Source organism: Flagellimonas algicola (genome assembly GCF_005937185.1).
GTDB lineage: Bacteria > Bacteroidota > Bacteroidia > Flavobacteriales > Flavobacteriaceae > Flagellimonas > Flagellimonas algicola.
Map to the genome: position 1 here is coordinate 173,014 of NZ_VCNI01000003.1, position 57,671 is coordinate 230,684.

The following is a 57,671-nucleotide window of genomic DNA, read 5'->3' on the forward strand; positions in this document are numbered from 1 at the left end:
TATGGAGCATTCCCAGAAAATCAATTGAGTATTAAAGTTGTGTTCTTATAAGGTTGCGAAAGCACTTTCCAAATCAGCCTTCAAGTCTTCAAGGTTTTCCAAGCCTACTGACAACCGGATTAAATCCTTGGTTACCCCTGTGGATTCCTGTGCAGCCTCATCCAATTGTTGGTGCGTGGTACTAGCTGGGTGAATAATCAAGGACTTGGTGTCCCCAATATTGGCCAGAAGAGAGAAAATCTTGGTTTCATCAGCGATTTTTTTGGAGGATTCAAATCCGCCTTTAACCCCAAAGGTCAAAATACTGCTCTGCCCATTTGGCAAATACTCATCTGACAGCTTTTTATATTTACTGGACTCCAAACCGGGATAGTTGACCCAGGTAACTTCCTCCTTGGTCTCCAGCCATTGGGCAAGTGCCAGCGCATTTTCACTATGTTTTTTCATCCGGACTTCCAAGGTTTCAAGGCCCTGGATGATTTGGAATGCATTGAACGGGCTTAAACATGCTCCGTGATCGCGTAATCCCTCTATCCTAACCTTTGCGATAAAGGCAGCTGGCCCCAAAGCATCATGATAAACCAACCCGTGATAACCTGGAGAGGGTTCTGTAAATTCAGGAAATTTTCCGTTGGCCCAGTCAAACGTACCTGCATCGATTATGGCCCCACCTAAAGCGGTACCATTTCCATTGATGTATTTGGTCAGGGAGTGAATCACGATATTTGCTCCATGCTCAATCGGGTTCCATAAAGCTGGGGATGCCACCGTATTGTCCACTATAAAAGGCACCTTTGCTGCTTTGGCCTCCTTGGAAATGGCTTTTAAATCCAAGACATCCAGCTTTGGATTTCCCAATGACTCCACAAAAAAGGCCCGGGTGTTCTCCTGCACCGCCTTTCCAAAGTTGGCAGGATCGGACGGATCCACAAAGGTTGTGGTGATTCCCAACCTAGGAAGGGTAACGCTAAAAAGATTATAAGTACCTCCATATAAACTGTTGGAAGCCACAATATGGTCACCGGCCTTCAACAATACCAAAAGGGCGGTATTGATCGCTCCAGTTCCCGAAGAACAAACAACAGAAGCGATTCCTCCCTCCAACGTAGCCAAACGCTGCTCCAGAATATCATTGGTTGGATTGTTTATTCTTGTATAAATGTTTCCAAATTCCGCTAAGGAGAATAGATTGGCCGCATGATCCGAATTGTTGAACACATAGGCGGTGCTTTGGTAAATGGGAACTGCCCTAGTTCCGCCATTCGTGGTAACATCGTGCCCAGCATGAAGGGCATTGGTTGCAAAGTTTTGATCACTCATGATTTCCAGTTTTTTAAATTTTCGTTCAAATAATTAATTTAAAAAGCCAAACCCCTATAGGAAATGCACAGCCCATGGGTAAAATCAAAAAGTTATAAGAAAGAGAAATCGAAAATATTCGATTGTTGTTATCTATTCCTATCTCAATTATGGTTTTATCCGGTTTGAGGTCCTGAAACAATTTCAGGACAAGGATAGAATTTAGCACCTTCTTGGACTAGGGCCAAGGGTTGCTAAGGCTTCATAGGGTCTATTCCCTCCACCTTTCTTGATAACTATTCAATACGTGTTTGAACTTACAGGACAAAGATAAGGGTAGATTATTTTAATATCCTAATCTTTTTTAAAATTTCAGAAATCAATATCGACTAAAACTACCTAAAGGCACTTGCAAAACTGTATTGAAGCTGAAAATCAGGTAGTTCCTTTCATTTTCTTTGCCTGTCCAAGGAAAACAAACAAGAGATACGACACTTTCTTCGAAAGAATTTTGCATTGAAAATAATGGAAACCCATTTCGAAACCTCGCCATTCAGCTTTAGCTGAATGAGTACCCATCGAGGATTTCTCAATCTATTCTCGAAGAAAGAAAAGGTATCTCTTGGTTATCTTAAAACAGAAAACTCAATCTGGGAATCAGTAAAAACCGTATGCGTTTGAGTTTTAAAATCGCTTTCCTCTGCCTTAAAGATATTGTCCACATAGGTTTGCGGATTTAAATCGATGAGCGGAAACCAAGTACTTTGTACCTGAACTTGAAGCTTATGCCCTTTTTTGATGGTATGAAATACATCCTGCAATTTGATGTTCACCTCCGTTTTTTGATTAGGCACAAACGGCTCTGGCTTGGAGAAACTGTTTCGGAACCTGCCCCGTAACACCTCACTCCTAACCATTAAATGGTAGTTGGCCAATTTTAGATGATCCTGCATTTCTTCATTGGTCTCCACATTCATGGGATGCACATCAATCACCTTTACTATCCAATCTGCGGCGGTTCCCGTTGTGGCCACTTTCAATTGGGCCATGATATCCCCAGCTAAGGTGAGGTCTTCTTCCAAAACTTCGGTTTCAAACACCAACACGTCGGACCTTCTGGCCGCAAAACGTTGGTCATCCGTCATATATTTTCTTGGCGTGAAAACCGATTTTATATCCTCTGAATAAGGAACCGGTTTCTTAACATCACTAACAAATTTGAGAGGAACTGTACTTTCAGCCCCTTGGGTTAATTCTTGGTCTTCCGAAAGAAAAAATGTTTGTTTTTCAGCTTCTTTGGGCGGCCAAGCATCCAATGTACCCCACTCTTTTTTCCCAGAATCGAACACATAGGCTTCTGGCAGGCCACTATTTTGACCTCCTTCTCCCTTTAGGAAGTGATTGAAAAATTTGGTCTCTATGTTCTTCTGATAAAACAGGGATATAGAATCCCCGAAATAGTAATTCCCTACTGAATTTCTGGCTTTTTTTCTAGCCCAACCCCCATGGTCCCATGGTCCAAATACCATGGTGTTGTAGTTTCCAGTATTGTGTTTTTCAATGTTTTTATAGGTTTCCAATGGCCCATAAAGGTCTTCAGCATCAAACCATCCTCCCACGATCATGGTGGCCACATGGGATTTTACATTTTTCAAATGTTGGATAATGCCCCTGCTTTGCCAGAGTTCGTCATAGTTTGGATGTTCCTTCAGCTCATTCCAGAAATAATCATCGGTTACCCCATCGGGTCTCAAGGTTGGAGTATCCACCGTTTCATACTCAAAAAAGGAATTTAGGTTTTTGAGTGGGCCATTGTCCAAAAAGAACTGGTACTGGTCTTCCGTCTGAATATCAGGTAAAACATACCAGGCGGTGTCAATGGGTTGGTCATTATTGGGTCTTGGCGTACCGAAAAGGGAAGTTGCCCTAAAGTAACTCAGCAAATAAGCTCCATTATGGTGAAAATCGTCAAAAAAGAAATCCCCGATACAGGCTTGGGGTGAGGCCGCTTTTAGCGCTGGATGTGCATCCACGGTGGCATAGGTAGCGTAAAATCCGGGATACGAAATCCCCCAAACACCCACTTTTCCATTGTTATGTTCCAGATTGTTCACCAACCATTCAATGGTGTCATAGGTATCCGAGCTTTCGTCCACTTGTTCATTGGAAGTCTTGTTGGGTATGTAGGCCCGCATATTTTCATAATGCCCTTCGCTCAACCATCTCCCACGGACATCTTGGTAAACTATGATGTTGCCCTCTTTCATCAAATGTTCATTGGGACCAATTTGTGTCCGATAGTTTCCTGCTCCATAAGGTCTGGAACTGTAAGGTGTTCGCTGCATCAAGATGGGATATTCTTTTGAAGTATCCTTTGGAGTGTATATAGTAGTGTGCAATTTTACCCCGTCCCGCATTTCAATATCCACCTCTTGCTTGGTATAATTCTCTTGAACAAAATTGACCTCGGTCGCCGTTTCAGTTTTGACTGTTTTTTTACAGCTTGAAAGAGTCAAGAATAGACCAATAATCGCTACCAAGGTTCGGATGGAAAATCTCATGTGAAAAATTTTAGTTGCTAAAGCTACTAAAGTTCATAGGAGTATGCCAATAAAAAAGGGAACCAAAAGGCTCCCTTTTCCTGTCTATGATGAACACGGGGGATTTTAAATTCCAAATTCTCTTTTTACCTCATCCTGCATGTTCAATTTCTCCCAAGTAAAAAGTTCCACTTCCTTTTCTACACGCCCATTGTATGGGGATTCAAACACCTTGGTCAAAGTCTGGGGTTGTTTGCCCATATGGCCGTAGGCTGCCGTTTCCAAATAAATGGGGTTTCGTAATTTAAGTCGGTCTTCAATGGCTGAAGGCCGCATGTCGAATAATTTGGCTGTTTTTTCCGCTATTTCCCCATCTGAAAAATTAACGTTGGAAGTGCCGTAGGTATCCACAAAAATGGAGGTAGGTTCCACCACTCCAATGGCATAGCTCACCTGTACTAAAATCTCATCGGCCACTCCTGCTGCCACCAAATTTTTGGCTGCATGTCTGGCAGCATAGGCGGCACTGCGATCCACCTTACTTGGGTCTTTACCGCTAAAAGCTCCACCACCGTGAGCGCCTTTACCACCATAAGTGTCCACAATAATCTTCCGCCCTGTAAGTCCGGCATCTCCATGAGGGCCCCCAATCACAAATTTTCCTGTTGGATTGATATGGTATTTAATGTGATCGTTGAACAAGGCCTGGATATTGGTAGGCAATAACTCCTTTACCTTGGGAATCAAAATAGCTATGATATCCTCTTTAATTTTATCCAACATCTTTTGATCAGAGTCAAACTCATCATGTTGGGTGGAAACTACAATGGTATCTATCCGTTGCGGAATGTTCTCATCCGAATATTCTATGGTTACCTGTGCCTTGGCATCAGGGCGTAAGTACCCAATTTGAGATTCCTCACGTCTTAACTCCGCCAAAACCTGAAGGATTTTATGGGAAATATCCAGCGCCAAAGGCATATAATTATCGGTTTCCTTGGTGGCATAACCAAACATCATTCCTTGATCTCCTGCACCCTGTTCTTCCTTGCTCCCCCTGTCCACACCTTGATTGATGTCTTGGGACTGTTCATGAATCAGCGAAATCACCCCGCAGGAATCTCCGCTGAATTGATATTCCCCTTTGGTGTATCCAATTTTGTTAATTACCTCACGGGCAATGTTTTGTACGTCCAAATAGGTATTGCTCTTTACCTCACCTGCCAATACCACTTGACCGGTTGTTACCAAAGTTTCGCAGGCTACTTTGCTTTCGGGGTCAAAGGCCAGAAAGTTATCCAATAGGGCATCACTGATTTGGTCCGCAATTTTATCTGGGTGTCCTTCACTTACCGATTCTGAAGTAAACAAATATGCCATAGTCCTTTTTTAGTTGGATAGGATTTGACGGAAAAGCACAAAGGAGTTTACAAATCTCTTGAGAGAAGCCCGAATCCCGTCCGGGTAAACTGCTTTAGCATTTTTTGCTGCTGAATTCGAATCAGTTTATGAGGTTGCAATCAGTCAAATCTATCCTCATCATGATGCGCAAAAATACACCTTTGACAGAAATTTATAAAACTTTATTCTACAGATCTTTTAAACCCATTTCCACCTGTTTTTTTTCGTCAACTGGATATACTTTGTATATTGCGCTTAGGGTTTCCCCATAGTATAAACACCAATCTAAAACACTACTACCCCATGCATATTGCTGTAGCCGGAAACATTGGCGCTGGAAAGACTACACTAACCAATTTACTAGCAAAACATTATAAATGGGAGGCTCATTTTGAGGACGTGGTAGATAATCCGTATCTGGATGACTTTTATACACAGATGGAGCGGTGGAGTTTTAATCTTCAAATTTACTTCCTGAACAGCCGTTATAGACAGATCCTAAAAATTAGGGAAAGTGGCAAAAACGTGATCCAAGATCGTACCATATATGAAGATGCGCATATTTTTGCACCCAACCTGCATGCCATGGGATTGATGACCAACAGGGATTTTGAGAACTATTCCAGCCTGTTTGAACTCATGGAAAGTTTGGTACAACCCCCAGATCTCCTTATTTATTTAAGGAGTTCCATTCCCAATTTGGTAAACCAAATCCATAAAAGGGGTCGGGATTATGAAAACAGCATTTCCATTGATTATCTGAGTCGATTGAACGAACGGTATGAGGCCTGGGTAAACACCTACGAAAAAGGCAAATTACTGGTTTTTGATGTGGACAACATCAACTTTGTTGATGAACCTGAGGATTTGGGCAAGGTTATCAACCGTATTGATGCCGAACTGCACGGGTTGTTCTGATGATCCACTCTCCGAACATTTCTAGACCATACCAACCACCAACCCATTTCCGGTATTGCCGGATTATAAAAACAAAACCATGAGAAGCATTATTCCCATTCTGCTTGCCATTTTAGCGGCCTCTTGTACCCAAAAGGAAGCCAAAGAGGAATATGCCATCATTTCAGGCAAACTATCCAATTCCGATATTGGGTCGGTCAGATTGATTTCAATTAATGGTGATTTCAACAAGGAAATTCCTGTGAACAAAGAGGGACAATTTTTGGACACCCTGTTTTTAACGGCCGAGATGCCCCACAGATTGACCGACGGCGTCAACCACATTGTACTATATCTTGAAAAAGGTTATTCTGCACATCTCAACTACGACCCAAAAGATTTTGGCAATTCAATTCGATTTGAAGGCAGTGGAGCCGATCTCAACCGTTACTATCTCCAAAAACAGGATAAAAACCGCGAAATAGAAGGAATGGATTTTGAAACTTTTTATGGTCTTGAAGAACCTGCTTTCATCAAAAAAGTTGAAGAATTGAACCTAGCTATCAATGGTTTGCTAGATTCAACCGTTAACATTCCAGAATATGTTCGTGAAAAAGAGAAAAGGGCCATTGATCATTACAGTATAATTCAACTTGCGCAGTATAAAGATTTTGCCCATGCAGATGTTACGGCAAATCCAAATTTCAAGGTTTCAGAGAGCTTTGAGGATAAAAGGTCCAGCATGTCTTTTTTGAACAAGGAGGATTTTGACTATTCCGTCATGTACAATTCCCTGGTACAACTCCATTTTAAAGAGCAAATAAAGCAGCGTGCTCAAAAAGACAGTTTGGTGGATCCCAATGAGGTCTTTTTTCAAGTGGTTGGGGAAATTCCGGTAGAAAACATCAAAAATGCAGTTCTTTATAGAACGGTCTGGGGCAGCATTCCTTATATCAAAAATGTGGATTCCTACTATGAAAAGTTTATGTCCCTTTCCACCAATGAGACCCATAAAAAGGAAATCACAGATGCGTACAACCGAATCAAAAAAATAAAGCCAGGTGCCAATTCCCCAACTTTTGAAGCTTATGAAAACCATGCTGGCGGGCATTCATCATTGGAAGACTTTCAAGGCAAGTACGTGTACATTGATGTTTGGGCGTCCTGGTGCGCTCCCTGTATCAAGGAGGTTCCGGACTTAAAGGAAGCGGAAAAGAAATACCGAGGTAAAAACATTGAATTTCTAAGCATCTCCATTGACACTGACCGAAGTTATGATGATTGGAAAACAATGGTGGTTGACAAAGCGTTGGTAGGAGTTCAATTAATAGCGGACAAGGCTTGGGATTCAGAATTTGTAAAAGATTACCAAATCAAGGGTATTCCTCGCTATATTTTGGTTGACCCGGAAGGGAAGATTGTGAATGCCATGGCACCAAGCCCTTCTTCTGATGAACTGGAGGCTACTCTCAAAGAACTAGATCTATAAGTATACCCCCACTCCCTCAACAAAAGGGTGCATTCCCTCATTCTTGGTTTTTTAAACTTGATTTTCAAGCTAGCTTGGTTCTAGAATTATTTCTATGTCTAACAAGAAGCAATTTACATGTACTGGTTCTCGACTGCGCTCGAACTGACAGGATGAATTGCTTGTCAAAAATTTGAAAATTATGGAACCCAAAAAGAATCAAGAATTGGATTTGAAACGAAATAGTCTGCTCTATTTTAGCATTGGACTGGCCGCAGTGCTCTTACTGGCTTATGTGGCCTTGGAGTGGAAATCATTCCACAAAACACCCTATGAGGACATAGCCCATCTAAAATTGGAGGATGACCTCAGGGAAAATGCTCCTATAACCATTCAAAAGCTCCCACCTCCTCCCCCACCTAAAATTCATACACCACCGGTTATTGAAATAATAGATGATGATGATGACAAAACAGAAACCTTTATTGAGTCAATAGAGCCAAATCACACAACGGAAGTTGCCAGTATAGGTGAAATTGAGGTTGCCAAAGAAGAAGAACCTGAAATTGTTCCCTGGAAAACGGTGGAAGAAGCCCCAATGTTCCCTGGTTGTGAAAATGCGACTGACCACAGAGTGTGTTTTCAAGAAATGATACAGAAGCATATCCGTAAAAATTTCCGCTATCCAAAATCAGCCCAAGAAATGGGACTACAGGGTCGAGTTAATGTAGTTTTCACCATTCAAAAAGATGGAAGTATTGGTGATGTTAGAATGCGCGGACCTCATAAAATATTAGAAACAGAGGCTTCAAGAATCATCTCCAAACTTCCCAAAATGAGTCCTGGAAAGCAAAGGGGAACGCCAGTTAAGGTTCCTTTTTCCATTCCCATTACTTTTAGATTGAATTAGCCCAATCGAGATTGAAGGGAATAAAAAACCACGCCTTTGGCGTGGTTTTTTATGTTATGTAATCAAAGGGTTATCCTTTATTTGCCGATTTGTGGTCGTCCACTAATTTTTGAACTTCTTCTTTGGTAGCAGCAACAAACTCTTCGATCTCCTCTTTTTGCTCTCCGGCAACTTCATAAGTTGAAGTAACCACAGCTTTGAATTCGCCTTCAGCGGTATTGCTCATTTCAACCTTGATTTGCTTTTCTACAGGAACAGTTTCTTTAATCCCATCTGTGGTTATGGAAATTGTTGTTCCGTCTTCCTTAAGCATGCCTACCTCATCAGCTGGAGACAAACTCACCAAACTAGGGGCAATAACCAAGGCCACAACGGACATCAATTTCAACAAGATGTTCAAAGATGGGCCTGAAGTATCCTTGAATGGATCACCAACAGTATCTCCAACAACGGCAGCTTTATGGGCATCGGAACCTTTACGGCCATCACTTTCAATGGTCTTTTTGGCATTATCCCAAGCACCACCTGCATTGGACTGGAAAATGGCCATTAAAACACCTGCGGTTGTAACACCGGCAAGTAAGCCACCTAGCATCTCAGCTCCGCCAATAAATCCAACAGCTACGGGAACCGCAATTGCCAATAGACCTGGCAGCACCATTTCCTTAATGGAAGCTGTAGTGGAAATAGCCACACATTTATCGTATTCAGCTACCCCATCGGCAGCATCAAAAATCTTTCTGTCCTCATCAGATGCTTTTGAAATATCGGAATCGTACTTACGCATTACTTCCAAAGCAGCTTTCAACTGAGGTATATCCCTAAATTGACGACGAACTTCTTCGATCATGGCCATTGCAGCTCTACCCACAGCATTCATGGAAAGCGCAGAGAATACAAAGGGAAGCATTCCCCCAATTAATAGACCTGCCATAATATCAGGTTGCGAAACGTCAATTGAAGTTACATTTGCCGTTTTCATGAAAGCAGCAAACAAAGCCAAAGCGGTAAGGGCAGCAGACGCAATTGCAAAACCTTTGCCAATGGCGGCAGTAGTGTTACCTACAGCATCCAATTTATCAGTACGCTCGCGTACTTCTGGGTCTAATTCAGCCATTTCGGCAATACCTCCAGCGTTATCAGAAATTGGTCCGTAAGCATCAACAGCCAATTGGATACCTGTATTGGCCAACATACCAACGGCAGCAATCGCAATTCCGTAAAGACCAGCAAAATGGTGTGAAACCAAAATCGCAGCCGCAATTAAGAGGATAGGAATCATCGTTGACATCATACCAACACCTAAACCTGCAATAATATTTGTAGCAGCACCGGTTTCGGACTGACGTACAATTGAGTTAACAGGTTTGGTTCCCGTTCCTGTATAATATTCCGTTACCTTACCAACGGCAAGACCAGCAACAAGACCAGCAATGGTAGCCCAAAAAACGCCCATTGCAGAATATGTTGTTCCAGCTTCCACCCAAGATTCAGGAAGCATTGAATTAATTATAAAATAGGAAGCAACCAGCATTAATCCGGCAGAACCAAATTCACCAATATTTAAAGCAGTTTGGGGATTTCCTCCATCCTTAACGCGGACAAAGAAGGTTCCTAGAATGGACATTACAATTCCTACAGCGGCTAATGCCAAAGGAAGATATACAGCTCCCAATCCATTATATGCTCCTGCAAATTCTGGCAGTGTAGCAAAAACAGCTCCCAATACCATGGTACCAATAATGGATCCAACATAAGATTCAAAAAGGTCGGCACCCATACCGGCGACATCCCCAACATTATCACCTACATTATCTGCAATGGTTGCAGGATTTAAAGGGTGATCTTCCGGAATACCAGCTTCAACCTTACCTACCAGGTCAGCACCAACATCTGCAGCTTTGGTATAAATACCGCCACCCACACGGGCAAAAAGCGCAATGGATGAAGCTCCCAAAGAGAAACCTGAAAGTACATTCAATACCTCAGCAATTGCCCATCCTTGTCCACTATAAATCATAAAAAGGCCACTCAATCCGAGTACACCCAAACCTACAACACCAAGACCCATCACGGCTCCACCTGCAAACGCAACTTCCAAAGCTTTGCCCAAAGAGTTTCTTGCAGCATTTGTAGTTCTAACATTTGCCTTGGTGGCTACCTTCATTCCGATAAAACCAGCCAAAGCTGAACATATAGCACCCACAATAAAGGAAACGGCCACCATGCCATTGGAGCCCGCCTCGTTACTCCCTTTAAAGTAAAGAAGTATGGCAACTGTGATTACGAAAATGCTGAGTATTTTATATTCTGCCTTTAAAAATGACATTGCCCCATCGGCAATATTTTTGGCTATCCTAGCCATTTTGTCATCCCCTACTTCTTGTTTTGAGACCCATACGTTTTTGATGAATACGTATAACAAGCCCAAAACACCGAATGCGGGCAGAAATTTTACGATTAGTTCCATAGTTGTGAAGTTATTTTTGAGTTTTCAATGGCAGCAAAAGTAGTAAAATACAGACTAATAAAAAAAATGCGCTTTTGGTGGCCAAAAGCGCATAAAAATCATGATAATTTTGCTTAAATAGTAAAGGTTCGCTTCTTTTTGTGTTCACTTTCCTCATAACGCTTTACGCACTGGTGGTAAATCTCAACAGCCTCTGTGACGTCACCCCAGCCTCCTGTGTCTACTTTCTTTTCCTCAAGGTCTTTGTATACCTTGAAAAAGTGTTCAATTTCCTTTTGTCTGTGCGGATTGATATCGCTAATGTTATCCTTTTTGTTCCAAACCGGGTCGTTTACAGGAACGCAGATTATCTTTTCATCTGGACCTTTTTCATCGGTCATATGGAAAACCCCAATAGGCTTCACTTCCATCACCACCATCGGATAAGTAGGTTCGGTACCTAAAACCAAAACATCCAAAGGATCTTTGTCCAAAGCCAAGGTTTCAGGAACAAATCCGTAATCTCCAGGATACATCATGGAAGAGAAAAGGGTTCTATCAAATCGTATTTTATGTAGGGTAAAATCGTATTCGTATTTGTTACGACTTCCTTTTGGGATTTCTATCAATACATCAAAGGTAACTTCTGCATTTTTCGCCATGAGTGCGCTATTTAATTTTTTGCAAAAATAGCCACAAACCAAAGATTTACGTCAACAAATTGCACTGATTATGTTGATTAAAAGTTAAATCCGAAGGTTCCTGTTACCCCAAAGCGTCTTGCATCGAGATTATCGAGGTAATTGCCACGGAAATTGAAGTCAATCCGAAAGATTTTAAAGATGTTCCCGATGCCAAAGGAGTATTCCCAATAGATCTGATCTTCTGGTGCCATTAAAGGAATGTTGGTAGGTGCGCTAAGTGCTTTATTTTCATCTGAAAGCTGGCCCCACGCTCCCCGAAGTCCTACAATTTCCCTTAAATTCCAATTTCGAAGTACCGGAATTCTTGAAAACAAGCGACCATTGAAGTTATGCTCTAGGTGAAGGGTAGCATAGGTATCCGTCACGAATTCATAAAAATCCAGATTGGGGAATGCATTATATAAGGAAAACAAGGTCTGGTTGCCTGGCACAACGCTCAGCAAGCTTAGTGGTACCTCTCCAAATGTTTTCCCCAATTCTACGCTACTTGTCAACCTTCCAAAACCACCTATTTGCCAGGGTTGTCGGTAGGAGAATTGGATTCTTTCGTAGTCAAAATCGCTCTCTAAAAAACCACTGATCCCTTTGGTGTAGTTAAGAAGGATGGTACTGTAATCATCATTTACAGCAACGGGTTCTACCCCGTATCCAATAATTCTTCTCCCTGGGGTATAGATCAAGGTAGTGTTGATATCAAATTGTTTGACTTCCGAAGAGATACCACCAGGAGCTTCAGGATCTATGTAATCCAAGCTAAAATCATCCGGTAAGGCTGAGCTTAGGGCTCGCATGGAACTCCCTAGTCGTACCCGGAAATTTTTAAATGGTTCCATTTCCAAATTGAAGGTGGACAAATCAATATTGGTCAATCGATTGTTATTCCCAACTGTAACAAGGGAAGACGAAGCTATACTTCTGCCCAGCACATCATTTGTACTCGTTAGGCTCAGTCCCAGCTGTTCAATATCCCTTCGATGTCCCCCTGACAGAATCAATCTTGACTTTCTATCCAACAAAAACTTAGCAGAAAGACCATGCTTGAACTTTTTATCCGTAAAGCCATAGGCCATATAACCTTCCAATCGCCAGGTATCGTTTTGACCAAAATAGGTTCTTGCACCCGCTCTTAAACGAGCTCCTTCTGCATCGTTAAACCCAAAAGTGCTGTAAATGTCACCTATATCAATATTCCATTTGTCTATTTCAATGTAACCGGAACCAAGAATGCTGACAATATCATAGTAGGTACGGAATTTGGGCACCGTCTTAAGGGTGTCCAATAATTTAAAAATCCCAGATTCGTCCTCATTCAGTCGTTCCAAACGGGCATTGCTCCAGAACGTACTGTCGCGTGAAAAGACCCTCGGGTCATAAGGGTCGGATACGGCTTTATAAAAATCCTCTGGACGACTGGTATCGAACTGGTAGTTATCATAAACTGAGGTACGCTTGCCATAAATTCCTCGTGATTTCTCCTTTTTGGAAAAACTGAAATCACTCAACATATGATCTCGTTTCAAAAGAAAAACAGAATCGTTCACCACATCAAACTCTTGTTCAATATAAATTTCCTTGACCCAGTTGATATTAGCACTCTTGGTAACTTGCAGGTTGATTTTCTTGATCGCATAAGTGGTATCAGCAACCCAAAAGTCCCCTTTAAAGGTCAGCTCGTTCTTCCGTCTGGGATAGTAAATAATGTTATAGCACCATTTGTCATCGATATAGGTACTATCTGACAACACATAATTATAGGTATCCACTCCGGTTTTGGACAATGGACTGGTGAAACTCTTATCAAAAAACTTCAGGTAGTTTTCATACACATCATAGTCAGAATACAGGTCTTCCACAAATGCGGTTATGGACTGGTGTCCATCAAAACCAGAACTTTTATTCCCCAATACATCCTCTTTTTCTTCTCCCAAAAGGTTGTCGCCATAAACTTTGGAGAATGTTTCGTTCAAAAACATGGGGAGATAGGTCTTTCCAGTCACCCTTGACGTATCCAGATTTTCGAACATGAATTCCAGTCCTTTAAAGAGCTTACTTTTGATCAGGGCACTGTCAATGGTGTTCAGATCAAACTCTACCTTTTCATATTTATCATATTGGTATTGTTTGAACTTTCGCACCCCATTTTCCCTTTTTTTGGCCCAAATTTTCTTCAGAATGTCAATGGCGGGATTATTCTTTTTGGATTGCTTGCCCGTATATACAATCACCTCCTTTAATTGTTCCGTGGATTCCTCAAGTATTACCTGCATATCATAGTTGACCTTCTGGGCCAATTCGATTACCACGGATTCATAACCAATAAAGGACACCTCAACTGAAGAATAGGTATTATCAGATTCCAGATAAAAACGACCATTGTCGTTGGTAATGGTCCCTTCTGTAGAATTTGGGAACACAATATTGGCAAAAGCAATGGGTGAGCCATCGGCGTCCACTACAATACCGCTGACTTTGGTTTGCGAGAAAAGGGAACAAAAGGATAAAAGAAAAATAGCGACAAGGAATCTTCTCATGTTCTGATACATACGCACAGCAAAACCGAGGTGGTTTTTCAAAAGTGCTTGGTCAATTTTGTTTAAAAGTAATTTTCTATCAAAAACTATTCCTTAAAAAAAGCCTCATCAACTTTTTGGTTGACGAGGCTAATATACCGTACAAATATATGTAACTTATTTATATAACACTTTCTTAACAGCCTTGATCACATCGTTATGATTGGGCAACCACTCGGCCAACAATACGGGAGAGTATGGAGCCGGGGTATCAGCTGTATTGATTTTTACGATAGGAGCATCCAAATAATCGAAAGCCTTATCCTGAACATGATAGGTAATTTCGGTAGCTACGTTGCCAAAAGGCCAAGCTTCTTCCAAAACAACCAAGCGATTGGTTTTTTTAACAGAATTTAGAATGGCATCATGATCCATTGGGCGAACTGTACGAAGATCAATAATCTCGCAGCTAATTCCTTCTTTTTCCAATTCATCAGCAGCTTTGTAAGCCTCCTTGATAATTTTTCCGAAGGAAACTATAGTAACATCCGTTCCTTCCCTTTTAATATCCGCAACGCCTAGTGGAATGGTGTATTCGCCCTCTGGCACTTCCCCTTTATCCCCATACATTTGTTCCGATTCCATAAAAATAACCGGATCATCATCACGGATGGCAGCTTTCAACAAGCCTTTGGCATCAGCCGGATTGGATGGCACCACCACTTTTAACCCCGGGCAATTGGCAAACCAGCTTTCAAACGCTTGTGAATGCGTGGCCGCCAGCTGACCTGCGGAGGCCGTTGGCCCTCTAAAAACAATTGGGCAAGGAAATTGACCGGCAGACATCTGTCTTATCTTAGCCGCATTATTTATAATTTGATCTATCCCCACCAAGGCGAAGTTAAAGGTCATAAACTCAATAATAGGTCGATTCCCGATCATGGCCGAACCCACTCCAATACCTGCAAATCCCAACTCAGAAATAGGGGTATCCAGCACGCGTTCCGGGCCAAATTCATCCAACATTCCTTTGGAAGCTTTGTAGGCGCCGTTATACTCGGCGACCTCTTCACCCATTAAATAAATGGTATCATCTCTACGCATTTCCTCGGTCATGGCCTCGGCGATGGCTTGCCTAAACTGTAATGTTTTCATTAAGTAGTACTACTAAGATTAGTTGTGTGCTTAAAAATGCAAGCAAAAATAGCAAAATCCAAACGAACAAAGGAAGAAGGAAAAACAAAAAAATGTACAAAATTTATTATGCATGCATAATAAATTTATGATTTTTATGGCTATCTTTGAAGCGATAAACATATACAAGATATGAAGATTTTAGTTTGCATTAGCAACGTGCCGGATACTACTTCCAAAATCAATTTTACCGAGGGGGATACCAAGTTTGATACAAACGGGGTTCAATTTGTTATTAATCCCAATGACGAGTTTGGTTTGACCCGTGCCATGTGGTTCAAGGAAAAGCAAGGAGCTGCAGTACATGTAGCCACTGTAGGAGGTGCCCAAACGGAGCCTACCATACGAAAAGCTTTGGCCATTGGTGCCGACGAGGCTATCAGAATCAATGCGGAACCCACTGATGGTTTCTATGTAGCTCGTCAGCTGGCAGAAGTAATCAAAAATGGAGGGTATGACCTAATCATAGCCGGACGGGAATCCATCGACTACAACGGGGGAATGGTACCGGGAATTTTGGCCACTCTTTTGGATATGAACTTTGTAAACACTTGTATTAGCTTGGAGGTGGATGGAAATTCGGCAACAGCCATTCGGGAAATTGATGGTGGAAAAGAAACTATCAGCACCTCCCTACCCCTGGTCATTGGCGGACAAAAAGGTTTGGTAGCCGAAAGTGATCTCCGTATTCCCAATATGCGCGGCATCATGATGGCCCGAAAAAAGGCGTTGAACGTTGTGGAACCTATAGAGGCTCCTCAACCTACACAAGACCAAAAATTTGAAAAACCCGCTGCCAAAGGACCGGTAAAGTTGGTGGATGCAGGAAATGTGGGTGAATTGGTCAATCTTTTACACACCGAAGCCAAGGTGATCTAAATCTCAAACAAAAAATTCCAAATTCCAAACATCGAGCATCCAACATCCAGCATCAGTTTTGAATTTGGAAAATTAAAAATCGAATTAAAAACATGTCAGTACTAGTATATACAGAATCAGATAAGGGAGCATTTAAAAAGAATGCCTTCGAGGTGGCTTCCTATGCTTACAAAGTAGCACAAGATTTGGGGACAACGGTCACTGCGGTAACTATCAATGCCAATGATGATGCATCCTTGGGGAACTATGGTGTTTCCAAAGTATTAAAAGTCAGCAATGGGGATTTGGATACATTCAACGCCAAGGCCTATGCCCATGTTTTGGCTCAAGCGGCAGAAGCTGAAGGTGCCAAGGTTATTGTAGTCAGCTCCAGTGCCGATGCCAAGTTTTTAGCCCCTATCCTATCCGCCAAGCTAAATGCAGGATATACACCAAATGTGGTTGCCGCTCCAGATAGCACATCTCCTTTCGTGGTAAAAAGAACGGCATTCAGTAATAAAGGTTTCGCGCATACCGAAATCAGTTCGGACACCAAGCTCATTGGGGTATCCAACAATGCTTATGGGGTTCATGAAAACAATATTTCAGCTACTGTAGCAGATTTTTCCCCTTCGCTGGGCGATGGCGATTTCACTGCAAAATCTGTAGAAGTGGACAAAGTAGTTGGAAAAGCCACTATTGCCGATGCAGATATTGTTGTTTCGGGCGGAAGAGGCTTAAAAGGCCCAGAAAACTGGGGCATGATCGAAGAATTGGCCGATGTTTTGGGTGCGGCAACTGCCTGTTCCAAACCAGTTTCGGATTTGGGATGGCGCCCACATGGCGAACACGTGGGGCAAACCGGAAAACCAGTGGCAAGCAACTTATACATAGCCATAGGTATTTCAGGTGCCATACAGCATTTGGCGGGAGTAAGTGCCTCCAAAACCAAAGTGGTGATCAACAACGACCCCGAAGCTCCTTTCTTTAAAGCAGCGGATTACGGTATCGTTGGGGATGCCTTTGAAGTGGTACCGGAACTCATCGAAAAATTAAAGGAATTTAAAGCCCAAAACACTTAATTTTTGTTAATTTGCCTTTTGCAAGGGGCTGTTCAGATAATGGTAGTGCCACTTATTTGAACGGCCTTTTTTGGTTTTAGGAGGATTATATGAGTTTAGTTCGATTGAAAATAAAGGGGATATCTTATAGCCAAACACAAAATGGGGCTTATGCCCTTATTTTGAATGAAGTGGAGGGAGACAGAAAGCTTCCCATCGTCATTGGTGCATTTGAGGCCCAATCCATTGCCATTGCCCTGGAAAAGGAAATAAAGCCCCCTAGACCGCTCACGCACGACTTGTTCAAGAACTTTTCGGATAGGTTTGAGATTGTGATCAAGCAGGTTATAATCCACAAATTGGTGGATGGGGTATTTTACTCGAGTATCATTTGCGAACGTGATAAAGTAGAGGAAATTGTGGATGCAAGAACCAGTGATGCCATAGCTTTGGCACTTCGGTTTGACGCTCCCATTTTTACGTATAAAACCATTTTGGACAAGGCAGGAATCTACCTCAAATTCTCTTCCAAGGAAAGTGAGGAAAACGAGGAGGATGACAGTATTGTGGTGGATGAGATTTTGCAGGAGGGCGAAACCGTGGAAATTGAATCCGGGGCTTCATCGCAGGGATATCGCGAAATGACCTTGGAAGAACTTCATAAAGAACTGGATAAGGCAGTAGCCAACGAAGACTACGAAAAGGCTGCCAAACTACGGGACGAAATCTCCAAACGTAAATAATCCGCTGCATGCCAAAACTCACCAAGATTTTCCTTGTATTAATCTGTTTTGTTTGTACCGCAAGTTTTGGTCAAGATTTACTCCCTGCAGACTCTATCAGTGCGGCCGTTGACACCACCATTATCGATGATATTACTCCTAAGGAAACTCCCCAATTGGTGCCCAACCAAGGGTTTACCATAAACTCATTATGGCGGGGGGCTTTGGGTATGGCCATTTTGATTCTGATTTCATTTCTCTTTAGCGCTAACAGAAGAGCTATCAATTGGAGAACGGTCGGGATTGGTTTGGGATTGCAATTAATAATTGCCATCGGAGTGCTAAAAGTCCCATTTATTCAAGTAATATTTGAAACTATTGGGAAGCTTTTTATTCAAATATTGGAGTTTACAAAAATAGGCAGTACGTTTCTCTTTGAAGGCCTAGTAGCAGACACCAATACCTTTGGGTACATCTTTGCTTTTCAAGTATTGCCTACAATTATCTTTTTTTCCGCTCTAACTTCACTATTGTATTACCTTGGAATAATCCAATTTATAGTTAAGGGTTTTGCCTGGTTATTAACTAAAACCTTCGGAATTAGTGGAGCGGAAAGCCTATCTGTTGCCGGAAACATCTTTTTAGGTCAGACTGAAGCACCTCTACTAATTAAGGCCTATCTGGAAAAAATGAACAAATCCGAGATTCTGCTAGTGATGATTGGCGGAATGGCAACGGTGGCCGGAGCTGTTCTTGGTGCTTATATTGATTTTCTAGGTGGGAATGACGAGATCCTCAAATTAGTCTTTGCTAAGCATCTGCTGGCAGCCTCTGTAATGGCGGCACCTGGAGCTATTGTTGTTTCTAAAATACTTTATCCACAAACCGAAGCAATCAATACAGATGTTCGAGTTTCTAGCGAAAAAATTGGCTCTAATGTTTTGGATGCTATTTCAAATGGAACAGGGGAAGGATTAAGATTAGCAATAAATGTAGGGGCAATGTTATTGGTATTCATGGCCATAATTGCCTTGATAAATGGAATTCTAGGACTATTCGGAGAAATTGGTTCCTTTAACGACTGGATTGCGAATAACTCTACCTATAACCAGCTGTCACTGGAGGCCGTATTGGGAACAATTTTCGCTCCTTTAATGTGGATAATTGGTGTTGCCAAAGAAGACATTGCTTTAATGGGGCAACTTTTAGGCATCAAATTGGCGGCCAGTGAATTTGTAGGCTATACACAACTTGCTGAATTAAAAAATATGGCCAACTCACCACATTTCACCTATAACAAATCCGTGATCATGGCTACCTATATGCTCTGCGGATTTGCCAATTTTGCTTCCATCGGTATCCAAATTGGGGGTATCGGTTCCTTGGCGCCCGGTCAGCGTAAAACACTATCCGAATTTGGAATGCGCGCGGTGTTGGGCGGTTCTTTGGCCTCATTGCTTTCCGCAACTATTGCTGGGATGATTCTTGGATAGAACGAAGGGTGAAAGGTCAAGGGTTTAGCTAGGGGCCGGAAAAGTATTATCAACCTCGAATATGTGTAAACGTCGTTGTTATGCGAAATTTTCGAGAATTGGAAGTCTGGAAAGACGCGAGAAAATTGGTAAAAGAAGTTTACCTCATTACCAAACTTTTACCCAAGACCGAAACTTATGGTCTAACTCAACAAATTCAGAGAAGTGCTGTCTCCATTCCGGCCAATATAGCGGAAGGCTGTGGCAAAAATTCAAATAGAGATTTTGCCCGATTTCTTCAAATCAGTTTAGGCTCAATATATGAATTGGAAACCCATCTAATACTTTGCAACGACCTCGGTTTTATCCCTTCAAAAGAATTTAAGACTTTAGTCAAAGCCATTCAATTGCTCCAAAAACGTCTCACAGCCCTAATAAAATACAATACCACCTAACCCTTTGCCCATTTATCCTTCTCCTTTCACCCTTCCACCCATAACCCAACCGTTAATAAAATTGCTCAAAACTCCCTCCTTCTACCCTTTACCTTTCGCACTTAACCCATTACCTTTAACCCCACTATGAAACAATACCACGACTTACTCAAACACGTACTTACCGAAGGAAATGCCAAAGGAGACCGCACAGGAACTGGAACCGTCAGCGTTTTTGGCTATCAAATGCGGTTTGATCTTTCCGAAGGCTTCCCCATGGTGACCACAAAAAAATTGCATTTAAAATCCATAGTTCACGAACTGCTCTGGTTTTTAAAGGGCGATACCAATGTGGGCTACCTTCAGGAAAATGGGGTACGTATTTGGAACGAGTGGGCGGATGACAATGGCGATTTGGGCCCTGTCTACGGACACCAATGGCGGAACTGGAACAGTGAGGAAATCGACCAGATAAAAGAGGTCATTGAAACCCTGAAAACCAACCCTAATAGTCGCAGGATGTTGGTATCGGCTTGGAACCCCAGCGTGTTGCCTGACACATCTGTGTCGTTTGGTGAGAATGTGGCCAATGGTAAGGCCGCCCTCCCCCCATGCCATGCTTTTTTCCAGTTTTATGTAGCTGATGGTAAATTGTCGTGTCAATTGTACCAGCGTAGTGCAGATGTCTTTTTAGGGGTTCCTTTCAATATAGCTTCCTATGCTTTGTTTACCATGATGATGGCCCAAGTATGTGGTTATGAGCCCGGCGATTTTATCCACACCTTTGGGGATACCCATATTTACAACAACCACCGAGAGCAAGTGGAATTGCAGTTAAGTCGTGAGCCAAGACCCTTGCCCACCATGAGATTGAACCCAGCGGTTAAAAACATCTTCGATTTTACATTTGATGATTTTGAACTGCTGAACTACGACCCACATCCCCACATCAAAGGTGTTGTGGCTGTTTAGCAAAAGCTAGGACATCATATAAAAGCAAGTACCATCCAAACCAACATTTAAAAATGAAAATCAACTTTAAAAAAGCACTTGGACTGGCACTCTGCTGCTGGTTCGTGTCCGCCGCAACTCTATTTGCCCAAGAAGAACGTCCTAATGTGATCGTCATTATTACCGATGACCAAGGTTATGGCGATTTAGGCATTACCGGAAACCCGCATGTACAGACTCCGGTCATTGATCAATTGGCTACCGAAAGTGTTCGTTTCAACAATTTTTATGTGTCCCCGGTATGCGCCCCTACCCGTTCCAGTCTACTGACAGGCCGCTATTCCTTACGTACCGGCGTGCGTGACACCTACAATGGCGGGGCCATCATGGCTTCCAACGAGGTTACCATTGCCGAAATGCTCAAACAAGGTGGTTATACCACTGGCGTATTTGGCAAATGGCATTTGGGCGACAACTACCCCAGCCGACCCAGCGACCAAGGTTTTGACGAATCCGTGATTCATCTTTCCGGTGGCATGGGACAGGTGGGCGACATCACCACCTATTTTAAGGGAGATACCAGCTATTTTGATCCCGTGCTTTGGCACAACAATAAACAAGAGGCCTACGAGGGCTATTGCTCGGATATTTTTACGGATCAAGCCATTCAATTTATTGAAAACAACAAGGCATCACCCTTCTTTTGCTACCTCTCCTTTAATGCACCGCATACCCCTCTGCAGGTACCCGCTGAATATTACCAAAAGTACAAGGACATTGACCCGGCCTCAGGTTTTGATGGAGATGCCCGCCCTTTCCCGGAAATGAGCGAAAAAGATAAGGAAGACGCCCGCAAGGTGTATGCCATGGTCACCAATATAGATGACAATCTGGGCAAGCTCTTTAAAAAATTGGACGAGCTGCAACTCTCCGAGAACACCCTAGTGGTTTTTATGACTGACAATGGTCCTCAGCAATGGCGTTATGTAGCCGGAATGCGAGGCCTAAAAGGCAATGTATACCAAGGCGGGGTGCGGGTGCCTTTTTATGTGAAGTATCCCGTGGCGTTTGCCCAAAACAAGGATATTGAGACCATGAGCGCCCATATTGATGTGCTGCCAACCTTGGCCGAAGTTTGTAAAGTGGACTTGCCCCAAGACCGAAAAATTGATGGCAAAAGCCTGTTGCCCCTGATTCAGGGTAAAAATGTGGACTGGGCAGACCGTTCCCTGTTTTTTTACTGGACGCGCCGCTATCCCGAACCCTATTACAACATGGCGTTGCAAAAAGATGGTTACAAATTGGTGGGAAAAACCAATTACAACGCTGCAATTGAGGATTTTGAGCTCTATAACCTCAAAACCGACCCCTACGAGCAAAACAACTTGGTTTTGGAAGACAAATCGAAGGTCAGAGCGCTTAAAGTGGAGTTGGACAGACTGTATAACGAATTAATAACCTCTGAAAACCTCATAAACCAGCCCAGGATCATTGTGGGGAACCCAGCGGAAAATCCCATTTTCTTGAACCGGAACGATGCCGGAGGGGAACGCGGCATCTGGGCGCAGGAAGAAATTTATGGTACTTGGAAGGTGAGTATTGAAGAAGGCCATTATGATATTCGCATGAAGTTTGTTAAGCCCATAAAAGCTGGTGGACGACTCTATCTGGAAGCCAACACCTTGGTAAAACAGCAATTGAACAACCAAGACAAGATGGATGTCTTGGAACTGAAAAACGTATACCTCCCCCAAATGGACTGCGACCTATTGGCTCACTATGCCGTGGATGGCAAACATATAATGCCGTTTTGGGTGGAGCTGGAGAAAGTGAATTAGGTAATCCTATCATTTTTATGTCCCAATGGGAAGTATAAAGCTGTATTTTAAATCCCTTAAAAACTGTTAACCATCATTACCAAGTGAGATTATCTTCGCTGATCTTTGCATTAATCATCTGCTCTTGTAACCCAAAAACGGGAAATAATAATGACAAGGCATCAGAAACTGGCAAGAAGGCCAGATGGGATTCCAAAAATATTATAGGTAAATGGACTCAGGAAGTGTGGGTTGGAGTTGAAAACAAAGACCTGCCTACCCCTCCGCCAGCTGCTGACCCAATGTACGATACCTTATGGCCTCCATATTATGAAATTGATAAAAACCTTGTCAAACACTTTTCCTTGGGAATTGATTCCACCAAGTATAACTTCGATGAGTCTGGAAAAGTATTAATTCTTGAAGGGCTTCGAACTGACCTTATTGGATATCAAAAAAGATGGAGAATTTTAGAACTTTCAGACAGCGCTATGACCATCGAAAGAAAATTTAGTAAGCATTATCCCAATGCCCAAAATCATTTTGACGGAATTGATACGATTAGATTATTTGAAAAATTCTAGTACAACTTTAAACATATCATGAAAAACACCAACTGTATTATTATTCTATCCATCATCTTATTGACAAGCAATAACTTATTCTCACAAGATGTTATTGACAAACTTTCCAGAAAATTATGTAAGTGTGCTGAAAAACAAGAGGTGAATAACATCAATGAAATGGGTCCGTGCTTCGAGGAAGTCTTAATAGACAACCTAAAGGACATTAAGGAGCATTACAATGCGAAAACCATGGACGATATTGACATGGAAGAAATCGGAAATAAAGTCGGAGCTAAAATAATCAAGGAATGCCCATATGTGACAGAAACCTTTCCAACCGACATAGTTGGGAACGAAGAAAAAATTGCTAAACAACCCGATCTAAAATGTGGGGATTTGCAGAACGGAGATTTCTACTACCTAACCCAAAGACCTGAAACTGAAGCTGCGGACACTACTTTTGTGACCATATCAAATGATATGTTCTTGGAACGGATGAAAAATGGCAGAACTTACTCATTGCTCAATATCAAATGGAAAGATGATTGCAAATTTGATTTAATATTCAGGGAAAGCAATGATCCATTTAAAAAAGAACTGAGTAGCCCTGGCGATGTTTACGAATATGAAATACTTACCAATGGAAGTGAATCTCTTTATTTGCAGTCAACCTGGAAAAAAAGAAGCTTTCAATTTGAGCTTATTAAAATTGAATAGAGCATCCCTAAATTAAATCAATCAGAATTCGTTCGATAAACAAAATATGAAACAAGAATTTGAAAAGGCCTTAAGGAAGAATAGAAACATCTTAAAAGGTATTGGAATCTTTGAAATAGTTGGCGGAATAGTAGGGCTCGGCCTTATAATATGGCTGATGCTACAAGGCACGGAGACCAATACCCTAGTTTTTTTGATTATGCTAATAGCCGTGGGCTTTTATGTGTATTCAGTTTTCGCGGGAATCAGGCTATTTAAAAAATTAGAACATGGAATTCTTCATTCCCGTATTTTACAATACCTGCAGATTCCTGCCATTTCAATAGGCGGCTTCACCTATATCATGACCTCTGGCGGCTATTTGCTTTTTGGGTTCGATTTCACCAAAGGTGTAATAAATTTCAGTTTTGCCCTTATAGCAAGTAAATTCCAATTAAACATTTTAAGTGTTGGGAGCAATCAATTTCTGTGCGTAAACCTGTTGGCCATTTTTGTATTGATTATTTTGAATAAAGCACACAAGAAGATACAGGAACAAACCTTGGTAAAAGCAAATTACGAGCAGAACATCAATGATTGGAAGGAAGAGTCCAATCTTGTATCGGATGAATGACTAAAACTTTGCCTTCAATGATGCCCTGTTTGGAATCTTATAAATGCATTTGATAAACCAATACCATAAATGAGCATTTTCAATCGAAAAATAAAAAAGAAGCACCTGGAGCAATTCGCGCTAAACATTGCGGAAATTTTGGAGCCGGAAATGCCACAAATAAAAACAGCCATAGACCTTTCTAAAATTTATGGGATTCATTTTATGCACAAACCACGAGGAATTCACATAACCAGAGGGTATGGGCAAAAAGAGTTTGAACTGATAAACAGAAATCACAAAACCCGATTCAATTTGACCGGAATTTCTGTTTACAATAAAAAAGAGAAATGTTTTCAGCCGCTTAAACTGTATTTTCAATCTGATGGATTATCCATAATTGAAGTTGAAAACCCGGAGTATTTTCACCGAACATTTGACTTAAGCCAAATTCAGAAAGGTGAGATTAAAGTGGAGCATCTACCAAAATTGGAAAACCCTGACCAGAAAATCGCCGAAAAGGCTCTGAAGTCCCTAACCAAAGAACAAATGAAACTTTTGGAATTGGATTCTACTTTTGAAATTGAATTCGACCAAAAATTGCTTTACACGATTTTGGATATGGAGGACGGAAATTACATAGCGGTCGACAAAAAAGGCAAAATCTATCGACTAAACCATGACCATGAAGAGCGGCTAAAGTTAATAGCAAACAAACCCACTGACTTTTTTGAAATCTATGATGGAAGAAAAAGTAAATTGGATCAACTACTGTTCGATTAAAAAAGTATTTTACATTCAAAAGACATCAGATAGCCTCTAAATAAATGATTCAAAAAGTTAAATACACATTGACTTATTTGCAAAATTCAACAGATGAAAACCTAGTCTCCCTGATCTACGACAAGTCAGCAGAACTTGAACTGGGGACATTTGGAGAAAGTATGGAAATTGCAGATCCTGCCATGGCAGAATTTATGGCAATGTGGATTTTGGAAGGTGATGTGCAAAATGGTGGATTTGATCAGTTCTTCTCCAACAACGGCCTTCTATATGGTCAAACGGCCTTAGCCGGATTTGAAAGGATTGGTGCCAGTGATTTTGCCAATGTCACACAAAAAGCGATTGAAATATTTAAGAATCAGGACAAAGAATTTGACAACAAAAGAAATCCTGACTTCAACGATTTGGATGACGAATTTTACGATTTAGATGATTTGGACAAACTTCAAATCAAATACATCCGAGACAACTATGAAAAGTTTATTGTGAAATGAAAATCCATAGTGTAAATTTTATAAAATCAACCTTGAACGTTTAAAACCAAATAACCCCACAGATAGAAATTGAACTATGCACATTAAAGTTTTAGGAGTATTTTTCTTGTTTAGCAATCTTGTTTTAGCACAAGTAGATGAAGCTGCATACCATGAAATGGTGCCAAAATACATCTTGACGCTCTGGGAAAATAAGGGAGCAGCGAACAATGCTGAGTTTCAAATTGAAGAACTCGATGAGTTAAAATCTTTCTTGCACGAGTTAAGCAAAAGAAAGAACCACATAGCATCACCAAAATTTCTGACCAAGCCAACCTATAATACGATGGTCGGCCATTATCTGGCTTTAAAACTAAAATGGAATTCGTTCAATGGGCCACACGTTGGACTAAAACGATTAAAGCCCAGCAAGGTTATTGGCAAGGCACTTAACAACTTGCCCAGTAAAAGGGAACTATTGGCGCATTACTATTTATCTATTTCTTCGGATATTTTAAACAAACAAAAACCCATGGATTTGAGGTCATTGAACATAGATTTCAATGCCCTTAATTTGATTAATGACACCGAAAAAGCCATTTTGTTCCTGTGCTTGATGCGACATATGGGCGGGCAAGTGCGTTCCTATTCGTTAACACGTTTTCCAGACAATTGTTTCCGCGCAAAAACCTATGTTGAGAACATGCCCCTGTTCAACGGAAAGGAGTTTTTCCAATTTGAATTGCCAAAATTCGAGGATTTTAAAATTGAAGTAGACAAAAGGTATCCTAAAATGAGTTTTAAGGAGCGATATTTACCCGAGTTTGAACAGGCAAAACTTGGATATAAAAAGTGCCTATCCAATGAAAAGGGCTAATGTTAGTGATATGTAGCCTTCCATTAATATTGAATTCATGAAACCCAACAAAGCCCTTCTGGTCATCGATATGCAAAAAGGCTCTTTTACGCCCAAAACCCCGCGTTTTGATACCGAGGGTGTGGTAGCCCGTATCAACACATTGGCAGCGTTGTTTCGGCAAAAGGGTTGGCCTGTGGTGCTCATACAGCACGATGGCACCGGAACGGGCGAGTTTAAAAAAAACAACTGGGATTGGGAGTTGTTGGACGAACTCCAAACCGAACCCACAGACACTTTGCTGGACAAATATGCCAACGATGTCTTCTATAGATCCAAACTGCAAGAGTTGTTGACAACTTGGGAAACCCAAGAACTGCTGATCACCGGCTGCGCCACCGACTTTTGTGTGGAGGCCACCGTACAATCTGCCTTGGCCAAGGATTATAACATTACCGTGGTGGCAGACGGGCATACTACGGGCGATAGACCCCATTTACCAGCCCAAAAAGTTATTGAACACTACAACTGGGTATGGCAAAACATGATTCCCACCAAAGGGAACATACGAGTGGAAGATTTTGAGAAGGTTATCGAAAAGTTTAAAGGGACATAATAAGGTTTTTATTGTTTACCTAACCGAACTACCCCATTCACTCATTTTCATTTTAAAGAATGTCATACCGATTTTAGTTTTGGGGAAACGACTAATTATGATCAATAAAATTTGTCTGGGCCTTCTTTTTTTGCCAGCATTCATTATCGGCCAAAACAAGTGCAATAAGTACAACGAAGACTATATCCCAAAAAATTTGAAACAAGCGATGGAGTATTTCGAATGTATAACTCCACAGGAAACGTTAAAGAAGTTCTCAGAAAAAAATGAGGAACAAGCTGTTGGCGAAATTCATTTTTCCACTGGAATGTCAATTCGAAATAACTGGAAACTGTGGGCCGGAACTTCCAAAATTGCCAAATATTTTATGGATCTTGGTATTCATCATCCTGATGACATGTCGGGTATAATACTGACTTCATTGCACAGAAAATTGAACCAAAAAGAAATTGAGCTTGACAAACAGATAAAATACTATCAAGATTTTTGGGCCAAATCCTTAAAACAACAAAACGAGCGTAAAGAGATAGAGTTCAGTAAATTCAAAGTTGGTGATACGGTGGAGTTCCAATACAACTATGATTTTACATCCAAAAATCAAGAAAAAGGGTTCATGGACAATGAATGCTTGGCTAGAGGGGTTATCAAAGTAATTAATCCCGAAAAGTTTGAGTTAAAAGTGAAACTTCTGGAAAGTTGCGGTATAAAAGGTATTATCATTATGGAAAGTGATGTTTATACCGAAATAAATGGCGAATGGAAGAAAACGGAAGAGAATAAAATCGAAATCATGAAAAAAGGAGAAACCCGCTGGACATATTATGATCTATGGGAAATAGTTGAATAACCAATAACTTAGTAACCAACAACACTTCAACCTCTTCACCCCCTCAAAACCCCAATAACCCCACGAATGGCCGATACCACTTGTTGAATTTCCTGTTGGGTAAAGGCCTCCTCTTCAACATAGAATAACATTTCCACCCCAAAGTTGAGCACCTTGGCAAATTCCTCCGGAGATCCATAGCCCTCAATAACCAACTCCGTCAATTCCTCTACCATTTGAATTTTATCCGTAAGCTTCATCGTAATAATTGTTTGGAACCAAATATATTTACCTTCTTGGTTTTAAGGGTCATAACAAATTATGACTTTGCCTAATTTGCACAGAAATTGAACTTAAAGAGCTTTTCAACTTTTAGACTTTCCTACCTTTAACCCCATCACCTAGCAACCCGTCCACATGCAAAACCTCTTACAGTCCATCTCCACCCGTGCCTATGTAAGCGTGCCCCATAAAGAGGCCATTCAATCCTATTTTGAGGTAGTGGAAACCCAAAAAGGCGATAAAATATTGCTGGAAAACAGCCGCGCCAGCCACCTTTGGTTTATAGAAAAAGGCGCCCTCCACACTTATTACCACCACAACGGCAAGCCCATTACCTCTTGGTTCTATACCGAAAACCAATTTGTTACCGCCTGGTACAGTTTCTATGCCCAAAAGCCCAGTTTTGAGGAGGTGGAATGTCTGGAGGCCTGCGTGCTGTACCGCATCAGTTACTCCAACTACCAAAAACTTATTGCCGACTTTCCGGCCTTTGGCAACTTTGCCCGTTTGCTGGCCGAGGAAATGCTGGCCTTTTTGGACGAATTCTCTAAAGGATGGTCTTTCCTATCCGCCAAGGAAAAGTACCAATTGCTAAAGCAGAGCTTCCCACAGTTGGAGCTTCGGGTAAAATTGGGGCTGATCGCCTCCTTTTTGGGCGTTACCCAAGAGACCTTGAGCCGTATTCGCGCCCAAAAGTGATTTTTTGATCTAGGTCAAAAGAACCCAAAAAAAGCCCCCCTACTTTTGACCAAAATAGTTACACATGAAAAATTCAACCTTAGTTTTTAGGAGTTTGGGGATCCTAATTTTCCTGGCCGGACTGGCCCATTTGTTCTCCTTTGGCGTGGATACGAGCGACGACTCCCCTACCCCCACCACCGAAACCAGCACTGCTACCGAGCAACAGCCCGAAGCTGAAGTTCCTACGGAAAAACCTACAGCCAACTCGGCCTACAATCCAGAGACCGACCCCCTCATCGGCCAATGGAAGGTGGCCTACAATACCAAGGATTTTAAAGGGGCCATCGTCTACAAAATCAAAAAAGAGGGCAAGGTGTTCAACGCCTATACCCATCAATACCAGGATGAGAACGGCTATGCCCAAAAGGCCGAAGGCACCAAGACCCTGACCATAACCCAATTTAATGGCAGCAAGGGCAAGGGCATCTACAGTATAGAATATGAAGGCGAGCAATATGAAGTGGACTGCAAGATTGCCCTGACTGACGAAAACACTTTTACCCTAAGCTATGACTACTACGGTTATGGCGATGTTGAAACCTGGAAAAGACAATAAGCATGATTGATTTTTTAGCCAAAAAACTGGAATGGTTGGATGTGCACCATTGGTTCTACATCTTCAACGACCTGAGTCTGTTTTACATCATCATACCCTTTTTTGTACTGGAGCTGATACGCTACGCCTACCTAAAAAGGCTGGACAAGGATTTGGTGCTGGACAGTATTGCCAACGTAATCACCTTTGGGGGCTTCTTTTTAATCGAGATCATATTGGGCATCCTGGCCATTACCAAGGTGTATTATTGGGTCTATAACAACATTAGTCTGCCGCATTTGGAGCTCAATTGGGCCACGGTGATCTGCTGTGTACTCCTGGCCGATTTTGCCTACTACTGGGAGCACCGTACCATGCACAGGATCGGCATTGGGTGGGCCACCCATACCGTGCACCACAGCTCGCCCCATTTTAATATGTCCGTCGCTTACCGTTTTGGGCCGCTGGATGCCATTATGCCCATTGTGTTTTCGCTTCCGATCGTAATGTTGGGCTTTGATCCCATTCTGGTGTTGCTGTCCGAAGTCTTTGTGCAGGTCTTTCAGACCTTGTTGCACACGGAGATCATTGGCAAGCTTACCAAACCCATTGAGTTTATCTTTAATACGCCATCGCACCACCGCGTGCACCACGGCTCCAACCGCCAATATTGGGATAAGAACTACGCTGGGATATTGATCATTTGGGATCGTATGCTGGGCACTTTTGAGCCGGAAAAAGAGAAGGTGATCTATGGTATTTCGCAACCCATAAACAGTGTGAACCCCATTGTGGTGTTTTTCCATGGCATTAGTCGTTTTGTAAAAAAATTGGGGCAGATCAAGGGCTTTTCCAACAAGTTGCTGGCCTTTGTAAAACCCCCGGATTGGATGCCCAAACAATAAGTATTTTTAAGTACATGAAACCGAACAATTTTATATTCGCCGACCTTTCCACCTACACGCCCAAAGAGACCATGGCGTTCTACGAGTCTGTTTTTGGGTGGACGTATTACGAAGCTGATGGTTACTACTCGGCTTATAAAGACGAACAAGAGATCTGTGGCCTGTATGAAACCCCGGAGAAGTTCAAACAGATGCGGATGCCCCATTTTTGGATGTCCTATATTCAGGTGAACAATGTGACCCAGACCGTGGAAAAAGCCCGGGAACTGGGCGGTATCATTGAAGTGGTGGACAAAAGCACCTTGGGCAAGGTAGCCTTGATCCGTGACCCACAAGGTTCTGGCTTTACCGTTTACGAAGGCGACCAACTCACCCACACCCGAACCCTGAACGAGCCCGGCACACTTATTTGGAATGAACTCCATGTGTCCAACGCGGCCAAGGTAATCCCGTTTTATGAGGGCATTTTTAATTGGACATTTAATGACCAAGGATATGGTACCTACAACATCCAAAATCACCAAGGTGAGCAAGTTGCCGACCTGATGGAAATTCCCAACAATTTTAAGGGCAAGTACGAGTATTGGGTCTGCAGTTTTGGGGTGGAAAATTTAGCTAAAACACAAGATAAAATTCTGAATCTTGGCGGCTCCGTGGTCTCGGATGAAGGGGATAGAATTCTGATGACGGACAATTCTGGGGAGGCGTTTTTTTATGTGAGAGAGGTTTAGGTTTCGAAATCGAATTTCATTTTGTTTTTTTAATAGTGTACTTTCCAAAAGGCAAACCAAAATCTTAGCCTTTTCCGCATGGATTACACCACTATTTTGATCATTATTGCCGTAGCCGTGGTACTAAAGAACCTAGTACCAAAGCTGGTCAAATTTGGTGAACCGGATAAAGCTCCCAACAAAGGTGAATGGCATTATAAAGTAAGGTTTGCCAAGCTCAACAAGGAGCTGTATGATCAATCCAATTCGGAGGAAAGGGAGGAACTCCTCTATTACTATACCCAAAAACTAAGGCAAAAGGACAATTATGGTGAGGCTTCTTTCCAGGAAATGCCCAAACTGTTGCAAGTGGTCTATTTAATAGACGAACTGGAGATGGAGGTACAAAATGGAGGCTTGTTACAGTTCTTTACAAACTCTTCTGGTCAATACGCCCAAGAAACTTTGGAAGCACTGGAGTTGGTGGGCGATGGAAAGGCTACAGGGCTTTTGGAAGAAGCTGTGAAAATAATCAATGAGCATAGTGGATTAATGGAAATCACCAAAACAAAACTCGAAGGCATGCATCTCCATACAATTTTCAAAACTTCGGACTTGTACAACAATGAGTCTTTAATGGAAGCGATGAATGCCTTGGACAACAAGTTTTACGACCTCAAATCGAGTTACTCCAAGCTTAAAATGGTCTATTTTGAGAAGCACAAAGAGGAGCTTTGGGAAAAGTTAAATCAAAACTGAAATGGGAAGAAGTCAAGAACTCGCAAGCAGGTTGCAAGAAGTATTGTTGGATGGCCGTTGGGTGGCCAACACCAATTGCAAGGCACAACTGGAAAATCTAAGCTGGGAAGTGGCCACGCAGAAGGTGGGAAACCTCAACACTATAGCAGCGCTCACCTTCCATATCAATTATTATTTGGCGGGATTGATAGTAGTGTTTCAAGGCGGTGCACTTGAGATTCGGGATAAATACAGTTTTGATCTTCCGCCCATCAATTCACAGGCCGACTGGGAAAAGTTGGTGAACGAGTTTCTTGCAAATTCCGAGACCTTTGTCCAAGAAGTGGCCCAACTATCGGACAACATTCTGGATCAGCCTTTTGTGGACGAGAAGTACGGAACTTATCTACGAAATATAGAAGGTATCATCGAACATACGTATTACCATTTAGGGCAAATTTCAATGCTCAAAAAGTTGATCGCTGTAACAGATGCCTAAACTTCACTACTTATAAGCAATAAAAAGCAGTAATAACATGCTCAACCTTAAGGAAGGCAACTATTTTGGCAAATACCTGGATGCGCGGGAAAACGAGCTCTTTAAGCTCAGCTTAACCGCCCATTCCCCAGATAGTGTCCTGGAGGATCATTACCACGACAACAGCTATATCAGTGTGCTCACTTCAGGTAGTTATTTAGAGAACATCGATGGCTCTACCCAATTGGTGCAGGCTTCCGACGTACTGTTTCGACCTACTTCGTGGTGCCATCAGAACACCTTTTTGGAGGATTCCGCTACTTGTTTCAATATCGAGTTTAAAAAAGGTTGGCAAGAACGGTTGGACTGGGATGTGGAACTACCGAATACCCATATTCATTTCAACAAAACGGCCTTTCCCTCTTTGTACAAACTGCTATTGAACTTTAAGATCGATTACAATGCCGACCTCAGCACGGAATTGATCTTGGATTGGTTATGTACCATTAGCCTGAATCAGGTTAGAGTTCATTCCAAAACTTGGGTTGAAAAAGTAGAGCGTATTCTAAAACATGAGCTGGCCCAATTTCATTCCTTGGCTTCGCTGTCTGAACGCATTCATGTGCATCCTATATATATGGCCAGGGCCTTTAAGGCAGAAAAAGGCATGACCATAGGGGAGTTTCAATTGAAATCGAAATTGCACAATGCGGTGTATTTGTTGTCCAGTACCCAGCAGTCCATCTCGGACATCTCATTTGCCAACGGCTTTTTTGATGATGCCCATTTTATACGGTCGTTTAAAATGGCCTATGGGATTTCACCCAACCGCTTTCGGAAAGTCTTAAATAGTTAATCTGGTACAATTTCTTATGCCAATTGAGATTGATTTTTGTGTTATCAATCAAATCTCGAAACATGTTAAAAAGAAATAGCGCCCTTTGTGCCCTTCTTGCGCTCTTGTTTTCCGGAGCCATGGCACAACAGAAAACGAACACCCTTCCTTACAATGAAATCTATGCTTATGGCATGGATACTGATGTTACCCCTATTTTCCCTTTGTTGGAAGTAGAAGGTTTGAATGCCAAAGACCAAAAATTTAAATCCGATTTTGAAGCCCGGTTCAAGGGCGCATCCGATTTGGGAGCATCAAGCCCAGAATCTGAAATGGAAACCTTGATTTCCCACTTCAAAAATTATTGGCGAAAATCCCTTCTTGATACTAGTGGGAACTTTGAGCGGGAATTGGGAGGAAGAGTTTTGCCTTTCCTGATGAAAAACTATCCGCCTGTCCGGGGCAAAAAAGTGACCCGAGATAGCTTGGGCTATTTTCTACGGGACTACATACGTGCAAAAGGACTATTCACCACTGATGAAGTCACCTATCATGGTCGACTTATAGATCTGGTGATTTGGAAAAAACAAACCCCAAAAGTCTACGCCGTGGACTTAGGCAAAGGTGAAATACAAGAATTGACCGTATATTTTCTGGAGGACTTTGCCACCTTGGGTTGGATGGAATACGCCACCTTGGGCGCCCATCATCCAGGGGGTTGGACGGAAGAAGAAGGTATTTATTGTGTGAAAAAAGCCTACGATGTAAACAGCGAAAATTTCAAAATCAGCTACTTAACGCATGAGGCCCGACATTACGCGGACAAGAAATTATGGCCCGATTTAAAATCCGCCGATTTGGAATACAGGGCAAAACTTACCGAATTAAATTTGGCCCAAGACACCCTCTTCGAATTGATTGCCTTTTTTGCCAAAAATGCGAACAAGGAAAGCGAAAATGGTCACCAGGTGGCCAATTATTGTGTTATCCGGGACTTGTCCCAAAAACTGTTCAAATCGGATTTTGAGACTTCTGGTAAAAAATGGGAGAAGATTAGCACCAAGAAAATCAATAAAGCTGCTGGGCGGTTGCTGAAGAAAAATACCAAGGAATTAAAATCCAAAGGCATGAGAGCTCAAACCGCTATCAAAGTTTAGGCACTCCCTAGCCGCCCTTCGGATTTCGAGAAATAGATCTGTATCTTCAACTATCATAATTTCCAAAATGAAATCCTATACTATTGGGCTTGTTTTTATGATTTGCCTGGCTTGTTCATGCAAAGATGGGGTCAACGAGGCCTATGTACATCTCAATTCAATCCATGTCCATGATTCCATTGTTATTTTGGACACGGCAACAGAGGGGACAATTGCTTCGGTAAATTCTGAAAATGACAAGCAACAAATTAAACTGAAAAGGCCAACTGTAGCTTCGATTAACGGCAAATTGAAAAACAATCGTTATTTGACCATTTTGGAGCCTCAAAAGGACTTGAACATTTTGGTAAAAGCTGATTCCAGTTTCACAACCCGCCAAAAGGGCGATTCTATTTTAAATTACTTATCGAAGAGCAATTTAGAGTTTGCCAATAATAATCTTTCGTTCATTTTTGAAACCAAGGCTTTGGACTCGATTCCAATCTTTTTTGATGCTTTTCGAAAGCAAAGGGCGGAAGAAATCAATCTGTTTGAAAAGGAATTAAGTCCTAAAGTTTTAGCCATCCTTCACTATCAAAATGAGGCAAGGATTTACTCCTTTTTATTGTGGCTGGGAAGAGTTTCCAAGAATTTGGAGGCCATCAATAGCTATTATGATTTTGTCCATAAAATTCCTCCACCAGATTGGACCTCAAGAACCTTCCCATCTATTTATTTATACAAGTATGAAATTGAGTATCTAAGAAAAAACTCAGCTATTCAAAGCATCTCTGATTTTCTAAGTTACTTGGAGGAAAAGGTACCAGATAAAGAAACTACGGATTTATTTAAAGCACTTTATATCAAAGGCCTTATTAAAAGTCCGTCGTATTGGAGTAAGCACATAGAACATTTCAATGCTGATGTGCTTAACGACATTTTGATGGCTGAAAAAGACAACATTCATTATTCCCTGATGCAGGAGGCCGCGCAATCATTTTACAAATCTCAAAATAATAGCCTTGCGTATAATTTTAAGGCTGTTGATCAACATAACAGATCGTTCTATTTGGAAGATATTAAGGGTAAAGTGGTCTTTATCGATGTCTGGGCCACTTGGTGCGGGCCTTGTATAGTGCACAGGCCAGAGGTTTTGGAGCTTGCCAAAAAGTATGAAGGCAATGATGATGTTGAAATTGTTATGCTCTCTGTGGATTCCTCAAAAGAACTATGGCTTTCCTTCTTGGAGAAGGAAGGGAATCAACCAGGGCTTAACTTGTTTATTAAAGATGGAATGAAAACTGAATTTGGCAGTCATTACAACGTGACAGAAATCCCAAGATATATCTTAATTGGTAAGGATAGTAGAATCCTGAATTCCAGGATTGAAATGGAAATTGAGGCAATTGAAGCGGATATTGAAGCTGCCATGGCTAAAAAATAGCATATCTATTATCCAAATATCTCCTTTTACCTTCCAAATTCTAAAATTGCTGCATGAATCCCAATTTCCATCCTTTTGATTAACTTACCATGACAAAGCCCTTTACCCTTAACCTGTCACATTATAATCATTGTCAAAATGAGTACCAGTATTCTCAACCAACCTTACACCCTTAACCAAGATCAACTCGATTTTTACAAGCAAAACGCTTTTATAAAAATCAAAGAAGTATTACCTCCAGAAGTGCTAGCGCATTTCAATAGGGTCATTTCTGCGAGAGTGGATGAGCTCAACACCCAAACCAAAGAACTCAAAGACCGGGATACCTATGGCAAGGCCTTTTTGCAAATTTTTAATCTATGGAGACAAGATCCAGAAATCAAGAAATTGATGTTTAGCAAGCGATTGGCGCAATTAGCAGCAGACCTTATGGAAGTGGATGGGGTGCGTATGTATCACGATCAGGCATTATTTAAAGAAGGTGGTGGGGGTATCACCCCATGGCATGCGGACCAATACTATTGGCCCTTATCCACCGACAGGGTCATTACCGTTTGGATTCCTCTTCAGGCCGTTCCTTCGGAGATGGGCCCTTTAGAATTTGCAGCGGGCAGTCAGGATATTTTAACCGGACGGGATTTGTCCATTAGCGATGAAAGCGAAACCTTGATTGGAGAAAAGCTACGTGTAACGGATTGTCTTAAAATTTCCGAACCCTTTAATGTGGGGGAGGTCAGTTTTCATTCCGGATGGATTTTCCATCGAGCCGGGCCCAACACCACTGACGAAACAAGAAAGGTGATGACCTCCATTTATATGGATAAGGACATGCTTCTCAAAAAACCGGAAAACGATGGGCAAATCAACGATTGGGAAACCTGGTGTCCCGGGGTGGAAATCGGCAAGGTCATCGACTCTCACCTAAATCCGATATTGTTTGAACGGTAAAAAAGCTTAGTTTAGAGCAACCTCAATATTTTTTCAATCTCATTTGTATTTGTTAACCAATTAGTTAACTTTGAGGTGGAAAGAAAGATTCTCTTCTACAAGGATTATTTTATTGACTTTTATTCGGTACAGGAGCCCAAAGTCCAGCAGAAGATTGAATTTGTCTTGGATCTGGTTCGGTTTGAACGACAAGTTCCTATCAAATTCTTTAAACGACTTAAAGGTTCCCAAGGGATTTATGAAATTCGTGTCATTACAACGTTTAGAAGCATCCGTATTTTATGCTTTATGGAAGGAGCTGACTTAGTGATACTGGTCAACAGTTTTATTAAAAAGACCCAAAAAACACCAAGAAAGGAGATAACGTTGGCAGAGAAATTGAAAAAAGAATTTCTGAAAAATTACAAAGGATAAAAATGAAGAACATTTCAGATTTTGAGGAACTTTTAGCTCAGAAGTATGGAAAAAAAGGAACTCCTGTCAGAGATCAATTCGATTCGGACTCCCTAGCCTTCCGCTTAGGAGCAATGCTTAAAGAAGCCCGCAAGGAGGCCAAGCTTACCCAAGAGGAATTAGCAGTAAGAACAGGAACCAAAAAAAGCTATATTTCCAGAATTGAGCGGGGCCAATCGGATATCCAAATTTCCACTTACCATAAACTCATTGAAATTGGATTGGGAAGACCCTTGCATATTTCCATTGGAAGATAACCAACAATGCCACACTAGCTTTTCATACGATACACATGCACAACTTTGAACATCAAGCCATGGCCACTCGTTTTCTTCTTACCATTTCTGGGGAAGAAGCAGATTACGCCCAAAACGTTGCCCAACGCTGCTTTCAACGCTTGGATGAACTGGAGGAAATCCTTAGTCGGTTTGTAGCGGGTAGCGACATCAGCAGAATAAATAAGCTCAAGGCTGATGCCCAATTGGCATTGGAACACGAGACCTGGGACGTGATTAAACAAGCCATCCAAGTACAGCAATGGACCCAAGGCACTTTTGATATTGGGGTGGCCGAGCACATGAACATATTCCGGGCAGCCAAAGAGGGTATCCTAAACGAATTTGAAATGGCAAATGCCCTGGAAAAGGCCCAAGAGGAAAAACTAAAGGCTAGTCTTTATGTAGATCCTGAAAAACCCTATTTCTATTGCATCCAACCGGGGATGCTTTTTGATCTAGGGGGTATCGGAAAAGGCTATGCCTTAGATCAGTTGGCATTGTTGCTTCAGGAAATTGATATTGAAAATTACAGCATCAGCGCTGGGGATAGTACACTGCTCGCCCGAGGTGCACCTGAAGATGCCGAACACTGGACTCACTCATTAGCTTCTGCTAAAGAACAAAAAAACTTGTCATTAAAAGATATAACGGTCAGTGCCTCCGGCATCTTTCACCAAGGCAACCACATTTTTGACCCAAGAACAGGAAAAAACACCGCTGTTTCTGAATTTGATCGTATCTGGGTGGCTTGTAAAAAAGCTGCATATTCCGATGCTTTTTCAACCGGACTATACCTGCATTCCGTTAAAGAAATTGAAAGTATTGTTAAAAATGTGGAGGAAATAACATGGGTGGCTTATAGCCAAGGTGGAAAGCTCTTTTCCATTGATCCAAATAATGTACATTTGGAGGGCTAGCCACCATCTAACTGAACTAAACTAACTTAAATTGCATGAGTACTTCTAACAAAACGGACAGACGAAATTTTATTAAAACCTCTACCTTATTCGGAACCGGGCTGATGCTCGCCAATCCCTTTAGCATTACTGCCAATCCATTAAAAGTTGGTGACAAAGTGAATGTTGGAGTTGTTGGCTGCGGAGGCCGTGGTGGTGGTGTCATCTTCAGGAATATCCCCAAAATACCGGGTGCCAATTTGGTAGCCGTATGCGATATTGTGGAAAGTCGGCGCGAAAATGCCAAGAACAGGTTCAATGATCAATATGGAACCAAGGTAAAAGCGTATGAGAATTTCTATGACATGTTGGAAAAGGAAAAATTGGATGCCGTGGTTTTAACCACTCCCGATTTCTGGCATATGCAACATGCGGTGGACGCCTTGGAAGCGGGAATTCACGTATACTGTGAAAAAGCCATGTCCAACAATATGGAGGATGCCCGAAAAATGGCCGAAGCCATGAAAAGGACGGGAAAGTTGCTTCAAATTGGACGTCAGCGACGAAGTGATGACCGGTACCGCTTTACCCATCAAATTTTGCTGGATAAAGAGCAAATGTTCGGTAGGTTGACCCACGCCGTTGGTCAGTGGAACCGATCCCGTATCTGGACCCAGCAACCGAATAAAAAAGACAATCTAGACCTCAACAAACTCAAACAATACGGCTTTGATACCGTGGATCAGGTATACAACTGGCGTAATTATAAAAAATTGGGCGGTGGGGTTGTATCCGATTTGGGATCCCATCAGATAGATATTTTCAACTGGTTCTTTGGTGCTTATCCACACACGGTCCATGCCGCAGGGAACAATTCGTATTTTAATCTTGAGCAGGCCGATACCATGGCCACCATTTTGGAATACAACACTCCCAAAGGGCCTGCCATTGGTATTTACGAGAACATTTCCAACTCCAGGGCCATTGGGGTTTACGAACGTTTTATTGGGGATGATGGAGCCTTCATTATTTCCCAGGGAAAGGACAACAAGATTTTCCGCGAATCAAGAGTGGAAGCCAAACAGTGGCAAGAATATATTGATGCCGGTTATATCTCCAACCTCGCAGATATGCAAAAATACAAGGAAAAGGAGTCTGGTGATTCCGGTATCAAGGAAACTGCACCTCAAATCAGCTACGACATCAATGAAATGAAAGATATGGATAAAGTATACAATTTGGCAAGTCATACAGCTCACTTGTACAACTTTATCGAATCTGTAAGAGAGGAAGAGTCATTGAACTACGACGCCATTACCTCCTATAAGTCTGAGGTTTGTATCTACAAAATTCACGAAGCTATTAATGCTGGTGGCAATCGAATCAAAATTGAGGCCGAAGAATATGAAGTATAGTCAGCTTCCCTGGGGCATGGGATAAAAGATTTTTGATAAAATTAAAAACGCCCAGACTTTCGTCTGGGCGCCTTTTTGGAAACAAGTAAAGCAAATAATTTTCTTTTTCAAAAATCAGTTTCTTGTCACCGAAATACCATTGGATAAGGCATAAAAGCCGTCAAGGTCAGCAACGTTCATTCCTGCTTCCAACCCTACAAGTCCATCTTCATAGGTTGCATGCCAGATGTAGCAAACACCGGTTCCTGCAGCATCAAAGTCCACACCTTCAACAGCATCCAAAGTTGGGGGAAGTCCCAAAATATTGTTGGCATCATCCGTTATCACATAGGTTTGATTTGTTCCTGTAAGTTCCGAGTCATCCAAGGTAATTCCACTCACCATATCCGGAGTGCCATCCACATCAAAAGTGAAGGGTCCGCCTGCTAGCGTTCCTGCGTTGAGTCCATTTCTGGTTACCGTTATGGAATTGGACAGGGCATAGAATCCTTCCAAGTCAGAGACATTATAGCCTGTGTCAAGGTTAACCAATCCGGCCTCATAGGTAATATGCCAGATCAAGCAAGTTCCCACGCCGGCACCATCAAAATCCACTCCTTCAACAGCCTCCAAGGTAGGTGGCAAGCCCAAAATGTTGTTGGCATCATCCGTAATCACCCAACCTTGCATAGAACCGGTCAACTCCGAATCATCCAAAGTAATTCCACTAACCATATCGGGAGTTCCATCAACCAAAATGCTGAAAGGACCACCAGCAATGGAACCAGCATTCAGTCCATTTCTATTTACCGTAATAGAGTTGGACAGGGCATAGAATCCTTCCAAATCAGCAACGTTCATGCCAGCTTCCAATCCAGTCAAGCCTTCTTCATAGGTGATATGCCAGATGAGACATGTACCAACGCCAGCTCCGTCAAAATCCACACCTTCTACGGCTTCCAAAGTTGGCGGTAGTCCAAGGATGTTATTTTCGTCATCCGTAATTACCCAACCTTGCATGGAACCGGTCAATTCTGAATCATCCAAAGTGATTCCACTTACCATATCCGGAGTTCCATCCACAAGTATGGTAAATGGGCCGCCACCAATAGAACCTGCATTCAAACCATTTCGAGTGACCATAATGGAATTGGAAAGGGCATAAGTTCCGCTAAAATCATCCAAATTCATTCCAGCTTCCAATCCAGTAAGCCCATCCTCATAAGTTATATGGTAGATAAAGCAAATGCCTGTACCTGCGCCATCAAAATCTACGCCTTCCACGGCTTCAATTGTAGGCGGCAATCCCAGGATATTTCGCTGATCATCGGTTATTACGTAGCCTTGGTTTGTCCCCGTCAATTCCGAATCGTCCAAACTAATTCCGGATACCATGTCCGGTGTACCATCCACTAAAATGGTGAAAGGCCCTCCTGAAAGCGTACCGGCGTTAAGGCCGTTGCGTGTTACAGTAATAGCATTGGATAGATCGTGGTCCCCAGAAAGATTGTCCAAATTCATCCCTGGTTCCAATCCAGTAAGTCCCGCTTCATATACCAAGTGGTAAATAAAACAAGAACCAATTCCTGCGGCATCAAAATCCACTCCGCCCAAAGCTGTAAGGTCTGGTGGCAGTCCCAAAATATTTCTTGAATCATCTGTAATGACATAGGTGCGGTTACTGCCCACCACATTGCTATCATCCAAAGTAACTCCGGAAATCATATCCGGTGTACCATCTACAGTGATGGTAAAAGGTCCGCCTGAAAGTGTTCCCGCTTCCAGCACAATTGGTTCGTCGTCGGAATCATTGCTACATCCTACTGCTAAAACAAGGATGACCACAAGAGTCCAAATAGATTTTAAGTTGCTCATTTTACATGTTTTTTTATTTGCAACACAAATGACGGGGGAAGATGTTGCAGAAGTATCACATAAAAATCAAAATTGCTTATGTGCTGATTACGAGTGATTTATATTAAAAAATCGTATTTTTTGTAAAGAATTGGGCTTAAAAAGGACTTTTTAGAAGGTAATCCGTCAAATTTTTAATGGAAAGGTGAACTTTCCGTGATACTTTACCCTTTAATTCGCCATATCATGAAAAAAGTGTTGATCGTAGAGGATGATATCGAAATCATTCGTTTGCTGGAAATACATCTAAAGGATTTAGGTTGTCAGGTGCTTTCCGCCATTCGTGGAGATATTGGACTGCAAAAAGCACTCAAGGAAAATCCGGACCTTATTATTTTGGATGTGATGCTTCCGGGAATGGATGGCGTTGAAATCTGCCAAAAAATCCGGGCCAACAACATTACTACACCCATAATGATGCTCACTGCACGTTCCGAGGAAATCGATAAGGTATTAGGATTGGAAGTCGGAGCCGATGATTATCTCACCAAACCTTTTAGTGTTCGGGAGTTCATTGCTAGGGTTAAGGCTATTTTCAGAAGACAAAAAATGGATGTGGTGGAAACCGAGGGGGAAAAGAACCCTAAATTGATGCAATTTGATGTGCTTTCCATTGACATTGACATGCGAAAAGTACTTTTGGATGGTAAAAAAATCGAGCTTTCGCCCAAAGAATTTGAACTTTTGGTATTGCTTTCCTCCAACCCTGGGAAAAGTTATGATCGCGGCAAGCTCCTTAATATGATATGGGGATACGATTTTAAAGGCTACGAGCACACCGTGAATTCTCACATCAACCGACTCCGTTCCAAAATTGAACCGGATATGAGCAATCCCAAGTTTATCCTTACCACCTGGGGTGTGGGCTATAAATTCAACGAAGAACTTTTGGAAACCCAAGCCAACCACTGACCATGAAAAACAATATACTTTCCGTTCGATTTATTCTGAAATTGACCCTCTCCTTTTTGGCTATTTTGCTTTTGGCAGGGATAGGATATACCATTACCTCCATTTATCTCTCCAATAAATATTTCTCCGAGACCACCCAGCGTTTACACGCCAACTTGGCCCAAGATCTTATTGAGGAAAAATTTAGGGATACCCAACCTTTTGATTCTATAGGCAATGTGAACAAAGCCCTGTTTGGGGACATAATGCACGATATGATGGCCGTAAATAGGGCCATAGAGGTCTATCTATTGGACTTGGATGGACAAGTGAAGTATTCCGTGGTATTGGATCATGATGCCCCAGAAACCAAAGAGAAGAGGGTGAATCTGGCTCCCATAAAACAATTTATTACCGAAAGCGGAAGCAATTATGTATTGGGCGATGACCCCAAGGATTTGACCAAGCAGACTATTTTTTCGGCTGCTCAATTCAATAAAGATGGACACGAAGGGTATATCTACATCATTTTGGCTGGAGAAGACTTTTTGGCTACACGTAGCGACCTTTTCAACAGTTATTTTATGCGACTTGGACTAGGGGGTTCCGTACTTACTCTCATTTTTGCTACCCTACTGGGAATTTTGGCCATTTGGTACCTGACCCGGAGTCTTCGCAAGATCATTTATGCGGCCAAACGCTTTCAACAGGGAGATTTGGAATATCGCATTGAAAACGCCGAAAAAACCGATTTATCCAACGTAGCTACCACTTACAACAACATGGCAGATACCATTCTGTCCGATATTGAAAAAATAAAATCCGTGGAGCAGCTACGTCAAGAACTGATCGCGAACATTTCCCATGATCTAAGAACACCACTTTCCATTATACAAGGCTATATTGAAACACTTCACATGAAAGATTCCGAGCTTTCATCCGAAGAACGGGCCGAATATTTGAGCATGGTCTCAAAAAGTAGCGAGAGACTCTCCAAATTGGTCTCGCAGCTCTTCGAATACTCCAAATTGGAGGCCAATCAGATCCAGCCAGAAAAAGAACCGTTCTTGATTAGTGAACTAGCCAATGACATCCATCGAAATTATTCCTTGCTTGCGCAGCAAAAGAATATAGATTTAAAATTGTCCATGGCTGATAATGTTCCCCTGGTTTTTGCTGATATCTCACTGGTGGAACGTGCCATTCAAAACTTGATGGACAATGCCTTGAAATTCACTCCTGAAGGCGGGGAGGTAACCGTAAAACTGGAATCTGAAGAAGACCATGTGGAGGTCACCATCAAAGATTCGGGCCCTGGTATCAAAAAAGACAATCAGGCGTTGATTTTTGAACGTTACCGACAGACCAAGGCTGGACAGCAAAAGGAAGGCGCGGGTCTAGGCCTTGCCATTGTAAAGAAAATCATGGAAATCCATGACAGTAGCATCAAGGTCTTCAGCAAACCCAACGAGGGGACTTCCTTTAGTTTTAGCCTACCTGTTTACGCTGTTGGCTAAGTCATTATTCCCTATCTTTAAGTAGAAAAAATCATTTATGATTCTTACCGATTCCCTCTTGGATTTCTTCCTGGAGACAAGAAAAGCTTCCGAAGCCATTTGTGAGCCTTTGGAAATTGAGGATTATGTGGTGCAACCTGTGGTGGATGTGAGTCCCCCAAAATGGCATTTAGGCCATACTACTTGGTTTTTTGAGGAATTTATCCTAAAACCCCATGCCAAAAGTTACCAAGAGTTTGATTCTGATTTTTCCTTCGTCTTCAATAGTTATTACGAAACAGTAGGGAAAAGAGTGGTGCGTTCCGATAGAGGTAATTTGTCCCGTCCCTCGGTAAAAAAGGTTTACGCCTACCGTGAATATGTGACCGAAGGAATCAAGGAGTTTTTTGGCCATGCCCAAACCCAAGAACTGAACGATCTACTAGAAATAGGCATCCACCACGAAAAACAACATCAAGAGTTGTTACTGACCGATATTAAATTTATTCTTGGGAACAATCCGCTGCTCCCTGTATATTCCACTAAGTTCGCAGATCATCCCGTTGAGACCCATCAACAGGATTGGGTTTCCATGGAGGAAGGGATTTACGAAATTGGTCATGATTCCAACGCCTTTTGTTATGACAATGAGCTGGGAAGGCATAAGGTTTATCTTCAGCCCTATGAAATCTCAAACAAATTGGTCACCAATGGGGAATTTATAAAGTTTATTGAGGCAGGTGCATACCAACGTTTTGACCTTTGGCATGCCGAAGGCTGGGATTGGGTTAACCAACAAGATGTAAAAGCTCCTTTGTATTGGCATCAAATTGATGGCGCATGGTGGCATTATACAGCCACGGGGCTTCAAAAAGTGAATGAAGCTGCACCCGTAACCCATATTTCATATTTCGAGTCTTTCGCTTATGCCCAATGGAAAGGGATGCGACTCCCCACCGAATTTGAATGGGAGGCAGGCCAGGCGTTTTTCCCTTGGGGCAAACGATGGGAATGGACAGAAAGTGCGTATCTCCCCTATCCCAATTATCAAAAAGCTGATGGTGCCCTTGGCGAATACAATGGTAAGTTTATGGTAAACCAAAAAGTGCTGAGAGGTAGTTCCATAGCTACCCCTTCCAAACACACCCGACATACGTATCGCAACTTTTTCCATCCGCAATTGCGATGGCAATTTACTGGATTAAGGTTGGTTAAATAATTTCGACAAAGCTCCCATGCAAAATAACCAAACTAGGACTTTCACCTCGGCTTTTGAACAAGAAGTGTACGAGGGATTGACAAGTTTTCCCAAACATTTATCGTCCAAATATTTCTACGATGAGATTGGGGATAAGCTTTTTCAGGATATAATGGCAATGCCGGAATATTATCTTACCAACCGTGAGTTTGATATTCTTGAAGCCAATAAAGCCGAAATTTCAGCACTTTTCTCTCGAGACGGGGAAGTCTTTAGCCTTTTTGAATTGGGTGCGGGAGATGGGAAAAAGACCAAAATATTGTTGCAATATCTTGTAGACAACAAGATTCCTTTTGATTACCGTCCCATAGATATTAGTCAAAACGCACTAGACCAGTTGGAAAATGCAATAAAGCAAGAAATCCCAGAAGTTGAGGTCAACACCCTTCAAGGCACCTATTTTGACACCTTAAGGGATATTGATAAAGTGAATGGCCGCAAAAAGGTTATTCTATTTTTGGGATCCAATATTGGCAACCTGCTTCACGAGCCTGCCATTGAGTTTTTGAAAAATCTAAGGGATTCGATCAACGAAGGAGATTTAATCTTGATGGGGTTTGACCAAAAAAAGAACCCGCAGACCATTTTGGATGCGTACAACGACAAGACGGGCATTACGGAAGCTTTCAATAAAAATATTTTAGCCCGAATCAATAGGGAATTGGGCGGAGATTTTGTTCTGGACAACTTCTTACATTGGGAAGTCTATGACCCAGAGACAGGAACCGCAAAGAGCTATTTGGTATCCAAGGCGGCCCAAAGAATCAATATTGAAAGTTTAGGGCTTCAAATACGTCTTAAAAGATGGGAAACCATCCACACGGAAATTTCCCAAAAATATGATGATGCTACTGTGGAATGGTTGGCAGAGCAATCAGGCTTGCAAATTGTAACCGAGTTTGCCGACAACCAGAATCAGTACAAAAACTATGTATTTAAAAAATGAGACCATGAAAGCTATTTGGAACGATACCATAATTGCAGAAAGTGACGATACCGTTGTAATCGAAAACAATCATTACTTTCCTGCTGAAAGCATTAAGAAAGAATACTTTAAATCCAGTGAAACGCATAGCACCTGTCCGTGGAAAGGAGTTGCCTCATACTATACCTTGGAGGTAGATGGAAAAGAAAATGTGGATGCCGCTTGGTATTATCCTGAAGTGAGTGAGCTGGCCAAGACCATTAAAGGAAGAGTGGCCTTTTGGAAAGGAGTTTCAGTGGTGCAATAGTACCCCTAAAAAACATAGGACTTATAGAACCAAGAAGCAAGACTTTGTCTTGCTTCTTGGTTCTTTTTTTTACTAAAGCTCTAGAACAGCATTTTCCGTCCCAGCATAATCGTTCCATTGGTAACGATCCGCCTCAGTTTCATTAATGTAGGTTCCGTCCACCAAATATCTAAACTCGAAGGTGTTCTCTTGTGGAAGGTCAAAGGTTCCTTTGAAAGTTCCGTTTTTCAACTTTTTCAAAGTACTTTCTTTTGGGTTCCAGTTGTTGAAATCGCCAACAACAGCTACTTTCTTAGCTTCTTCCGCAGGCACAGTAAATGTAACTTTACATACTGGCTTACTTTTTAGGTATTGTTTCTTTATTGCCATGGTATTCTAATTTTCGTATTAAAATCACCGCAAAACAAAAGATAAAACCGTTTACGCACAATAAGTTATAACCGATTTATCATATTGATAAAATGCGCCTAACAATAGGATTACCTTTACAAAATTAGGGTGTGAAATTTCACAAAATATGATATGCGTCAGCTAAGATTTTAAGATATCGACAATCGCATCAATCTCATTTTCCGTGTTATAGAAGTGAAAACTTAATCGAATTCCGTTTCCGCGGAGCACACAGACCACATCTTGTTGACTTAGTTTTTCAAAAAGGGCTTGATCTCCCCTTACATTAAAAATGGTACTATGAATGTCCCTTTTGGCCACGCAATCCTCCAGTAAGCCCAAGGAAGTGAATTCCTGCTTTGCTTTTTGGGACAATAATTTTAATTGATTTTGAATGTTTTCCATGCCTACACTTTCCAGAAAGTTTAGGGAAAACTGAAGACTCCCAAAACTCATGGATGATAAATGTCCTGGCTCCAATCGCTTGCAAAAAGGGCTGTTTTGATAATCCTCACCCATTCTGTCCACGGACCAATTGCCCACAGCATTTAAATTGAACCTTTTCTCAGCTCCCTCCTTCACCAAAAAGAATCCATTTCCATAACCGGCCAACAGCCATTTGTAGGCACTTGCTCCCAGGACGTCAATTCCAGATTGCTCAAAATTGAACTCTTGTGTACCACAAAATTGGGTAGCATCAGCGATAATCAAGAGCTTTGGAAATTCTTGTTTTATTTTCTTTAAAAACGCCAAATCGATTTTAATGCCGTTGATCCATTGTACCAAGCTAAGAGCCAAAACATCAAAGTTTCCCCCGCTAAGTTTCGCATGGATCTGCGCTTCCAAATTTGCCTCAATGGTTACATAATCTTTCTCAAATTTTCTGGTTTCGAAAGGCCAATTGAGGGATGGATAATCGTTGTGGACAAGGAGCACCCTGCAGTCCGTAGGTAATCCTTCCAGCAACAGGTTAAGCCCCAAAGTGAAATTGGGCACCAAGGCAACGTTGGAAGCCTTGCAGCCAAAAAATTGACCCACTGTGCTTCTTACCTCATTCATTTTGCCATACCATTTTTGCTTCATGTGGCTACCTCCAATCAGATAATCCAAATCATGCTCCTGGCGCCATTCCATCAAATCTTCGTACAAAAGACCCGTAGCCGCCGTGTTGGCATAGATGCATTGTTGCAGGACAGGGAACTTCTTTCTGAGGTTTTGCATTGGGTTATTTTGGTTGTAATTCAATTATATTTGTTGTTAAAGATAGCCATTCCATGTTCTCAAAAAAGAAACAAGAAAAATCTGTGGATATAGAACAACACGAGCTGCTGGAACATGCCCAAAAACGTATAAAGCAGAAGAAAAGGTTGTTTTCCCACTTTGTGATTTTTTTGATCGGAAGTATTTTTTTGGTCTTGATCAATAAAATACTCAAATACGGAGAGGCTTACGATTGGTTTGTTTGGGGGATTCTTTTATGGGCATTTTTGTTTATTTTCCACTTCTTTAATGTGTTTGTGACCCATAAGTTCATGGGCAAGGATTGGGAACGTAAGCAGCGCGAAAAACTGGTGAACCAGCAAAAACAACGCATTTTAGAAATTCAGAAGGAGATCGAGACGGAATTTCCTTTATCCAGCATCAATAAAAAAAAAGATCAATGAAGCAATTGATCATGATTGCCGCGGCAGCGGAAAACAATGCCCTAGGCATCAACAACGACCTTCCCTGGCATTTACCGGATGATTTTAAACGATTCAAGCAACTTACCTCGGGGCATAAAATAATTATGGGCCGTAAAACCTTGGAGAGCTTCCCTAAGGCCTTGCCCAATAGGGAACATATTGCCATAACCCGGGACAAAAATTACCGGCCCAAGTTTCCCTGCCAAATTGTACATTCTTTGGAAGGTGCTTTGGATCTAGTTGGCCCGGAAGAAACTGCATTTATTATTGGTGGGGGAGAAATCTACCGACAAGGGATGGATATTGCCACAGACATTGAACTGACCCGAGTACATGCTGAAGTGGAAGCTGATACTTTTTTTCCAGAAATCGATGATCAGGTTTGGGAATTGGTGCAGGAAGATTTCCACCCAGCAGATGAAAAGCATAAACACAGCTTTACTTACCAAACTTATCGAAGAAGATAGTTACTAAAAGTCCAGATATTCTATGTAAACACTTGGGCCCAACACAAAAGAAGACAATATATTGGTATCTGTATTTGAATAAAACCAATGGGCAGTCCAATTTTTCATCTGAACCGCTAATTGGTTCTTCTCCAATACCGCTTTTGTCTGTCTGGCAACAGCTTCTCCGGAATCAATAATGGTTAGTCCAGAAGGCACCAATTCCTTGATCAAAGAAATCAAATACGGATAGTGGGTACACCCCAGAACAAGACAGTCAATATGCTGCTCTAACATGGGGTCCAGGTACTTTTTTAAGAGTGTTCTAGTCTCATCTGCATGCAATTTACCTTCCTCAATCAATTCTACCAAACCTGTTCCCTCCTGCTCCAACACGGTAATTCCCTGTGCAAACATTTTGGAAGTACTGTGAAACAATGTACTGGACAAGGTCCCTTTGGTGGCCAACACTCCTACTTTTTTGGTTTTGGTGTGTAATGCAGCAGGTTTAATGGCCGGTTCAATACCTATAAAGGGAACGTCATAATTGGCACGGAGAAAATCGATTGCATTGGTGGTTGCCGTGTTACAGGCGACCACAATGAGTTTGCAGTTCTTTTCAATTAAAAGCTCCGTATTCTTGATGCTAAGTTCGAGGATTTTCTCTTTGGATTTAGCACCATAGGGCGCATTGGCACTATCGGCCAGATATATGGTATCTTCATAGGGAAGCAATTTTTCAATCTCCCTCCAAATAGAGGTACCACCAATACCGGAATCAAAAATACCAATGGGTTTAACCATATCTAAAAGTAAGTACTATAGTTAAGTTTAGGGCACAAAAAAACCGCTTTTCAAAAGAAAAAGCGGTTTCAAATATTTTAAAGTAAAACTTAGAAGCCCAATTCCTGTTTTACAGATGGAAGCAAGTCCTTTCCTTTGGCAACGATCAAGCTCAATCCTGGGCTGGCATCAATAACGTAATCAAAGCCTTCCGCTGCGGCAACTTTTTCAATGGCTGCTTTGGCCTTATCAGAAATAGGAGCAAACAATTCTTGTTGTTTTTTCTGCATTTCCTGAATGGCGGCCTGCTCTGCTGCCTGTATATTTGTTTCATACCCCTGAAGTTCTAACGCTCTTTTTTCATTCTCTTCTCGAGATTTGGCGCTGGACTCATTACGATATTGGTTGGCTTTATTTCTAAATTCGGTCATGGAGCTTTCGATATCCGCTCTATAGGTTTCCTGCAATTTTTTAAGCTCCGCCTGGGCAGCTTTCATCTCCGGCATATCAGATAGCAATTGCTGTACATTGATGTGGGCAACCTTGCTCTGTGCGTTTACAAAACCCGTAGCTGCAACAAATAAGACTAGAGCTACAGCAATCTTCTTTACATTTCTCATGATTCTCTAAGTTATACTATTTTGAATGTTACTATTTAGTGTTTCAATATTATTGTTGTATTGAATCCTGTTGTTGTTCTTGCGCTTTTTTTCGTTCCTCCAATTTGGCTTTCCGCTTGGCATCGCGCTCTTCCAATAATTTTTTTCTTCTTGCTTCGTAGGCTTTCTTCCGTTCTTCTCGAAGCCTTAACTGCTCAGCTCTTCGATCTTCTGCTTCTTTAGCCTTGGCTGCTTGCGATTCCTCTGCTTTGGCTTGCCGCTCCTTAAGTGCTTCGCTAATCTCTTTTTCCTCTTCGGCCTGCTCCTCCCTAAACTGATCTAGCCTATTCTTTTCTTTGGTTTTTTTGTTGGATTTGCTCACCTTTCTGGTTCGACCTATCTCCCTTAAAACCAAGTCACTGATGTCGTGTCTTTTTTCGGAGTACAACATTACAACATCTGCGGATTTATCAAAAATAAAATCGTATCTTTTATTACCGCCTATTTTTTGTACTTCATTGAACACTTGGTCCTGTATGGGCTGAATCAACAGCTTTTTTTGCAGTACCAAATCCCCTTGGGGTCCAAAACGATCTTGCTGATAATCCAACATTTCGGTTTCCAAAATTTGGATTTCTTCCTCACGTTCGGCAATCAATTCATCCGTTAGCAGGACTTTTTCTGCCATAAGATCCTTCTTCATCTGCTCAATTACACTTTGTTTGAGCTCAATTTCCTGTTTCCACTTTACGGCCTTGGCATCCAATTGCTCCGTGGCGTCCCGGTATTCCTCTACATTTTCCAAGATATATTCCATATCTACATATCCGATACGCACCCCTCGTTGTGAGAAACCATTGATAGACACCATTAGAACCGTTAATGTCAAAAGAACTTTGGTCTTCATTTTTTGATTCCGCTTTTTAAAAAGAAAATATCGTGCCAAAATAACTAATTAATTTAAAATGAGTTATTTACATCTGTTTTAAGACCCGATTATTCTTTGGTTAAAACTGCTGCCCGATAATGAAGTGCGTTTGCCAGCCGCTTGGTCCACTAGAGGATGGATTGGCATCTGTGTCAAATCCATATCCAAAATCGATACCCAATAGACCGAATGCCGGCATAAAAATACGTAGCCCCACTCCGGCAGATCTTTTTAATTCAAACGGATTATACTCACTAAAATTGTTAAAGGCGTTACCCGCTTCCAAAAATGATAGGGCATAAATGGATGCAGAGGGTTTCAAGGTAAGTGGATAACGCAATTCCATAGAGAATTTATTGTAGATGGTTCCACCATCACGCTCTTGGTTTCCGGTTACCGGATTTGTGCTAAAAGGCGTAAGTGAACTATTCTCATACCCACGTAACTGAATTACGTCCCTACCATCCAAGGTAAAGTTTCCAAGACCATCTCCCCCTACGAAGAAACGCTCAAAGGGTACAGCTCCAATATCATTGTTGTAACTTCCCAAGAATCCGAACTCAGCATTGGTTCTAAGTACCAATTTATCTACTAAGTTGGTGTACCAGTCACCTTTGAACTTGATCTTGTAAAATTCCAATAGTTTAAATCGTTCTTCTTCCAATAATTCCAGTTGATTACTCAGATCCGCAAATTCTATTTGCTCCTCTGCAGTTGCTGGACTAGGACCAATCTCGAACAGCCTTGCGGTAATATCATCAATATCGGAACGAATCTGCTTGAAGTCTTTACCACCGAATAAGGAATAAGGAGGCGTAAATTTTGCGGTCAGCTCAAAATTGGAACCGGTAAGGGGGAAAATTCTACTGGGACCTTGCGAGCTTCTGGAAATCCCCAAAGTGTAACTTAAGGAATTGGAGCTTCCATTTCCAAAGTTGAAAAGCCCATTGTTAAAATCATTGAAATCATACAATTGGTAGCTTGCCGAATGGGAAATCGTAAAGAAATCATCAGGCCATTGCACCCGCTTTGCCAATCCTGCAGAAATTCCCGTTATAGCGAACCCACGATCCTTATCCACATCAATTCTACCTCTATTGGTGAAACTGGTGGCAAATTGCTGTGTTCTGGATAGGGACAAATTAAATCGAACTGGTTTTTTACCGCCCAACCAGGGTTCCGCGAAGTTAAGACTGTATACTCTAAAGGTTCTACTTGCTTGCAGTCGTAAGGCAAAGGTCTGCCCATCTCCCATAGGAACCGGCTTGTAGGCCTCACCGTTAAAAATATTCTTCAAGGAGAAGTTACTAAAGGAAAGTCCTAAGGTACCAATGAAACCTCCACCTCCAAATCCACCTTGTAGCTCAATTTGGCTGGAGCCGGACTCCACTAAGCTATATTGAATATCCACAGTTCCCGCATTGGGGTCCGGATTTTGGATATCCGGGGTAATCTGTTCTGCATCAAAGAACCCTAATTGACCCAATTCCCGAATACTTCGTACAATATTATCCTTGCTGTATTTTTGTCCCGGACGGGTACGCAATTCCCTAAAAATTACGTGGTCATTGGTTTTATCGTTACCCACTACGGTTACGTGATCCAAAAAAGTCTCTTTTCCCTCAATAATCCTGATTTCAAAATCGATGGTATCATTTACCGCCGAAACCTCAACAGGATTGATACTGGAAAAAAGGTAGCCATTGTTCTGGTATAGGTTGGTAAGATCTTGTCCATCTGGTTTAGAATCGTCCGCGACGCGTTTTTTGAGCAATACTCCGTTGTAGGTGGATCCTTTTCTAATACCCAAGACCTGACTCAACTGCCTATCGGTGTACACTGAGTTCCCTACAAAATTGATGTCCCCAAAATAATACTTGTCCCCTTCCTCTACATTGATTCTTAAGTCGATGTTATTCTCATCCACTTTAACGAAGGTATCAGAAAGTATTCGGGCGTCCCTATAACCTCTCTCCGCATAAGCGTCTACCATGTTGGAAAGGTCTTCCCTGTAATCAGCCTCTATGTATTTGGATTTTTTCCAGAAACGGTAGATTTTCTTCTTCTTGGTCTTCTTTAAAGATTTGCGAAGACGCTTGTCCGTTAACTTTTCATTGCCTTCAAAAACAATGTTCCTGATTTTTACCTTGTCACCTTTCTTTACATTGATGACCATGTTTTCCGTATTGGTCCCAGTGGTATCAGAAGCGGTTACAATATGCACTTGGGCATTCAGGAATCCTTGTTTTTTGTATTTGTTCTGAAGGTAATTTTTGGTGTTGGCAATAAGGCTTTCTGTTATTTTCTTGCCTTTCTTAAGGTCCGTATCGTTGATGATATCCTCTACCTTGCGTTTTTTAACTCCATAAACGGTTACATTGGAAAGTGTGGGACGCTCCAAAATGTTTAATTCCAAGAAAATCTGGTTGCCCTCAATTTTGGTGTAATAAAAGTTGACATCACTAAACAACTCCAGACTCCAGAGTTTTTTAATGACGGCACTGATTTGGTCTCCAGGAACGGTTATGGGCTGCCCCACCCTAAGTCCGGTATACGTCTTAACCGTCTGCTCGTTGTAGCTTTGGAGCCCGCTAACGGTCAACCCACCTAAAATATATTCCTTCCCGTCCTCAAACGAGGTTTCTTGTGCAAAGCTTTGGGCAGTAAAAAAGAGTAGAAGGAGTAGTTTAAGGTATACTTGGGTGCTATTTTTTATTAGTTCAATTGAGTTGTTCGCTAGTTTTTCCAAATCGTCGTTCTCTATTTTGGTAACTTAATATTGCCTCTACCAAATGATGCTCACTAAAATCGGGCCAAAATACATCAATAAAATATAATTCGGCATATGCAATTTGCCAAAGTAAAAAATTACTGATTCTTTGTTCGCCACTTGTCCGAATTAGCAAGTCCACATCTGGCAAAAAATGCGTGTAAAGATGTGTATTAATAACGGCTTCGTCAATATTTTCAGGTGAAATTATATTATTTTTAACTTTGAACGCTATGTCCTTTACGGCAGATTTTATCTCTTCCCTAGACCCATAACTCAACGCCAAGGTAAGTGTCATTCCAGAGTTATTTGCTGTTTTGGTTATGACTTCGGTAAGTTCTTTTTGCGCCTTTGAAGGCAAAGATTCAATATTACCAATGGTATTTAGACGTATGTTATTTTTGTGCAAGGTTTTAAGTTCCTTGCGAAGAGAGGCCACCAGTAGTTTCATTAAGGTCTCCACTTCGACTTTTGGGCGATTCCAGTTTTCGGTGGAAAATGCATATAGCGTTAGATAGGATATCTGCAGTTTAGCGCAGTTCTCCACTGTTCTTCTAACGGCTTCCACGCCATTCTCATGTCCAAAAACCCTTAATTTTCCGCGTTGTTTGGCCCAGCGGCCATTGCCATCCATTATAACGGCAACATGTTGGGGAAGTTTATGCTTGTCTACGTCCTCTAAAGTGTGCATTTCTATTCAAAACAATCCTGGCAAGGTTTACGCCCAAAGGTATACGTCAATGTAAAACCTGTAAAGACATACCAGTCATCGCTTAAAATATTTCCGAACCTAAAAGGTTCGAAATTCGAACCTGCAGGATTGCTGGCATCCAGATTGTCCGTAAAGGTATATCTGGCCCCAATCTCCGCTCCCAGAATCAAAAACTGATTTAAGCGATACTTAGCCCCCACCGTCATTGGAATTGCAAAACTACCTTCTTTTTGGTTAATATCCTGCACCACAAGGGCATCAAAATAATTAAAATCGTACCTAAAGTAGGTGAAACCCGTGTAAAGATAGGGCGTAAAGGCAGGACCAAGCTTGTGAAGATTATATTCAACAAAGTTGAATTCCAAGCCAGCGGATGCTTCCAACACCGAATTGTCTATATTATAGCCCCGTTGCACGCGTGAACCTTTACTGGATTTGGAGTCATCAAAGGACATGGACCCATACAGTACACTTGCCCGCCAGGCGTATCTTTTGCTTTTGTTCCATTTGAAGATTCCGCCAAAGGCAGGGCCGGTCGGTGAAATATAATTGGTGCTCCCCACATCCCCAATGCCATTGGCTCCTCCGGCAAACACACCTATTTCATAGGTCTGTGCATTGACCGTGAACATACCGCTCAAAAAAATAGCAAACAAAACTATTCGCATACTATCCAGAAAATTATACATATTAGAGGTAGAGGAAGGTCAATAGAATACTGGGTTATAAACGTTCTCCCTTGTTAAACAGTTTTTGGCTTCTTTTATTGTTTTGAATGGGTTAATTGCGCTTATCTTGGCCCCAAAGCAATTTGTTGCGAAGCGTCTTCAAGAAACTTTCCGATTTATATTCTATCATTTTTACGCTGAAATCTGATTTTTTTATCCTGATTTCCTTGCCGTTTGGTATACTCGCAATTCTGGAATCCAAGGAAACCAAATGGTTTTCCTCCCTACCGGACACTTTTAATCGAATTTGGGTGTCGTCCGAAATAACCAATGGCCTTGCGTTAAGGTTATGCGGTGCAATTGGAGTAAGCACCAAAGATTTTGCTGAGGGTGCTATTACCGGCCCGCCACAACTCAAGGAATATCCGGTGGATCCCGTCGGGGTTGACACAATCAAGCCATCTGCCCAGTAAGATGTGAGATACTCCTCATTCAAATACGTTTCTACAGTAATCATCGATGTGGTATCCTTTCGGCTTACCGTAATCTCATTCAAGGCAAAATTCAGGTCTTCAAATTCTTCCAAATCTGGTCCCACGGCCACTTCAACCAAGCTTCGTTCAACAATGCTATATTGTCCGGCCACAAATTCTGTGACCACCTTTCTTACATCTTCTTTTTTAAAGGTGGAAAGAAAGCCCAACCGGCCCGTATTCACCCCAACGATGGGTATTCCCAAATCCCTTATATAGGTAACAGCTCTGAGCATGGTTCCATCCCCTCCAAAACTCACAAACATATCAAAGGAGCCATCCAAGCCAGATGCTTGTGAAAATTTTCCATGTGGATATCGAGATAGACACCCATCAATCTTTTTGCAAAAGTCTTCCTCTATAAAAACGGATGCTTTGATCCCTTGAAGTTCCTCCAACAGTTCCAGTACAAAAGCCTTGTCCTGCTCTTGGAAAGTCTGACCGTAAATTGCGACCTTCATGCTAAACGTTAAGGTATTTCTCTAAATAATCTGACCGTTGTTTTAAATCCTCCAAGAATTGGTCATCGCTGTTGCCAAATACAATTGTATAGTTATATCGTCTAAAAGTCTGGGCCACTTCATTAAGGTTAAGGGTCCCAATCTTTAATGTAATTTGAACCACATCATTCTGTGAATCGGTAATAAAGGCTCCCAGTAAGCGGGCATTATTGCCCTCTACAATCTGGGCAATCTCGCTGAAAGAATAATCCTTGATTCCGGTGGCTATAACCAAAATCCCTCCCGGCTCTTTAAAGAAAGGGGTATCTATAAAATCCGCAACAACATCTTCCAAATCGTAATAGCCCGTAATAACATGGTTTTCATCCAAAACTGGAAGAATATTGGCCTGGTTACGTGAAAACATTTCCAGAACATCCAACCACGAAGTTTCCTTGGTTACCGAGAACGTTTCCAAGTCCACCCTGAACTCATCAATGGTCTTGTTTGGTTCAAAGCAGGCCAGGTCATTTTCAGAAAGGGAACCAATGTAAGCCCCGTTCTCAGAAACTGCCACATGCGAAAATGTCGTCTCCTCAAAAAAACGAATCACATCCGCCAAGGTTTCTGAAACCTCAAAAACTGGAACCGTTGTTATTATTCTATTCTGGATTTGCATAACAATTCTATTAGGTGCAAAATACTAATTTTAAATCGCAAAAGGCGTGCCTAATTCTTATTTTTGGCATTCTAAAAAGGAAGTTCATGACAAAATTGAGCGTCAATATAAATAAGTTGGCAACCTTAAGAAATTCTAGGGGCGGAAACGTCCCAAATCTCATTCAATCTGCAAAGGACATAGAGTCTTTTGGGGCACAGGGAATCACCATTCATCCCAGACCCGATGAGCGGCATATCCGTTATCAAGATGCACGCGACCTTAAGGATGTGGTAAGCACAGAATTCAACATTGAGGGAAATCCGATTCCCAAATTTGTGGATTTGGTGCTGGAGGTGAAGCCAACCCAGGTAACTCT

60 protein-coding genes and 1 riboswitch (2 of these 61 only partly in view) are annotated in these 57,671 nt (G+C 41.8%); of the genes, 40 read left to right on the top strand and 20 right to left on the bottom strand.

All coding sequences use genetic code 11. The features are described from left to right. From thrA to metK, 4 genes are all read right to left on the bottom strand, one after another. Positions 1 to 10, bottom strand: the 5' end (the start) of a protein-coding gene (gene thrA, locus FGG15_RS17270) for a bifunctional aspartate kinase/homoserine dehydrogenase I (protein ID WP_138838657.1). It extends 3,377 nt beyond the left edge of the window; 10 of the gene's 3,387 nt are visible here — the first part of the coding sequence; its start codon is at positions 8 to 10; the stop codon falls past the left edge of the window. Positions 11 to 45: 35 nt separating this feature from the next. Next, entirely contained in the window at positions 46 to 1,320 is a 1,275-nt protein-coding gene (locus FGG15_RS17275; RefSeq protein ID WP_138838659.1) for an O-acetylhomoserine aminocarboxypropyltransferase/cysteine synthase family protein, read from the bottom strand. Between the two features lie 144 nt (positions 1,321 to 1,464). After that, a riboswitch (SAM riboswitch) is annotated at positions 1,465 to 1,598 on the bottom strand. A gap of 327 nt (positions 1,599 to 1,925) precedes the next feature. Continuing rightward, positions 1,926 to 3,860: a CocE/NonD family hydrolase gene (locus FGG15_RS17280; protein WP_138838661.1), complete on the bottom strand. Its 1,935-nt coding sequence runs from the start codon at positions 3,858 to 3,860 to the stop codon at positions 1,926 to 1,928. A gap of 105 nt (positions 3,861 to 3,965) precedes the next feature. Then, positions 3,966 to 5,219, bottom strand: coding sequence for a methionine adenosyltransferase (gene metK / locus FGG15_RS17285; protein WP_138838663.1), 1,254 nt, complete (start codon positions 5,217 to 5,219; stop codon positions 3,966 to 3,968). 324 nt (positions 5,220 to 5,543) lie between these two features. Here metK and FGG15_RS17290 point away from each other — a divergent pair, with 324 nt between their 5' ends. The 3 genes from FGG15_RS17290 to FGG15_RS17300 all read left to right on the top strand — a co-directional run bounded on the left by FGG15_RS17290 (position 5,544) and on the right by FGG15_RS17300 (position 8,515). Further along, a complete protein-coding gene (locus tag FGG15_RS17290) occupies positions 5,544 to 6,158 on the top strand; it encodes a deoxynucleoside kinase (protein ID WP_138838665.1) in 615 nt (204 codons plus the stop codon). 79 nt (positions 6,159 to 6,237) lie between these two features. Continuing rightward, positions 6,238 to 7,626 (top strand): TlpA family protein disulfide reductase, encoded by a 1,389-nt coding sequence (locus FGG15_RS17295; RefSeq protein WP_138838667.1) that lies wholly within the window; start codon positions 6,238 to 6,240, stop codon positions 7,624 to 7,626. A 181-nt stretch (positions 7,627 to 7,807) separates the two neighbouring features. Beyond that, on the top strand, positions 7,808 to 8,515 hold the full coding sequence (locus FGG15_RS17300) for an energy transducer TonB (protein ID WP_138838669.1): 708 nt from the start codon (positions 7,808 to 7,810) through the stop codon (positions 8,513 to 8,515). Between the two features lie 70 nt (positions 8,516 to 8,585). Here the strand turns inward: FGG15_RS17300 and FGG15_RS17305 are convergent, their stop codons facing one another. From FGG15_RS17305 to FGG15_RS17320, 4 genes are all read right to left on the bottom strand, one after another. Beyond that, complete coding sequence (locus FGG15_RS17305; RefSeq protein WP_138838671.1) at positions 8,586 to 10,985, bottom strand: sodium-translocating pyrophosphatase; 2,400 nt, start codon at positions 10,983 to 10,985, stop codon at positions 8,586 to 8,588. 113 nt (positions 10,986 to 11,098) lie between these two features. Next, positions 11,099 to 11,626, bottom strand: coding sequence for an inorganic diphosphatase (locus tag FGG15_RS17310; RefSeq protein WP_138838673.1), 528 nt, complete (start codon positions 11,624 to 11,626; stop codon positions 11,099 to 11,101). 77 nt (positions 11,627 to 11,703) lie between these two features. After that, complete coding sequence (locus tag FGG15_RS17315; RefSeq protein WP_138838674.1) at positions 11,704 to 14,199, bottom strand: DUF5686 family protein; 2,496 nt, start codon at positions 14,197 to 14,199, stop codon at positions 11,704 to 11,706. A gap of 156 nt (positions 14,200 to 14,355) precedes the next feature. Then, positions 14,356 to 15,333 carry a pyruvate dehydrogenase complex E1 component subunit beta gene (locus FGG15_RS17320; protein WP_138838675.1) on the bottom strand — a complete coding sequence of 326 codons (978 nt, stop codon included), beginning with the start codon at positions 15,331 to 15,333 and terminating at the stop codon, positions 14,356 to 14,358. Positions 15,334 to 15,504: 171 nt separating this feature from the next. Here FGG15_RS17320 and FGG15_RS17325 point away from each other — a divergent pair, with 171 nt between their 5' ends. The 15 genes from FGG15_RS17325 to FGG15_RS17395 all read left to right on the top strand — a co-directional run bounded on the left by FGG15_RS17325 (position 15,505) and on the right by FGG15_RS17395 (position 28,137). Beyond that, positions 15,505 to 16,251 (top strand): electron transfer flavoprotein subunit beta/FixA family protein, encoded by a 747-nt coding sequence (locus tag FGG15_RS17325; RefSeq protein ID WP_138838676.1) that lies wholly within the window; start codon positions 15,505 to 15,507, stop codon positions 16,249 to 16,251. A 92-nt stretch (positions 16,252 to 16,343) separates the two neighbouring features. After that, positions 16,344 to 17,312 (top strand): electron transfer flavoprotein subunit alpha/FixB family protein, encoded by a 969-nt coding sequence (locus tag FGG15_RS17330; RefSeq protein WP_138838677.1) that lies wholly within the window; start codon positions 16,344 to 16,346, stop codon positions 17,310 to 17,312. Between the two features lie 89 nt (positions 17,313 to 17,401). Beyond that, positions 17,402 to 18,034, top strand: a complete 633-nt coding sequence (locus tag FGG15_RS17335) for a bifunctional nuclease family protein (protein WP_138838678.1) — start codon at positions 17,402 to 17,404, stop codon at positions 18,032 to 18,034. A gap of 8 nt (positions 18,035 to 18,042) precedes the next feature. Next, on the top strand, positions 18,043 to 19,506 hold the full coding sequence (locus FGG15_RS17340; protein WP_138838679.1) for a NupC/NupG family nucleoside CNT transporter: 1,464 nt from the start codon (positions 18,043 to 18,045) through the stop codon (positions 19,504 to 19,506). 80 nt (positions 19,507 to 19,586) lie between these two features. Continuing rightward, on the top strand, positions 19,587 to 19,940 hold the full coding sequence (locus FGG15_RS17345) for a four helix bundle protein (protein ID WP_138838680.1): 354 nt from the start codon (positions 19,587 to 19,589) through the stop codon (positions 19,938 to 19,940). A gap of 126 nt (positions 19,941 to 20,066) precedes the next feature. Next, positions 20,067 to 20,891, top strand: a complete 825-nt coding sequence (locus FGG15_RS17350; protein ID WP_138838681.1) for a thymidylate synthase — start codon at positions 20,067 to 20,069, stop codon at positions 20,889 to 20,891. A gap of 53 nt (positions 20,892 to 20,944) precedes the next feature. Then, positions 20,945 to 22,708, top strand: coding sequence for an arylsulfatase (locus FGG15_RS17355; RefSeq protein WP_138838682.1), 1,764 nt, complete (start codon positions 20,945 to 20,947; stop codon positions 22,706 to 22,708). 83 nt (positions 22,709 to 22,791) lie between these two features. Further along, on the top strand, positions 22,792 to 23,271 hold the full coding sequence (locus FGG15_RS17360) for a hypothetical protein (protein ID WP_138838683.1): 480 nt from the start codon (positions 22,792 to 22,794) through the stop codon (positions 23,269 to 23,271). Positions 23,272 to 23,289: 18 nt separating this feature from the next. Beyond that, positions 23,290 to 23,970: a hypothetical protein gene (locus FGG15_RS17365; protein WP_138838684.1), complete on the top strand. Its 681-nt coding sequence runs from the start codon at positions 23,290 to 23,292 to the stop codon at positions 23,968 to 23,970. 46 nt (positions 23,971 to 24,016) lie between these two features. After that, positions 24,017 to 24,583 (top strand): hypothetical protein, encoded by a 567-nt coding sequence (locus FGG15_RS17370; RefSeq protein ID WP_138838686.1) that lies wholly within the window; start codon positions 24,017 to 24,019, stop codon positions 24,581 to 24,583. Between the two features lie 69 nt (positions 24,584 to 24,652). Beyond that, the gene (locus tag FGG15_RS17375; RefSeq protein ID WP_138838688.1) at positions 24,653 to 25,345 is read left to right on the top strand and encodes a hypothetical protein; all 693 of its coding nucleotides are present in this window, start codon (positions 24,653 to 24,655) and stop codon (positions 25,343 to 25,345) included. Positions 25,346 to 25,389: 44 nt separating this feature from the next. Continuing rightward, positions 25,390 to 25,839: a DMP19 family protein gene (locus tag FGG15_RS17380; protein ID WP_138838690.1), complete on the top strand. Its 450-nt coding sequence runs from the start codon at positions 25,390 to 25,392 to the stop codon at positions 25,837 to 25,839. Positions 25,840 to 25,915: 76 nt separating this feature from the next. Then, complete coding sequence (locus FGG15_RS17385; RefSeq protein ID WP_138838691.1) at positions 25,916 to 26,695, top strand: hypothetical protein; 780 nt, start codon at positions 25,916 to 25,918, stop codon at positions 26,693 to 26,695. Positions 26,696 to 26,732: 37 nt separating this feature from the next. After that, a complete protein-coding gene (locus tag FGG15_RS17390) occupies positions 26,733 to 27,290 on the top strand; it encodes a cysteine hydrolase family protein (RefSeq protein WP_138838693.1) in 558 nt (185 codons plus the stop codon). Positions 27,291 to 27,387: 97 nt separating this feature from the next. Then, positions 27,388 to 28,137 (top strand): DUF6794 domain-containing protein, encoded by a 750-nt coding sequence (locus tag FGG15_RS17395; RefSeq protein ID WP_313791000.1) that lies wholly within the window; start codon positions 27,388 to 27,390, stop codon positions 28,135 to 28,137. Positions 28,138 to 28,172: 35 nt separating this feature from the next. Here FGG15_RS17395 and FGG15_RS20230 read toward each other — a convergent pair whose 3' ends face one another. Continuing rightward, positions 28,173 to 28,376, bottom strand: a complete 204-nt coding sequence (locus tag FGG15_RS20230) for a hypothetical protein (RefSeq protein WP_138838697.1) — start codon at positions 28,374 to 28,376, stop codon at positions 28,173 to 28,175. A 157-nt stretch (positions 28,377 to 28,533) separates the two neighbouring features. Between FGG15_RS20230 and FGG15_RS17405 the strand changes: the two genes are divergently transcribed. From FGG15_RS17405 to FGG15_RS17470, 14 genes are all read left to right on the top strand, one after another. Beyond that, complete coding sequence (locus tag FGG15_RS17405) at positions 28,534 to 29,097, top strand: Crp/Fnr family transcriptional regulator (protein ID WP_138838699.1); 564 nt, start codon at positions 28,534 to 28,536, stop codon at positions 29,095 to 29,097. 64 nt (positions 29,098 to 29,161) lie between these two features. Beyond that, positions 29,162 to 29,695, top strand: coding sequence for a hypothetical protein (locus FGG15_RS17410; protein ID WP_138838700.1), 534 nt, complete (start codon positions 29,162 to 29,164; stop codon positions 29,693 to 29,695). 2 nt (positions 29,696 to 29,697) lie between these two features. Then, positions 29,698 to 30,579 (top strand): sterol desaturase family protein, encoded by an 882-nt coding sequence (locus FGG15_RS17415; protein WP_138838702.1) that lies wholly within the window; start codon positions 29,698 to 29,700, stop codon positions 30,577 to 30,579. 14 nt (positions 30,580 to 30,593) lie between these two features. Further along, positions 30,594 to 31,310: a VOC family protein gene (locus FGG15_RS17420; RefSeq protein WP_138838704.1), complete on the top strand. Its 717-nt coding sequence runs from the start codon at positions 30,594 to 30,596 to the stop codon at positions 31,308 to 31,310. 78 nt (positions 31,311 to 31,388) lie between these two features. Next, positions 31,389 to 32,048 carry a DMP19 family protein gene (locus tag FGG15_RS17425; RefSeq protein ID WP_138838706.1) on the top strand — a complete coding sequence of 220 codons (660 nt, stop codon included), beginning with the start codon at positions 31,389 to 31,391 and terminating at the stop codon, positions 32,046 to 32,048. A 1-nt stretch (position 32,049) separates the two neighbouring features. Next, positions 32,050 to 32,526, top strand: coding sequence for a DinB family protein (locus FGG15_RS17430; protein ID WP_138838708.1), 477 nt, complete (start codon positions 32,050 to 32,052; stop codon positions 32,524 to 32,526). Positions 32,527 to 32,563: 37 nt separating this feature from the next. Then, a complete protein-coding gene (locus tag FGG15_RS17435) occupies positions 32,564 to 33,361 on the top strand; it encodes a helix-turn-helix domain-containing protein (protein ID WP_138838710.1) in 798 nt (265 codons plus the stop codon). 62 nt (positions 33,362 to 33,423) lie between these two features. Next, complete coding sequence (locus FGG15_RS17440; protein WP_138838712.1) at positions 33,424 to 34,497, top strand: hypothetical protein; 1,074 nt, start codon at positions 33,424 to 33,426, stop codon at positions 34,495 to 34,497. 67 nt (positions 34,498 to 34,564) lie between these two features. Then, on the top strand, positions 34,565 to 35,920 hold the full coding sequence (locus FGG15_RS17445) for a TlpA family protein disulfide reductase (protein ID WP_138838714.1): 1,356 nt from the start codon (positions 34,565 to 34,567) through the stop codon (positions 35,918 to 35,920). Between the two features lie 138 nt (positions 35,921 to 36,058). After that, the gene (locus tag FGG15_RS17450; protein ID WP_138838716.1) at positions 36,059 to 36,868 is read left to right on the top strand and encodes a phytanoyl-CoA dioxygenase family protein; all 810 of its coding nucleotides are present in this window, start codon (positions 36,059 to 36,061) and stop codon (positions 36,866 to 36,868) included. Positions 36,869 to 36,943: 75 nt separating this feature from the next. Then, entirely contained in the window at positions 36,944 to 37,282 is a 339-nt protein-coding gene (locus FGG15_RS17455) for a type II toxin-antitoxin system RelE/ParE family toxin (RefSeq protein WP_138838718.1), read from the top strand. A 2-nt stretch (positions 37,283 to 37,284) separates the two neighbouring features. Further along, on the top strand, positions 37,285 to 37,578 hold the full coding sequence (locus FGG15_RS17460; RefSeq protein ID WP_138838720.1) for a helix-turn-helix domain-containing protein: 294 nt from the start codon (positions 37,285 to 37,287) through the stop codon (positions 37,576 to 37,578). 35 nt (positions 37,579 to 37,613) lie between these two features. Further along, complete coding sequence (locus tag FGG15_RS17465) at positions 37,614 to 38,516, top strand: FAD:protein FMN transferase (RefSeq protein WP_138838722.1); 903 nt, start codon at positions 37,614 to 37,616, stop codon at positions 38,514 to 38,516. Positions 38,517 to 38,551: 35 nt separating this feature from the next. Then, complete coding sequence (locus tag FGG15_RS17470; protein WP_138838723.1) at positions 38,552 to 39,910, top strand: Gfo/Idh/MocA family protein; 1,359 nt, start codon at positions 38,552 to 38,554, stop codon at positions 39,908 to 39,910. A gap of 114 nt (positions 39,911 to 40,024) precedes the next feature. On the opposite strand, the gene FGG15_RS17475 is transcribed toward FGG15_RS17470, so the two are convergent. After that, entirely contained in the window at positions 40,025 to 41,764 is a 1,740-nt protein-coding gene (locus FGG15_RS17475; RefSeq protein WP_237561863.1) for a hypothetical protein, read from the bottom strand. A 225-nt stretch (positions 41,765 to 41,989) separates the two neighbouring features. Here FGG15_RS17475 and FGG15_RS17480 point away from each other — a divergent pair, with 225 nt between their 5' ends. The 5 genes from FGG15_RS17480 to FGG15_RS17500 are packed head-to-tail and all read left to right on the top strand — an operon-like array spanning position 41,990 to position 46,680. Next, entirely contained in the window at positions 41,990 to 42,715 is a 726-nt protein-coding gene (locus FGG15_RS17480) for a response regulator transcription factor (protein ID WP_138838725.1), read from the top strand. A 2-nt stretch (positions 42,716 to 42,717) separates the two neighbouring features. Further along, positions 42,718 to 44,211: a sensor histidine kinase gene (locus FGG15_RS17485; protein ID WP_138838727.1), complete on the top strand. Its 1,494-nt coding sequence runs from the start codon at positions 42,718 to 42,720 to the stop codon at positions 44,209 to 44,211. Positions 44,212 to 44,248: 37 nt separating this feature from the next. Beyond that, positions 44,249 to 45,409: an ergothioneine biosynthesis protein EgtB gene (gene egtB, locus FGG15_RS17490; protein WP_138838729.1), complete on the top strand. Its 1,161-nt coding sequence runs from the start codon at positions 44,249 to 44,251 to the stop codon at positions 45,407 to 45,409. A gap of 16 nt (positions 45,410 to 45,425) precedes the next feature. Further along, the gene (locus FGG15_RS17495; protein ID WP_138838731.1) at positions 45,426 to 46,394 is read left to right on the top strand and encodes an L-histidine N(alpha)-methyltransferase; all 969 of its coding nucleotides are present in this window, start codon (positions 45,426 to 45,428) and stop codon (positions 46,392 to 46,394) included. A gap of 4 nt (positions 46,395 to 46,398) precedes the next feature. Next, on the top strand, positions 46,399 to 46,680 hold the full coding sequence (locus tag FGG15_RS17500) for a DUF427 domain-containing protein (protein WP_138838733.1): 282 nt from the start codon (positions 46,399 to 46,401) through the stop codon (positions 46,678 to 46,680). 72 nt (positions 46,681 to 46,752) lie between these two features. On the opposite strand, the gene FGG15_RS17505 is transcribed toward FGG15_RS17500, so the two are convergent. Further along, positions 46,753 to 47,049, bottom strand: coding sequence for an isoamylase early set domain-containing protein (locus FGG15_RS17505; protein WP_138838734.1), 297 nt, complete (start codon positions 47,047 to 47,049; stop codon positions 46,753 to 46,755). A gap of 162 nt (positions 47,050 to 47,211) precedes the next feature. Then, positions 47,212 to 48,291, bottom strand: coding sequence for an aminotransferase class V-fold PLP-dependent enzyme (locus FGG15_RS17510; RefSeq protein ID WP_138838736.1), 1,080 nt, complete (start codon positions 48,289 to 48,291; stop codon positions 47,212 to 47,214). 53 nt (positions 48,292 to 48,344) lie between these two features. Here FGG15_RS17510 and FGG15_RS17515 point away from each other — a divergent pair, with 53 nt between their 5' ends. Continuing rightward, positions 48,345 to 48,734, top strand: coding sequence for a 2TM domain-containing protein (locus FGG15_RS17515; RefSeq protein ID WP_138838738.1), 390 nt, complete (start codon positions 48,345 to 48,347; stop codon positions 48,732 to 48,734). Beyond that, the gene (locus tag FGG15_RS17520; protein ID WP_138838740.1) at positions 48,731 to 49,222 is read left to right on the top strand and encodes a dihydrofolate reductase; all 492 of its coding nucleotides are present in this window, start codon (positions 48,731 to 48,733) and stop codon (positions 49,220 to 49,222) included. Before FGG15_RS17515 ends, FGG15_RS17520 begins: the two co-directional genes overlap by 4 nt. A gap of 3 nt (positions 49,223 to 49,225) precedes the next feature. Here FGG15_RS17520 and murI read toward each other — a convergent pair whose 3' ends face one another. The 8 genes from murI to FGG15_RS17560 all read right to left on the bottom strand — a co-directional run bounded on the left by murI (position 49,226) and on the right by FGG15_RS17560 (position 57,313). Continuing rightward, complete coding sequence (gene murI / locus FGG15_RS17525; protein WP_138838742.1) at positions 49,226 to 50,005, bottom strand: glutamate racemase; 780 nt, start codon at positions 50,003 to 50,005, stop codon at positions 49,226 to 49,228. Positions 50,006 to 50,094: 89 nt separating this feature from the next. Further along, entirely contained in the window at positions 50,095 to 50,604 is a 510-nt protein-coding gene (locus FGG15_RS17530) for an OmpH/Skp family outer membrane protein (RefSeq protein WP_138838744.1), read from the bottom strand. 49 nt (positions 50,605 to 50,653) lie between these two features. Beyond that, entirely contained in the window at positions 50,654 to 51,490 is an 837-nt protein-coding gene (locus FGG15_RS17535; protein ID WP_138838746.1) for an OmpH/Skp family outer membrane protein, read from the bottom strand. 100 nt (positions 51,491 to 51,590) lie between these two features. Next, positions 51,591 to 54,260: a BamA/OMP85 family outer membrane protein gene (locus tag FGG15_RS17540; RefSeq protein WP_138838748.1), complete on the bottom strand. Its 2,670-nt coding sequence runs from the start codon at positions 54,258 to 54,260 to the stop codon at positions 51,591 to 51,593. After that, positions 54,232 to 54,972 (bottom strand): isoprenyl transferase, encoded by a 741-nt coding sequence (locus FGG15_RS17545; protein ID WP_138838750.1) that lies wholly within the window; start codon positions 54,970 to 54,972, stop codon positions 54,232 to 54,234. Before FGG15_RS17545 ends, FGG15_RS17540 begins: the two co-directional genes overlap by 29 nt. A 2-nt stretch (positions 54,973 to 54,974) precedes the next feature. Then, positions 54,975 to 55,661, bottom strand: coding sequence for a type IX secretion system protein PorG (porG, locus tag FGG15_RS17550; protein ID WP_138838752.1), 687 nt, complete (start codon positions 55,659 to 55,661; stop codon positions 54,975 to 54,977). A gap of 112 nt (positions 55,662 to 55,773) precedes the next feature. Continuing rightward, positions 55,774 to 56,655 carry an NAD kinase gene (locus FGG15_RS17555; protein WP_138838754.1) on the bottom strand — a complete coding sequence of 294 codons (882 nt, stop codon included), beginning with the start codon at positions 56,653 to 56,655 and terminating at the stop codon, positions 55,774 to 55,776. A 1-nt stretch (position 56,656) separates the two neighbouring features. Continuing rightward, positions 56,657 to 57,313, bottom strand: coding sequence for a CBS domain-containing protein (locus FGG15_RS17560; RefSeq protein WP_138838756.1), 657 nt, complete (start codon positions 57,311 to 57,313; stop codon positions 56,657 to 56,659). 86 nt (positions 57,314 to 57,399) lie between these two features. Here FGG15_RS17560 and FGG15_RS17565 point away from each other — a divergent pair, with 86 nt between their 5' ends. Next, positions 57,400 to 57,671, top strand: the 5' end (the start) of a protein-coding gene (locus tag FGG15_RS17565; protein WP_138838758.1) for a pyridoxine 5'-phosphate synthase. Its footprint extends 445 nt past the window's final position; 272 of the gene's 717 nt are visible here — the first part of the coding sequence; the start codon lies at positions 57,400 to 57,402; the stop codon falls past the right edge of the window.

Excerpts from the sequence above, each read along its gene's own strand:
- FGG15_RS17375 (WP_138838688.1), top strand. The coding sequence starts at position 24,653 with ATGAGCATTTTCAATCGAAAAATAAAAAAGAAGCACCTGGAGCAATTC.
- FGG15_RS17290 (WP_138838665.1), top strand. The coding sequence starts at position 5,544 with ATGCATATTGCTGTAGCCGGAAACATTGGCGCTGGAAAGACTACACTA.
- FGG15_RS17280 (WP_138838661.1), bottom strand. The coding sequence starts at position 3,860 with ATGAGATTTTCCATCCGAACCTTGGTAGCGATTATTGGTCTATTCTTG.
- FGG15_RS17325 (WP_138838676.1), top strand. The coding sequence starts at position 15,505 with ATGAAGATTTTAGTTTGCATTAGCAACGTGCCGGATACTACTTCCAAA.
- FGG15_RS17355 (WP_138838682.1), top strand. The coding sequence starts at position 20,945 with ATGAAAATCAACTTTAAAAAAGCACTTGGACTGGCACTCTGCTGCTGG.
- FGG15_RS17545 (WP_138838750.1), bottom strand. The coding sequence starts at position 54,972 with ATGCACACTTTAGAGGACGTAGACAAGCATAAACTTCCCCAACATGTT.
- metK (WP_138838663.1), bottom strand. The coding sequence starts at position 5,219 with ATGGCATATTTGTTTACTTCAGAATCGGTAAGTGAAGGACACCCAGAT.
- FGG15_RS17555 (WP_138838754.1), bottom strand. The coding sequence starts at position 56,655 with ATGAAGGTCGCAATTTACGGTCAGACTTTCCAAGAGCAGGACAAGGCT.
- murI (WP_138838742.1), bottom strand. The coding sequence starts at position 50,005 with ATGGTTAAACCCATTGGTATTTTTGATTCCGGTATTGGTGGTACCTCT.
- FGG15_RS17505 (WP_138838734.1), bottom strand. The coding sequence starts at position 47,049 with ATGGCAATAAAGAAACAATACCTAAAAAGTAAGCCAGTATGTAAAGTT.
- FGG15_RS17420 (WP_138838704.1), top strand. The coding sequence starts at position 30,594 with ATGAAACCGAACAATTTTATATTCGCCGACCTTTCCACCTACACGCCC.
- FGG15_RS17350 (WP_138838681.1), top strand. The coding sequence starts at position 20,067 with ATGAAACAATACCACGACTTACTCAAACACGTACTTACCGAAGGAAAT.
- FGG15_RS17390 (WP_138838693.1), top strand. The coding sequence starts at position 26,733 with ATGAAACCCAACAAAGCCCTTCTGGTCATCGATATGCAAAAAGGCTCT.
- FGG15_RS17515 (WP_138838738.1), top strand. The coding sequence starts at position 48,345 with ATGTTCTCAAAAAAGAAACAAGAAAAATCTGTGGATATAGAACAACAC.
- FGG15_RS17510 (WP_138838736.1), bottom strand. The coding sequence starts at position 48,291 with ATGCAAAACCTCAGAAAGAAGTTCCCTGTCCTGCAACAATGCATCTAT.
- porG (WP_138838752.1), bottom strand. The coding sequence starts at position 55,661 with ATGCGAATAGTTTTGTTTGCTATTTTTTTGAGCGGTATGTTCACGGTC.
- FGG15_RS17430 (WP_138838708.1), top strand. The coding sequence starts at position 32,050 with ATGGGAAGAAGTCAAGAACTCGCAAGCAGGTTGCAAGAAGTATTGTTG.
- FGG15_RS17470 (WP_138838723.1), top strand. The coding sequence starts at position 38,552 with ATGAGTACTTCTAACAAAACGGACAGACGAAATTTTATTAAAACCTCT.
- FGG15_RS17310 (WP_138838673.1), bottom strand. The coding sequence starts at position 11,626 with ATGGCGAAAAATGCAGAAGTTACCTTTGATGTATTGATAGAAATCCCA.
- FGG15_RS17415 (WP_138838702.1), top strand. The coding sequence starts at position 29,698 with ATGATTGATTTTTTAGCCAAAAAACTGGAATGGTTGGATGTGCACCAT.
- FGG15_RS17435 (WP_138838710.1), top strand. The coding sequence starts at position 32,564 with ATGCTCAACCTTAAGGAAGGCAACTATTTTGGCAAATACCTGGATGCG.
- FGG15_RS17305 (WP_138838671.1), bottom strand. The coding sequence starts at position 10,985 with ATGGAACTAATCGTAAAATTTCTGCCCGCATTCGGTGTTTTGGGCTTG.
- FGG15_RS17465 (WP_138838722.1), top strand. The coding sequence starts at position 37,614 with ATGCACAACTTTGAACATCAAGCCATGGCCACTCGTTTTCTTCTTACC.
- FGG15_RS17370 (WP_138838686.1), top strand. The coding sequence starts at position 24,017 with ATGAAACAAGAATTTGAAAAGGCCTTAAGGAAGAATAGAAACATCTTA.
- FGG15_RS17335 (WP_138838678.1), top strand. The coding sequence starts at position 17,402 with ATGAGTTTAGTTCGATTGAAAATAAAGGGGATATCTTATAGCCAAACA.
- FGG15_RS17295 (WP_138838667.1), top strand. The coding sequence starts at position 6,238 with ATGAGAAGCATTATTCCCATTCTGCTTGCCATTTTAGCGGCCTCTTGT.
- FGG15_RS17300 (WP_138838669.1), top strand. The coding sequence starts at position 7,808 with ATGGAACCCAAAAAGAATCAAGAATTGGATTTGAAACGAAATAGTCTG.
- FGG15_RS17275 (WP_138838659.1), bottom strand. The coding sequence starts at position 1,320 with ATGAGTGATCAAAACTTTGCAACCAATGCCCTTCATGCTGGGCACGAT.
- FGG15_RS17445 (WP_138838714.1), top strand. The coding sequence starts at position 34,565 with ATGAAATCCTATACTATTGGGCTTGTTTTTATGATTTGCCTGGCTTGT.
- FGG15_RS17365 (WP_138838684.1), top strand. The coding sequence starts at position 23,290 with ATGAAAAACACCAACTGTATTATTATTCTATCCATCATCTTATTGACA.
- FGG15_RS17395 (WP_313791000.1), top strand. The coding sequence starts at position 27,388 with ATGATCAATAAAATTTGTCTGGGCCTTCTTTTTTTGCCAGCATTCATT.
- FGG15_RS17405 (WP_138838699.1), top strand. The coding sequence starts at position 28,534 with ATGCAAAACCTCTTACAGTCCATCTCCACCCGTGCCTATGTAAGCGTG.
- FGG15_RS17345 (WP_138838680.1), top strand. The coding sequence starts at position 19,587 with ATGCGAAATTTTCGAGAATTGGAAGTCTGGAAAGACGCGAGAAAATTG.
- FGG15_RS17495 (WP_138838731.1), top strand. The coding sequence starts at position 45,426 with ATGCAAAATAACCAAACTAGGACTTTCACCTCGGCTTTTGAACAAGAA.
- FGG15_RS17520 (WP_138838740.1), top strand. The coding sequence starts at position 48,731 with ATGAAGCAATTGATCATGATTGCCGCGGCAGCGGAAAACAATGCCCTA.
- FGG15_RS17340 (WP_138838679.1), top strand. The coding sequence starts at position 18,043 with ATGCCAAAACTCACCAAGATTTTCCTTGTATTAATCTGTTTTGTTTGT.
- FGG15_RS17410 (WP_138838700.1), top strand. The coding sequence starts at position 29,162 with ATGAAAAATTCAACCTTAGTTTTTAGGAGTTTGGGGATCCTAATTTTC.
- FGG15_RS17535 (WP_138838746.1), bottom strand. The coding sequence starts at position 51,490 with ATGAAGACCAAAGTTCTTTTGACATTAACGGTTCTAATGGTGTCTATC.
- FGG15_RS17380 (WP_138838690.1), top strand. The coding sequence starts at position 25,390 with ATGATTCAAAAAGTTAAATACACATTGACTTATTTGCAAAATTCAACA.
- FGG15_RS17460 (WP_138838720.1), top strand. The coding sequence starts at position 37,285 with ATGAAGAACATTTCAGATTTTGAGGAACTTTTAGCTCAGAAGTATGGA.
- FGG15_RS17320 (WP_138838675.1), bottom strand. The coding sequence starts at position 15,333 with ATGAAAACATTACAGTTTAGGCAAGCCATCGCCGAGGCCATGACCGAG.
- FGG15_RS17500 (WP_138838733.1), top strand. The coding sequence starts at position 46,399 with ATGAAAGCTATTTGGAACGATACCATAATTGCAGAAAGTGACGATACC.
- FGG15_RS17450 (WP_138838716.1), top strand. The coding sequence starts at position 36,059 with ATGAGTACCAGTATTCTCAACCAACCTTACACCCTTAACCAAGATCAA.
- FGG15_RS17480 (WP_138838725.1), top strand. The coding sequence starts at position 41,990 with ATGAAAAAAGTGTTGATCGTAGAGGATGATATCGAAATCATTCGTTTG.
- egtB (WP_138838729.1), top strand. The coding sequence starts at position 44,249 with ATGATTCTTACCGATTCCCTCTTGGATTTCTTCCTGGAGACAAGAAAA.
- FGG15_RS17385 (WP_138838691.1), top strand. The coding sequence starts at position 25,916 with ATGCACATTAAAGTTTTAGGAGTATTTTTCTTGTTTAGCAATCTTGTT.
- FGG15_RS17560 (WP_138838756.1), bottom strand. The coding sequence starts at position 57,313 with ATGCAAATCCAGAATAGAATAATAACAACGGTTCCAGTTTTTGAGGTT.
- FGG15_RS20230 (WP_138838697.1), bottom strand. The coding sequence starts at position 28,376 with ATGAAGCTTACGGATAAAATTCAAATGGTAGAGGAATTGACGGAGTTG.
- FGG15_RS17475 (WP_237561863.1), bottom strand. The coding sequence starts at position 41,764 with ATGAGCAACTTAAAATCTATTTGGACTCTTGTGGTCATCCTTGTTTTA.
- FGG15_RS17425 (WP_138838706.1), top strand. The coding sequence starts at position 31,389 with ATGGATTACACCACTATTTTGATCATTATTGCCGTAGCCGTGGTACTA.
- FGG15_RS17330 (WP_138838677.1), top strand. The coding sequence starts at position 16,344 with ATGTCAGTACTAGTATATACAGAATCAGATAAGGGAGCATTTAAAAAG.
- FGG15_RS17315 (WP_138838674.1), bottom strand. The coding sequence starts at position 14,199 with ATGAGAAGATTCCTTGTCGCTATTTTTCTTTTATCCTTTTGTTCCCTT.
- FGG15_RS17440 (WP_138838712.1), top strand. The coding sequence starts at position 33,424 with ATGTTAAAAAGAAATAGCGCCCTTTGTGCCCTTCTTGCGCTCTTGTTT.
- FGG15_RS17485 (WP_138838727.1), top strand. The coding sequence starts at position 42,718 with ATGAAAAACAATATACTTTCCGTTCGATTTATTCTGAAATTGACCCTC.
- FGG15_RS17530 (WP_138838744.1), bottom strand. The coding sequence starts at position 50,604 with ATGAGAAATGTAAAGAAGATTGCTGTAGCTCTAGTCTTATTTGTTGCA.